This is a genomic window from Shewanella sp. SM29 (assembly GCF_025654245.1).
In the GTDB taxonomy this organism is placed as follows: domain Bacteria; phylum Pseudomonadota; class Gammaproteobacteria; order Enterobacterales; family Shewanellaceae; genus Shewanella; species Shewanella oncorhynchi.
Genome location: NZ_JAKKRN010000041.1, coordinates 1 through 41,203 on the forward strand (window position 1 = coordinate 1; position 41,203 = coordinate 41,203).

Consider the following 41,203-nt stretch of genomic DNA (forward strand, 5'->3'; position numbering starts at 1 on the left):
GTAAAAGCGATGTCGTTGTGGGATAGAGCGATGCTGTCTAGACGTTTCATCATAGAAACCATCAACGACCAGTTAAAAAACATCTCTCAAATAGAGCACTCTAGACACCGCAGCGTACATGGTTTTATGCTCAACATGATTGCGGGACTCATCGCCTATCAATTGAAAGACAATAAGCCACAACTGAACATCACTAACGCAGAGTTTAATGCTATTACAGTTATGGCTAGTTAAACCGATCTCAGGTTAGTTAATAAGTTATGACTGGAATAGCGGCTTAGTAAGTAATAGAAGGCTGCGACAAAATCTGTCGTAGCAATATGAAAATAGAATTTATGTGGTTAATTCGATTAACTAAGTTCGCCAAGTGTATATGTTAGCGGTATAAAGCAAACGGATTAACACTGCGGCCAAGTGTCAAGATGAAGGAATAAATACAATGGATGTTAAGACGTATCTACAAGCATTGAGTGCTATCTACGCCAACATGAATCAAACATTAGAACTGGATCGTGGCTTATCAAACTTAGTCTTAGATGAAGCCGAAAAACAATTAGGTTTTAAACTAGTTTCTCCGCTAAGGGAGCTTTGGGTATATGCCAATGGCGGCAATGAGTGGAGCACAGTCTTTGCCCGAAAAGATTACTTTTGCCGGTATGATTTTTTGTCATTAGCCTCATCGCTTAAATTTCGTGACCGAATGAAAAAACGGGCCCAGCACTACGCTAATTACCACGAGCCAGAAGTGCGGGATCCTAAAATCCAATCAGGATGGTATCAAGAAGGTTGGTTGCCCTTTGCCCAATTTGGGGGCGGTACATTACTCTTGATTGCAGATCATTCGCCCTCGGCATTAGGCCAAATGGGACAAGTGATAGCATACACCCATGACCCCGATATGATGGACTTTATTAGCCCAGATCTAAGCCAATTTTTTGCACAATCCTTGGCGCAAATCGCGCTATATCCAGATGAATTAATTGAGGATTAAGGATAACAAAAATGTACGATCCATTATTCAACAAACCTAGTGAACTGATTATTGAAGGTGAGCTTCAGGGCAACGATAAGTTACGCATAAAAATGCTCGAAGACGTTTCTCTGATGACACAAGAGACGAAGCATCAAATTCTAAATGCTATGCTCAAAATGCATAAGTACTTTGAAGATTATTGCGGTGATTTGGAGGTTTCTTTAAATACCATCAATGAAATAGCCGCAAATACCCAGCCGTTGTACATTATATTGGATGACACCAGCACAATGGAGACTCGGGCAATTCGTTATCATTACTCCTGCAACTGGGAAACCGATCATGGGGTAGAGGTGATGGTACTCAATGGTAATCAAGTGATTTTTGTGGGCAACTGCGGTTACACCTATGGTGTGTTATTAGCCTCCATTGATAGTACTTTATCCCTTCAAGATGAAGAGCTTAATTTTTTGTGAGTTGCTGACTAAATTTCACTACCGTTATACCCGTGCAATACTGTGTTACTCAGAAAGGCAATTTTAGCTAAGCATCTTAGCCAGACATCCATATATGATGGCTCTTGTTCAAGTAATTTTAGCCAGTATAGGTGGTAGAGAAACCGAAAGTGCATTATGTTGTTGATTTAAAATGGGTGGCTAGACTTTGGCGGGTAAACCAAGCTAAGGAGCCAAAACGTAACAAAGCGTTTAAAATCCTTCGCTTTACTCACTGGAAGTTCAAACTACTGCTTCAGTTTGAAACTCCTTTAACACGGAGTTAACTTCTTATGACACCTGAATATCTAGCCAAACAAGTTGAATTTATTGACTGGCTCTCGGCTGCAAGTCCCATTGAAGGCGTATTGGGTTCTACATATGGATGGGAGTGGCTGCCTACAAGCAGAGATCAAGAGGATCCTTTGAATGGTCCGAAAAAATGTGAGGAAACAAAAGACGCGGAGATGCTTGTGTATAAATCGGCGCTCAGATCTCTGAGAAAAATTGGCCGGTCACATCCTTTGCTTGTGTATGGTCCTCATGATTTTACTGAGAGCTTTAGAGGCGGCGCACTCTTTGCCTTCAAAATGGCAGCGAGAGAGGCCGCTCTCAGACAAAAGGGCGTATGGAGTGAGGTGGCTGAGTTGTATAGCCAAGGCCGATGGCCATGTGGTTTTAAAGAAAATCGTGAATTTGTTGTTTTGTGACTAAAGCTAACGATGCCAAGCATTAGGACAGCTTTTCCGTTGCCTTGAGTTTCTTTAACTGAGCTCCGCCATCCCTATCTTTTTTCAGGTTGATTTATCTAAAAGCTGGATTCCCGCCCACAAGCATTGCGGGAATGACGGTTAAAGACAGCCTCTAATGAAGCACAGTCTCTTTTACCTTTATCACTAAATCTATTAACAATTCCTCCTTGTCCGTGTAGTTTAGGTAGCTTATAAAAACAACAATAGGCTATCGCTATGACTTTACCCTCTGTATCACTTGCTGCATCAACATCATTTGAATTTAAGCCCCTAGTAAATAAATCCCGTTTTTCCAAGACCTTACTCGCGTCGGCCTTAGCCTTGAGTTTTATGGGCACGGGTTTTAATTCGGTACAAGCGGCGACCAGTGCTATGCCGGATGCGGCTAAGTTGGCGGCGGGTGTGGAGCAAAAGGTGATCGACTGGCGTCGTGATTTGCATCAACATCCTGAGTTGTCTAACCGTGAGTTTCGCACCAGCAAGATTATTGAAAAACATCTGAAATCCTTAGGATTAGAAGTACAAACGGGTGTGGCGCATACGGGCGTGGTGGCCATTTTGAAAGGCGGGAAGCTGAAAGGCGGCAAGCCCGGTCCCTTGATTGCGATTCGGGCGGATATGGATGCCTTGCCTGTGACTGAGGTGGTTGATTTGCCCTTTGCCTCTAAAGCGACCGATACCTATCGTGATCAAAAAGTGGGGGTGATGCATGCCTGTGGGCACGATACCCATGTGGCAATGTTGATGGGCGTGGCTGAAAACCTCGTGAAAGTGAAAGACAGCCTCGCGGGTGATGTGATGTTTATCTTCCAACCTGCCGAAGAAGGCGCGCCAGACGGGGAAGAAGGCGGCGCAGAATTGATGCTAAAGGAAGGGCTGTTTGCTAAGCGTAAACCTGCCCAAGTGTTTGGTATGCATGTGACCTCGAGCATGCCGAGTGGCATGATTGGCCTGCGCAGTGGTCCAGCAATGGCGAGTGAAGACTCTTTTACTATCAAAGTGAAAGGCAGCCAAACCCATGGTTCGCGTCCTTGGAATGGGGTCGATCCTATTGTCGCTGCGGCACAAATTATCACTAACGTGCAAACGATCGTCAGCCGTCAGGTGGATATCACTAAAGCGCCGGCAGTGGTGAGTTTTGGCGCGGTCAATGGCGGTATTCGCTCTAATATTATTCCTGATGAAGTCGAGCTGATTGGTACAATTCGCACCTTCGACCAACCTATGCGCGCCGATATTAAACTGCGTCTAGCGGAAATGGCACAGCTGTCGGCGAAAACCTTAGGGGCGACTGCCACTACTGAGATCCATCAAGGTTATCCTGTGGTGGTCAACAATCCCGAATTAGTCGCCAGTATGCGGCCTGTGCTTGCGAGTGTGGTGGGCGATAAGATGCTGATTGAACCTGGGTTAATCACAGGTGCCGAAGACTTTGCTTACTATGCCTTAGAAACACCGGGGATGTTTTTCTTCCTTGGGGTTACGCCAAAGGGAACTGACCCTGAAACGGCGGCTAGCAATCATTCCCCGGCATTTTATGTGGATGAAAGCGCGCTAAAAGTGGGCGTTGAGGCCATGACCAAAGTGGCGTTAACGGCGCTCAAAGCCCAATAAGTGGCTAACGTATTATTCCGTAAGCACTGCGGTATAACTTGAGCTTACAAAAAATCGGCGCGGGATACGCTTCCTGCGCTTGATTTGTTAAACAATTTACCTCTATATGTGGATATTTACAGCAAGGAGCGAACAAGATGAAGCGCACGCTATCGGCTCTGGTGTTGGCCATGGGACTTTTGAACCCCCTAAGCCAAGCACAGGCCACCACGGCAGAAGACATTAAGAGTTTCACGCTAGATAACGGCATGAAAATCATGGTGCTAGAAGATGCCTCAATTCCCAATGCCAACATGTATTTATTTTGGAAGGTCGGTTCACGTAACGAAGTGCCCGGCATTACCGGTATTTCGCACTTTTTCGAACACATGATGTTCAACGGTTCGAAAAAGTACGGCCCAAAAATGTTCGACCGTACTATGGAAGCCGCAGGTGGCGCGAACAATGCGTATACCACTGAAGACATGACGGTTTATACCGATTGGTTCCCCGCCAATGCGCTCGAAACTATGTTCGATCTCGAAGCTGACCGCATCGCTAACTTAGATATCAACCAAGCCATGGTCGATAGCGAACGTGGTGTAGTGCAGTCGGAGCGTTCCACTGGCTTAGAAAACTCTAACTGGAATGCTCTCGAAGGCGAAATCAAAGGCGTGGCATTTTTAGCCCACCCTTATTCTTGGTCGGTGATCGGCCATGAGTCGGATATCGCCGCTTGGTCGCTGGAAGATTTAGTCCAGTACCATAAAACCTATTACGCGCCGAACAATGCCGTGGTCGTGATTGCCGGTGATGTAAAGCTTGCCCAAGTAAAAGCCTTGGCAGACAAGTACTTTGCGCCTATTCCGGCACAGACTCCGCCTAAAGCGATTCGCACTGTCGAACCTGAGCAAAAGGGTGAGCGTCGCACCTTTGTACAAAAGGCATCGGTCAGCACACCTAACGTAATGTTGGCGTACCATATTCCGGCGGCAACCCATGCGGATTTTTATGCGCTGGATTTATTAAGCTCGATTCTAAGCCAAGGTAATAGCTCGCGTTTATATCAATCATTGGTTGATAAACAAGTGGCCTTAGAAGCGCAAACCTACATGCCGATGTCGGTCGATCCTAACCTCTTCTATGTGATGGGTGTTGCTACACCTGAGGTGAAAGCCTCGACGCTGGAGCATGCGTTGATTGAACAAATCGATGCGATTGCGACAACGGGTGTTACCCAGCAAGAACTGGATAAAGTTAAAAATATTAAGTTGATGGATTTTTATCGCTCGATGGAAACCATTAATGGTAAGGCTAATACCATAGGCACCTATGAGATGTATTTTGGCAGTTACGACAAGTTATTTAATGCACCTGAAGCCTATAACAAGGTGACGCCTGCGGATATTCAACGAGTTGCCCAAACCTACTTACGTAAATCGAATCGCACTGTGGCTGTGCTGGCGGCAACTGAGGAGTCTTCCCTATGAAATCGACAGCAGTGAAATCACTTAAGATGGCATCACTTGGGAAATCGTCTAAGTTAATGGCCGCATTAGCCCTAGGCACAAGTTTAGCCTTAGCGGGTTGTGCTACGACATCGGCACCAAAACGGGTCGATACTGGCAGCTTTGCGATGCCAAGTTACGATAAGTTTGTGTTAGATAACGGCTTAACTGTGTACTTAATGCCGCAGCGCGAAGTGCCGTTAATTACCTTAAATGCCGTGGTACGCGCTGGTGCAGTGAATGACACCACCGCAGGCGTGGCACAAATGACAGCAGAAGGCTTGCTGTTAGGTGCGGCGGGGAAATCTAAGGCTGATATCGAGCAGCAAGTGGATTTTCTCGGTGCAAGCTTAGTGGCCGAAGCGGATAAGGAAGGCAGTTATCTGAGTGCTGACTTTATGGCGAAGGACATTGACTTGATGCTGGGCTTATTTAGCGCGGCGATGTTAACGCCTGATTTTGATGCCGCCGAGTTCGATAAACTCAAACAGCGCGCGATTGCTGGGCTGCAGCAGGATAAAGAGAGCCCGCGGGCGGTGATTGGTCGTTACTTCGATAAGCTCGTATTTGGTGCACATCCTTATGGTAATGCGGCTTCGGGTAACAGTGATTCGCTTGAACAAGTGACTGTGTCGCAGCTGCGCGCCTTCCATAAGAGTTACTATCAACCTTCCAATACCGCGATAACTGTTGTGGGTGACTTTGATGTGGCGACGATGAAAGCCAAGCTGGCGCAAGCCTTTGGTCAGTGGCAGGGCAGCGAAAAGCTGGTGCAGCCTGATTTAAACCAAGGTTTGCCTCAGTTGAGTGAGGCCAAAGTCTTGCTGGTGGATAAACCCGATGCAATCGAAACTACTTTTGTGATTGGGGGCTTAGGTATTAGTCGTGACAATCCAGACTATGTAGGTTTAACGGTAGTGAACACTATTTTAGGTGGTCGTTTCACCTCTTGGCTTAACGACGAGCTGCGGGTGAACGCGGGGCTAACCTATGGCGCGCGCTCAGGTTTTAGCCCTTATACCGATTCGGGCGTATTCACAATCAGCACTTTCACTAAGACGGAAACCACTCAAGAAGCGATGGATCTAGCCTTAAAAACCTATGCACGTTTATGGGAGAAAGGTGTAGATCAAGCGACTTTAGATTCGGCTAAAGCCTATGTTAAGGGTCAGTTCCCGCCTCAGTTTGAAACCTCAGGTCAGCTGGCAGGGCTCTTATCTGGCATGTATTTGTACGGTTTCGATGATAAGTTTATCAATGAGTTCCAAGCTAAGGTGGATGGTTTGACCTTAGAAGAAACCCAAAGGTTAGTGAAAACTTACTTCCCGCAAAAAGATCTGCAATTTGTGCTGATTGGCAATGCGGCTAAGATTGCACCGATTGCTGCTAAGTACGGCAAAGTGCAAACCGTCGATATTAAAGCCACGGGATTTGGCCAATAAGCCATCATTGCGAGGCTTGATTCGATAAAGAAAAGGTCTGCATAGTGCAGACCTTTTGCTTTTCTGTTCTAGGTTCTAGGTGCTGCGTTTATTGTCCACCTGGCTTAGCATAATGGGTCATCCAATCTTTCACTTGGTTATACCAATAGATAGAGTTATTGGGTTTCATAACCCAATGATTTTCATCGGGGAAGTAAATCATCCGTGATTCCACATTGCGAGTTTGCAGGGTGCGGAACAGTTCAAATCCTTGTCCCACAGGTACCCGGTAGTCGAGCTGACCGTGGCTGACTAAGGTCGGAGTGTTAAAGTTAGCCGCAAAGTAATGCGGAGAAATAGCTTTATACAGCTCAGGATTATCCCAGTAGTTGCCAAATCGGGTGCTGTGCACGGCAAAATCCGACGCCATTTGTGAATACATGTCGTAAACCGCAGCGTGGATCAACAAGGCTTTAAAGGGATGTGGTTGACCTAAAATAATTGAGGTCAGATAACCGCCGTAACTTGCGCCACCCGCCACCATGCGGTCGCTGTCTATCCAGCTTTGCTGTTTAAACCAGTCGGCCGCCTTGAGCACATCTTCGAGGGATTTATTCTTCCAATCTGGGTTAATCGCATCGGCAAACGCTTGTCCGAAGCCGCTAGAACCATGGAAGTTTGGCCAAGCAGTGACATATCCCCAAGAGGCGAAGGTTTGTGCGTTCCAACGGTAATGGAAACCGTCGGTAATGGCGTTATGTGGCCCGCCGTGAACCAGCATAAAGAGGGGATATTTTTTACTGCGATCAAATCCGGGGGGATAGTGAACCCACATTTGAATATCTTGATCTTGATATCCCTTGTAGGTCACTGATTCGTAAGTGCCTAAATCAACATCTTTGAGAATATCGTCATTAAAATTCTCTAGGCGTACCGTCTTACCATTGCGGGGATTAATGCTGACCAAGCGCGCTGGGTGCAAAAAGCTCTCGTTGGTGGCAATCAGTTCACCGTCTTTGCCTATGGCGGGTTGGCCAAAGTCAGTTGCCTCTGTAATGGCTTTGACTTTACCGTTTTTGGCATCGATATGATAAATGCGGTTAGTGGCGGCATCTTCGATGGTGGCATAAAAGCCTTTACTGTCGGGGGTCCAATTAAATTGGCTGACCGAGCGATCCCAGTCTGGTGTTAGCGTATTAAGTTTGCGGCTATCAATATCCAGTAACATCAGCCTTATGGTATCGGCATAGAAACCGGGGATTTTCTGACGGGTAAAAGCCAGCGTTTTGCCATTGGGACTAAAGCTGGGATCAGCATCTGCGGCTTGATTTTCTGGGGTGATATTCTCTGCTTTACCACTGCCAATCGTCGCAAGGAAAATATCCAGTTTAGGGTCGACACGGTTGTCTGATCCATAAGTACTGAAGGCAATTAAGCGTTCATTAGGCGAAATATCGTAACTTGAACTGCTTTGGCTCGAGCGTGGTAACTCATGGCCGAGCGCTTGCGTCACGGATTCGACTTCGCCGCCCGAAGCGGGGATCTTAAATACATGGGCTTGGCGACGTTCATCTAACCAATGATCGAACTGAGCGTAGGGCAAAGCATTCCACTGGCGAGCGGAGACCTTATTGTCCTCGTCGGCTTTTAGTTGGGTTTTCATCTCGTCCCATGTTTGATTTGGGAATACATTGCTGATGAAATACAAATGCTTGCCAACCCATTTAATACCATTTACGCCAGTAGGTATGTCGGTTAAGCGCTGCGCTTCACCCGGACCGTCCATAGGCAATAGGTAGATTTGGCCTGCGTCGTCTTCATTTCGCTCACTCACAAAGGCCAAGGTTTTGCCGTCGGGCGAAAACACGGGCTCGCTCACCTTTAACCCTTTGACTGTAATAGCGCGATTATTTTTACCTTCGCCATCAAAACGCCATAACTGGGTCGAACCTTTATCTTCCTTCAGATCATATTCTGTGACTGGCGCAATAATATGCTCACCAGAGGGCGATACGACTGGGGTACCAATACGCTTAAGTTGCCAGAGTAATTCCACCGAGAGCGGTTTACCCTGCTCCGCAAATGCTGAGCCGAATGGCATCAACAGACAGAGCAATAAGATTCCTGTCTTCTTCACTGTGAGTCTCCTTATCATACATATAGTTATAATGATTTTATTTGTAGTGCAGATTCGAGAGTATAGAAACCGAGCATGAAAGCAAACTGAGTGATAACCCATAGCGGGACGCTTTGTGTAAGCATCTGTGAATGGTTGTCGGCTAATTGTGATTTGTTGATGACAGAATTACAGGCTAATCTAGGGTGATATTTCGGCTGAGGACTAGGTAGATGCAGAATAAAATCAACCGATTAAGACTATTATGGGGAGTGACAATTGCACTGAGTACTGTTATTCCTCTGGCTGCGCACGCGGCTAAGGTAAGTTTTAGTGAGTTTTGCCCTCAGTTTACCGGTCAATGGGTGGGCGATGCCGCCAAAGTGGGGGAAGTGCCACGAAAAGTCACAGTCACCGGATTTTGCTCCCATGATATGCGGCAGCTGTTATTGTCTGTGAGTGTTGGCACGCGTGCGCCCTATAGTGAAACCTGGTGGTTTAGGGAGCAGGGCGAGCAAGTGTTGTTGACCTATTACGATGGCGTGTCCCAAGAGAAGCAGCAAGTCTTTAGCTTATATCGTCAAAATGGCGATTATTCTTTGCTGGGTGAGGGCGTGGTGACTGCCCGGTCTGCGTTAATTCAATTACTGTTTGAGGTAAAGGGGGCGGGTGCTCAAGCTAACGCATGGCAATGGACGCAGAATATTCAATATTTAGATGATGATGTTGATCGCTATCAGCTTTTTCGCGGGATAGAGATGACGCCAGTCGCGCCATCTCCTTAGTCGCCAATCCGATTTACCTTCGATAGCGCTTAAAGTGCGCCAGCAAAATCCAGTTGGCGCCACGCTTCATAGCTGATAATTGCCACCGCATTAGACAGATTCAAGCTACGGCTGGTGGCCGCCATGGGGATGCGTAGTCTCTGCTCAGTGGGGATGGATTCGATAATCGCCATCGGTAAACCTCGGGTTTCTGGGCCAAATAGCAGCACATCGTCTTTGGCAAAACTCAGCTCAGTATGCGGGCGACTCCCCTTAGTGGTGCAGGCCATAATGCGCTTGCCAGCCATAGCTTCGAGGAAAGTATCGAAGTCTTTATGGCGAGTCACATTGGTTAAGTCGGCATAGTCCAAACCCGCGCGGCGTAGCTTTTTCTCTTCTAGATCAAAACCTAATGGCTCAATCAAATGCAGCTGGCAGCCATTGTTTGCGCAAAGGCGAATGATATTACCTGTGTTAGGTGCGATTTCTGGCTCATAGAGTGCGATATGGAACATACTGGCCCGCCTGTAGAAAATGACGGCCGATTATACGGCAAACGGCGCCCAAGCGCAGTGTCTGTTGTGAGTGGATTTGGCTAAGTTCATGCAATAGAGGTTGTAATTGGTGGAATTGTTATCTCAAGGCTTGCCTGTTTTATTATCTCAAAGTAATATATCTCAGCGTCAAGATACTTTCTAAGAAGTCATTATGCCCTTTATTATTGCGTTACTCGCTCCTGTATTTTGGGGGACTACCTATGCGTTAGTGAGTCTCTACTTACATGACATGTCGCCCTACTGGGTAGCCGTGTGGCGTGCCTTGCCTGCGGGGATATTAATGCTGATGCTGCGTCCTCGTTTGCCAACTTTGGTTTGGTCAAAGCTTGGTTTGCTCGCTTTTTGTAATATTGGTGCCTTCTTCGCCTTGCTATTTATCGGCGCTTACCGTTTGCCGGGCGCAGTGGCGGGAACCTTAGGGGCCACTCTGCCGCTCATCTTCTTAATACTGGCTTGGCTCATTGATAAAAAACGCCCAGGAATGAAGTGGTTATTATTAGGTTTGATGGGATTAGGTGGGGTCATTTTACTGCTTAACCCTTCGGCGGATCTCGATCCTATCGGCGTGTTGTGCATGTTGAGCGCCACTACGTTAATTGCCTTTTCTTCTCGCTGGATGCAAAAGTGGGATGTGGGCGACTTTTTAGTGCTGACCGCGTGGCAGCTATTATTGGGCGGTTTGATGCTGATCCCACTGGCTTGGTTTATGGCAGGGCCACCGCAGCTACCGAGTATGACGCTTGTACCTTCACTGATATGGTTAGTGATTGCCAACACCGCCGTTGCCTATTGGGCTTGGCTGTGGTCTATGAGAAACTTAGGGCCAGAAATCATGGGTATGGTCGCTTTAGTCAACCCTGTGGTTGCCGTATCATTAGGGGTCATGATTGTGGGGGAAACTTTAGATATGCGCCAATGGATGGGAATAGCGGTGATTTTATTGTCACTGTTATTGATGAAATTGCCGCAGAATTTAAGGTTAAATCCATTTAAAAAAGTGCAACCCTAGTCATTATTTTGGGGTGAATGAGGCATAGATGCTAAAACGTTTGGATCTGAATTTACTGCCCGTACTCGAAATTCTACTTGAGGAGCAAAGCGTGACCGCCGCTGCTGCGCGGTTGCATTTGAGCCAGTCGGCGGTGAGTAAACAGCTCACACGTCTGAGGGAAGTGTTTGATGATCCTTTATTTGAGCGTACCGCCTACGGCCTAAAACCGACGCCCAAGGCTTTGTCACTCGCGCCTGAGTTGCGCCAATGCTTACAGCAATTGGCGCAATTTACTCGGCCGGATACCTTCGAACCCGCCTTGAGCCAACGACAGTTTAGAATGCATTTGGTCGAAACCACCTATTCGCTGACCTTTCCCCATTTTATGCCCATGTTGCTCACTCAAGCGCCCGGTGTGAGTCTCAATTGCCAAACGTGGCGACTCGATACCATGGACAGATTACTGCGCTGCGACATCGACTTAGCCATAGGTTGCCGCGAGTGGGATGAGCGCTCGCCCATGCATGTGAATAATATTCCCGATGACTTATGCCATGTTGAGTTAGTGCAGGATTATCCCGTGTGTTTGATGCGTCGTGATCATCCGGCGTTAACACAAGAATGGAATTTAGATACCTTCTTGAGTTATCGCCATCTGCAAGTGGCCTTTGGCGGTTTAGAGCATTGGTTGCTGGATGATGTGTTGCAACTCGAGGGCCGTAAACGGGATATTGCCGTGAATATGACCGACTTTCAGAGCGCGCTTACCCTGTGTGAACAGAGCGATTTGATCCTCTGCGCGCCTTCGCGCTATGCCTTGGCTGTGATGAAGTCTTTTGAGCTTCAGTCTTTACCATCACCCATTAAATTGATCCCCGGCGCGTATTTATTGATGTGGCACAAACACTTTGAGCATGATTTAAGCCATAAATGGCTGCGAGAGTTGATTATTAGCCAAGTGCGAGATAATAATTTATCATTATAAATTAATAGCTTGTATCGTTTCCCTCCCTGTTTTTAATGGTTGATTTAAGTTCATCGTCCCAGTGGCATCTTGTTTTTTTGTAGGAAATATCTTAATTGGATTTTGACTACTGTAAATAATAGATAAGTAAATATAATGCCAGAGCACCACCTTTGCGAGTTGGTCAAATTTATAGCTAGGGACCTCGGGGCTAAACTTCTCGAAGGTAATTTTCGAAGGCCTATAATTTATTTAGAAGAGATGGTTCTCTTTTTTATTACATAGGTTTAAGTTTTATTATGATTAAATAGGTTGAAACTTTGCTTGATATTCAATTTTTTGGTTTAACTTTATATTCAATTGGATTGTTTTTAGGTTCATTTATAGTGCTATTTCTGTCCGCTTGGATTGGGAAAAAAGTTATCGGTAGGAAGGGCGTTAGTAATAATGAGGGCGATGAAGATTTTAGAGTAATACTAGGAGCTACTTTATCTCTTCTTGGTTTAATTATTGGTTTTACGTTATCGATGTCAATAAGTGGCTTCAATAGTCGGCAGGCAGCGGAAGAGTATGAGGCTTTTGTTATTCGTACTGGTTTTATGCGAGCAGATTTATTGACTGAATCGAGCCGTGATTTAATGAAGGCCACACTACGAGAATATTTACAGCAACGAATTAATATTTATGATGCACAATCGCCTGAAGGTATTGACTTTATTAGGATGAAAGTGTTGGATTTGCAGAAAGTATTATGGGAAACAGCGGTGCATGAAACTACCCAGAAACAAACTCCTGTGACCTCATTAGTGATTGCCAGTATTAACGAAATTGTACTCGCTCAACAGAAAACCTTTGCTGGATGGCGTCATCAAATTCCATTAGCAGCTTGGATTTTATTGGTGGTTATTGCAATTAATTGCAATATATTGATTGGTTATAATGCAAGGAAAGTTAAAGGGAAGTTAGGTTTGTTATTTATCTTACCTGCAATGATTTCATTATCATTCTTGATGATTGCTGAAATAGACGCTCCAGGGAAAGGTATTATAAAAGTGACACCTATTAATTTACAAGCTCTAGCTAACATGCTTAATAAATAATTGTAAATTAGTTTTTATAAATTTAAATTCATATCGAATAGTATATTGCTGAGTGCTGGGGCACGATTATGATAATTATCTGTAAAATCTGCCTGACTAAAGTATTGGCTAAGTGCATTGAGCGCTTCTTTTACTTTTGCGGGCTGCTTATCCCGCGCCGACGTTACGCTATAAACACTGTAGGTATTGAGTGACCATTCGGGTAATAGGGTGACAAGTTGGCCGCTTTCGAGGTATTTGTGTACTTCAGGTTCGGGCAGGGCGGCAAATCCTAGACCATCGAGTGTGAGTTGAATTAACGCCTGCATATTGTTGACGCTAATTCGCTGGCTTGTCAGTTCAAAACACTCTTGGCTGAAGGCGTGGGTTAAGATATCGCCTTTAGCATAAGTGTGATAGATCCGATTTAATTCAACTAACTCCTTTGGGTGGCTAAGGTTTTTATGCATTGGCAGATAATTGGGTGAGGCGCACAGTAACATACGCCAATCGGCTAAATGGCGGGCAATTAGGTTGGAATCCGATAAGGGGCCGATGCAAATCGCCAGATCGATACCGTCGTTGACTATATCTATTGGGCCATCTTGCAGCAGTAAATTCAAACTTATCTGTGGATGTGCTGCCAACAGGTAATTAAAAGGTTCGCTTAACAGGCCGCCGCCAAATCCTATAGGCGCGGCAATCTTTAATTCCCCTGATGGAATACCTTTCAAGTTATTAAGTTTCTGCTCTGTGCTTTCGACTATCGCTATGACCTTGCGGCAATTCTCATAGAACAAACTGCCCGCTTCGGTGAGCGTGAGGTTGCGGGTATTGCGGTGAAACAGGCTGATCCCCATGTCCATTTCGAGCTTGGTCACTTGCTGACTTACCGCCGACGAGCTGAGATTTAATTGATGCGCTGCGGCACTCATTGAGCCCTTTTCTGCGATTGTCGCAAAAACGATCATCCCTTTGATCATGTTTTTATTCATTTTTAAGTAACTCTTACAAGTGAATACCTAAAGTCTAACTTGAGCTGATTGTAACATAGAGATACATTGCCGTATTGAAAATTGTTCTCATTTACAATCTTTGCTCTAATGGAGACTTGTCGGTTATGTTGTTAAGTCGTAAGAAGTACCTCGCTCAAGTGATCACCGCTTTATGTTTGTTGCCCACAGTACCAGTAACAAATGCCCTTGCGGATACCGCGTCAGATAAAGAAAAGATGATGGAAAGAATCGTAGTGACTGCATCGGGATTTGAACAGCAAATTCGCGATGCGCCAGCTTCTATCAGCGTGATCACCCGTGAGGATCTGGATAACCGCTTCTACCGCGACTTAACCGATGCCATGTTAGAAGTGCCCGGCGTGGTGATTACGGGCGGTGCAGACCGTCAGGATATCAGTCTGCGGGGCATGGGTAGCCAATACACGTTAATTTTAGTGGATGGTAAACGCCAATCCTCGCGCGAGACACGGACCAACAGTGATGGCCCAGGCGTTGAAGGCGCTTGGACGCCACCATTGGCTGCTATCGATAGAATTGAGATCGTTCGTGGGCCTATGTCGTCACTTTATGGTTCGGATGCCATTGGTGGGGTAATTAACATTATCACTCGCAAAGTGCCAAACGAGTGGCAGGGTGAGGTGCGACTCGACAGCACTTTGCAGGAAAAGTCTGACTCGGGAAATGTGTATCAAGGCAACTTTTTCGTCAACGGTGGTTTGATCAAAGATCTGCTAGGGATGCAACTTTATGGTCAATATACCCAGCGTGAAGAAGATCAAATCTATGGTGGTTACCGAGGTCGCGATGCGACTAACTTGACCGCGAGATTTGCGCTCACACCCAATGAAAATCACGATATCATGTTTGAAGTTGGTACTTCTAACCAAGAACTCGACAGCAGTTTAGGTAAAACCGTCACACCGTTAGCACCGGGCGAAGCCTGTGGTCGTCGCGGTTGCCCTGAATCTTCAACGACAGAATATGAAAACAGCACTTTCTCCCTTTCACATACAGGTCGTTGGGACTTTGGTACTTCGGATAGTTATATCAAGCATGAAGTGTTTGATAATAAATCCCGTAAGATGAAAATCACTAACACGGATGCGCAATCTAGCCTTATCACTACGTTAGGCCAAAGTCATACAGCGACCTTTGGCGCAGCATTCAACCATCAAGATCTCACCGACGAAACAGGTAACCAAGTGAGTGACTTAACTGATATTAGTCGCAAACAATGGTCGGTGTTTTCTGAGGATGAATGGCGCATTGTCGATAACTTTGCTCTGACCATGGGGCTGCGTTTGGATGATGATGAGAACTTTGGTAATCATGTCAGTCCGCGCGTTTATGGCGTGTGGGGATTAACCGACAGCACCACCTTAAAGGGCGGTGTATCAACAGGGTTTAGGGCGCCGAGTTTACGCCAGACAGTGCCCGACTGGGGACAAGTTAGCCGCGGTGGCAACATGTACGGTAATCCAGATTTACAACCTGAAACTTCAGTTAACTACGAGTTAGGTTTGTATTCTGATCTGACCGAGAGCATTACCGCCAGCGCGGGTGTGTTCTATAACGAGTTTAATGACAAGATCACCCGCGTTGCCTGTCCTGCGACTCAATGTACTGATGGTCCAAATCAATTTGGTTCTAATCCAACGACTTATGTGAACGTCGACGAAGCTGTGACCCAAGGGATTGAACTGAGTTTCGACTATCGCATTCGCTCAAACTTGAGTTTGACGGGTAACTATACCTATACGGATTCGGAGCAAAAGACAGGTGTTTATAAAGGTAGCCCATTGAATCAATTGCCTAAGCATTTGATCCAAGCGTCTTTCAACTACGAGCCTATTGATAATTTAAGCACTTGGTTAAGGGTGAACTACCGTGGCGAAGAGAGCCAACCGACGACAGGACCTTCATCGAGCAGTTTAATCGCCCCTTCTTATACTCTGCTGGATTTGGGGGCTAACTATCAGTTGAACGATAGCCTGAAATTTAGCGCGGGCATTTATAACGCCTTCGATAAGGAAATTACCCAAGAAGAATACGGTTATATCGAAGATGGCCGCCGTTACTGGTTAGGTATGACCTATAGTTTTTAAATTAAAAATAGCGAGTTATAAAGAAGCCAGCACTTAGCTGGCTTCTTTTTTGATTATTCAAAATTCGGTTTACGAATAAACAGGACGCTGAGATCTTGCTTTGGCGTGAACTGTTTTTGCTGGAACTCAAAGGTGAGTGGGTCAGTTTTTTTAAGCTCGCCATCAAAACACAAGCTAATGAGATCTGTGGGCTGGGATTTTTTCAGGGTGAGTTTGAAGTCCTTAATTGACCCTTGCCAGTTATTGGCCGTGACCAAAATATAGCTAAGGTGGCTCCATTCCACGCCATATTCAACATCTTCGCCGTCTTGTTTGACAACGAGATTACGCTTCCGAATACCTTGCTTGGCGTTTTCATCTAAACAGGCCAGTTCAGTGTAAGTATCGATAATACTATTGGCAGTATCGGGGATGCCCGTTGAGAGGCTTGGCGTGTAACTGTGGCTGATGGAGACAGATTGGCCCGCGGGAAAGGTTTGTTCCCACACAAAGTAATCGCTTAGGGTAAAGGCGATTTGTTGGTTCTCATCCAACCATTGCTTGGGGAGTGCGGGTTTACCCTTGGGGACTTCGGCATATTCGGCAAAGTAAGCGACTTCATCTACACCCCAGCCAAGCTGTTCCAGCTCGGTTGAAATATCGGTTTTATCGGCAAGTTGGGCAACCAGCCTGTGCTGAGTTGGCTGGGTTTTGCCATTCACTTTAAGGGTGAAGTTATCAATGCTGCTGTGATCGGCGGAGCCAAAAAACATCGGTGGCATGGGGAAGGCGATGGGGACGATAAGATCCTGTGAACTGGTGTTGGTAAACACATAATCGACCCTGACTTCGGTCTCGCTGATGAAGAGGGACTCTTTATCCATACTGATATTAGGCTGATATTTCAAGGTAATAGAGCCATTAGCATCGCCAAAACTGCTGTCGTTGGCAGAGGCAGTTTCTCCGTAGACGAGTAAAACTATAGCAAAAAGGGGTATGGCTAAGTGTGCTGACATGTACTTCTTAATTCTAGTTGGATGTTTTAGTATCAATGGGGAACGATTATTGCGCGCGGGCGAGGTCGATGGCCGCACTTATCGCATTTCGCGCTTGTGGGCTATTTTTCCAGCAAGTAGTGCGCAGCATGCTGGCGACTAAGTTAGCAATATCATCCACTTCGTGTTGGGCGAGTTGTTGTAGCGAGCTGATGCCAATTTCTTCGAAGCGTTTAATTACTGTCGGGCCAACGCCTTTGAGTGCTAATAAGGCTTGTTTTTCTTGTTCATTAAAACCCATAACGAATACTCCTTTATTGTTGGGATTGTGCTCAATTAATAGTACTGGGCAAGATTACCTTTAAACCGAGTTAACAAAAAGGCCCTCGAAGGGCCTGTTTAGTCTTTATGAATCAACAATCATCAATAAGTGTTACATATCACAGGGTTTGAGCGGTTTACGCAACTGGGCGCGCACGTTATCCATGCCTGAGTAAAACTCTTTCATCATCAATAGACCCATCATCTTGCCGTTGTCGGTGACGATCAGATTGTCGGGATCGGTTGGGTCGTTTTTGATGGCGCCAATCAGTTTCATTGACGTCATTTCTTTAAATAAGGCGGTATCTAAATTGACGCCAAAGGTTTCGCGGAAATATTTACGCGATAAACGGCCGGAGAACATGCCCAGCAAAAAGCGATATTGCATCACGTCTTTTTTGCTGTAGTTCTTTTGTTGCTCGACACCCATTTGACCCGCTGCGATGCGTTCTTGGTACTTACGTAGCGAGAAAGTGTTCACATAAAGCGTGTCATTTAAGAAACTAAATGAGCCCGAACCAACCCCTAAGTATTCGTCGTAATCAATAACGTATTCGTCAAATCCTTCGTCATCGGTTTTACCAAATGCCCATGCAGACAATTGATTATATTGACCATTAAGACTGTTTAATATTTGGCGATATTGGTTTGCCATATCCGCTTGCGGCGCCGCTAATTTGCCTTTAACGCTCTTACGGGTTTGATGAGTGATCATCAGCGGATAGGTGGTAATTTGTCTTGGGTCTAAGCGCGATGCCATGTCGAGATCGTGTTGGATCACTTCATCGGTTTGGCCGCGGAAGCCAAAAATCAGGTCGACGTTGATAATAGGGAACAACTCTTTGGCACCCATGATCTTGTCGAAGGTTTGCTGACCCGTGCCGAATTTATCGAGTCGGTCGGTCATTTTTAAAATATCGTCATTAAAGCTTTGCACGCCGATAGACATGCGATCCACTAAGCCTTTGAGCTGTTTAAAGCCTGGGCTGTCTAAATGCTGCGGATCGGACTCGCAGGAGACTTCTTTAATGCTAGGAAATAGGGTTTTAGCGTGTTCTATGGTACGGGCTAATTCGTCTTCTAATACCGTGGTGGTACCACCACCAATGTACATAGATTCAAAGTCATAGCCGAGGGCCTTGACCATTTCCATCTCTTTACGTAATGAGATGAAGTAGGCACGCGCCTTGTCTTCCTTAAACATAAAACGGTGGAAGGTACAGTAAGAGCACAGGGTATGGCAGAAGGGAATATGTGCGTATAGCATATATTTTTTGCCTTCAACCGGTGCTGGCATCATTTCTGCGGAAAGCGTATCGAGGCGAAGATTCTTATCGACATAGTACTGCATGACCCGTTCCATCGAGCCGAGCATCCAGTTAGGGACGGTAATATTCGCTTGATAAGGCGTTGCGATAGCGCCGCTGAGCGTTTGAATAACTGATGACATAACGATTCCTATCTGAGAGTGCTAACCGTAAACACCGAAATTGCTTTAGGTAATTCACGACCACCTAGCGCAATAAGACTACCTCGTATGTAATTGTTAAAACGTGAACTGGTTATAAGTTACGGTTTCCTAACAAGGAAATCACGGGCTTTTTGTTAAGCAGATCATGTTTTAGCGATTGAGAATGCATTTTTATCATGTATTTTTTAGCGGAATTTATTGTAGATTTGCGGGGTTAGCTTACCGCGTCAGTCTAAATGCTGAGATTGAAAATCACCATTCTAGGCATTTTGTTGCTGGCGGATTAGCGCTTGTCTATCCAAGGGGCGGCTGTCATCATCCGAACGATAAAAATAACCTCTTGATGTAAAGGGCCCGCTATGTTGGCAAACGTAAACCGCTTCTTCCCGCTGTTGGCACTGATAGGCGCAATGACAGCTTATCTGATGCCGAGTTGGTTTACTGAGCTTAAATCCGCCATAGTGCCGCTGTTGGTGATCATCATGCTATCTATGGGGCTCACTTTAGATCTTCAGGATTTTGCTAATGCCTTCAAACAGAAACGTGCGGTACTCGCAGGACTCGTGCTGCAATTTTCTGTCATGCCGCTCAGTGCATTATTGATCAGCCTGTTATTAGGATTAGATAGGGAACTCACCATAGGCATGGTGCTAGTAGGCAGTGTTGCAGGCGGCACCGCCTCAAACGTGGTCTGTTATTTAGCGAAAGGCGACGTGGCTTTATCGATAACCATGACGGCACTATCAACCTTAGCGGGCGTGGTGTTAACACCACTGATTATTAAGCTGTTGATTGGGGAAATGATCGATATACCCTTCGCCGATATGCTGCTGAGTTTAGTGAAAATTGTGCTGATCCCTGTCAGCTTTGGCGTGATTATCAATCATTTTTTTAAATCGCTGGTGGCTAAAGTCGCTCCTGCATTGCCACTGATTTCTATCTTGGCAATTGTGATGGCGATTACGATTATCGTGGCGTTAAATGCCAATCAGTTTGATAAAGTTGGCCCCATAATTCTGCTGGCCGTGTTCTTACATAATGGCCTTGGTCTCGCATTAGGCTATTTCTGTTGCCGTTTATTAGGCTTTAACCACACAGTTTGTAAAACTATCTCCATCGAAGTTGGCCTACAAAACTCCGGTCTCGCCACTGCTTTATGTATTAAATTCTTTAGTCCTATTTCTGCCATTCCCAGCGCGATATTTTCGATATGGCATAATTTGTCTGGCGCCATGTTGGCGGGATATTGGGCGAGGGAATCGCAAGATTAAGATGTTGCTGTCGAAAATAGACAATGCCTGTGACCTGAGCAAGCGTGGCCACAGGCTTAAATTGCTGTGACTAATTAACCGGTAATGGGGTCTCGACAGGCATGAGTGTTAGCTGCAAGATATTTTCTTGCCGGCTTAATGCCAGTGGCAGTGTGTAGTTGGGAAAGCGTAATCCGAATACGGCACCTTGTTGTAACAAGTGATACAGCTGATCTGTCATGGTAATCGTTAAACTGGCGCAGCCATGTTCATCGACTCTGCCTTCTAGTGGTAAGGCGATTTTGTCAGCTAAGGTGAGATACGCCGCCATACGCCAGTGAGAGTTTTCTCCAATATTGTATGTGCTGCCATGCAGTTGGTTGTAGCCTAAACCACAGGCCTGCAAGCTTAATTGGGTTTTGGCCGCTGTTGGCAGCGAAATAATCTGTTGTCGCTGCTGTGCCAGAAACGTGCCCCACGCTATCCGATGAATAACTGAGTCCAGTGAGATGGGAACATACTGTTCTTGCTGTTTTAGTGCATTAAAGCGGGCAATGCCCTGTTCCAATTTCGTGAGATCATTTTCGTATTCTAGTTGTGCATTAAGCAGATTATATGCGGGCGTTTTAGCTTGTTCCATGCCGGCTAACGCTGCTTTCTCGTAGTATGCCAGTGCTCGCACTTTATCGGCTTCTGCGCCCAAACCGCGCTCTTCCATGCTGCCTAAATGATAGTTAGCGATGGCAACTTGATGCTTAGCACCTTGTAAAAATGCGGCTTTCGCACCGCTGTAGTCATTTTCATTTAACAGTAGGGCGCCGTAGTTTGTCCACGCCGTACCGTCATCTGCTGCCATACCCAATTCTAGCCACTTTATGGCTTGCTGGCGTAACTGCGGGATGTTGAGGCTTTCTCTTTCGTTGCCGACACTTTGCATCGCCATTAAATAAGCACGCAGATACTCGCGTGAGGCATTATCCAGATAGAGGTTATCGGGCTGGAGTTCAAAGGCTTGCCCAAAGTAACTCCCCGCTTGCTGCGCCGCAGTGATTGCTTTCGCTAGATAGAACCTTGAGCTGGGATCTGCCGGACTGTGTGCTCGTCCTAGGTTATATAAGGTCGGTAGTTTAAGACCCCGCGCCAGCGCTTCTTCTAACAAGGGGATGGCCTGCATTTTTCGATCATTATCCAGCGCCATGCTGCCTAGATTATGGCTGGCACGGGCCGAACCTAAGGCTCTGGCTTGTTCATAGTATTGGCTGGCGGTGGCATTGTCTTGCGTGACGCCACGGCCGAGATGGTAGGCTTTACCCAGTAAGAATAACGCCTCAGCATTGTTCTCTGCTGCTTGCTGCTGTGCTTGTTGCAAGAAAGCGTTGTATTGTTGTTGCTCAAATAGCTGTTCCAGCGCGGACTTTTCTGCAGTTGCTGCAAAGCTTACGGTCAACAGTAATAGGAGAGTAGCAATAGTGAATATCTTCATAACATCCTTGTCGTTAAGCGGGTACTTGTAAGCGGTAGTGCTAGTGAAGTTGTTTAACGTAGAGGCTTGTTATGCTACAAGCAAGCCTTGTGGTTTACCACTGTGTTATGGACAGGCGGATGAATTGCAGCGGTAGCACTGCCGTGTGTTGGCGTTACATGGAAGCCGACGATAGCTAATCGTTGATTAGCTGAGTCCGAAGTTTTTTAGTGGTATTCAATATTGTGATGGGCAATAAGTATCTTCATTCCTGAACTATAGGCTTCACGCTCTTATTATTGGTTTAGCACTGTTGACACTGAATCAATTTAATCATTTTTTGGTAAATAATTTTTATAAAAATACAGTATTAATAATAGGTTATTTTTCTTGGCTGCGATTTATATTGCAGGTGTGTGACGCGCTTTATATCTCATTTAAAAATCTGACAGCCCAATAATTTTTGTTATTAGGCCGCAGATTTAAAAGCTTTTTCAGGGAGCCTAAATCTAAAGCTTAAAATGCGAGACCACGCCGACGAGTTGTTCCTTCGTCGCGGCCAAAGAGGTTGCGCTATTGAGGGTGGCTTTACCGCTTTGATTCAGTTCATCGACCATTTCACGAATGGTGGTCAGATTACGGTTTATCTCTTCGGTCACAGCGCTTTGCTCTTCTGCTGCGGTGGCGATTTGATTACTGAGCCCATTAATATCGAACACATAAGTGGTCAGGGTATCGAGATTTTCCGTTACCAGATTGGTGGTATCGGCGGCTTGCTGGCAACTGTGTTTAGTTTGCTCCATTGCGGTTACGGCGGCATTGGCACCAAGATAAAGTTGTTCCAGCATCTGGTTGATTTCTGCGGTACTTGCTTGAGTGCGTGCGGCCAGTGAGCGAACTTCATCGGCGACAACAGCAAAGCCTCGACCTTGTTCACCTGCACGGGCGGCTTCGATGGCTGCATTAAGCGCTAGCAGATTGGTTTGATCGGCAATTTCACCTATTACATTCAAAATCGCGGCGATATGACGAGTATTTTCGTTCATATCATTAATCGCATCAGCAGCGACATCGACTTTAGCGACCAAGGCAATCACAGTGTTGGCAGCTTGTTCAACGGCTTTCTTCGATTTATCCGCTTGCGCATTTGCTTGTTGAGTAAACTGGGCTGCGGATGCAGCATCACCCGCGACATTATGGGCCGTGGCGCTCATTTCAGTCATGGCTGTCACGACTTGGTCGGTTTCAACGGCGTGGATTTGCAGTGCATGATTATTGGCATTTGACTGTACATTCAATTGCCCAATTTGGTCGGACATATGATCCGAGGCTTGGGTAATTTCAGACATAATTTCACGTAGATTACCTATCACGCTGTCGAGATCTTCTGCGAGTGAGCAGAGCTCATTTTGTCCTTTAATATTTGTTTTATGAGTTAGGTCGCCATGGGCAAGACGTTCCATTACCCGTTTTATCTCATTGATTATGTGGACGAGTTGTTTACTCATAATGAGGGCGCTGAAGAGTGACGCTACAATCGCGAACAAGATCAATCCCAGTAGGATGCTTTCTGTTGAGGTGACTTTATCTTCAGCTTGTTTGCCTAACTCATGATTTCGCTGAGTGATCAGCGCGACTAATTGGTTGATTTGATTACTGACCTTAGGCCCGAGCGCTGCACGCTCAGCGGTTAGCTCAGGTACTGCTCCAGTTTGTTTAGCGAGTGCCAGTTCTTCTTGGTAGAGACGAACATAATGTTCTGTTTGTGGTAAAAGAGTGTGAATAGCTTGAGCATCAGTGCCCATGAAGTCGGTATTAAATTTGGTCAGTTGAGAGACAAGTTGTGCGACCTTATGTTGTTGATCGGCGATAGCTTTACCGTTGTGGACTAAGGTGGCTAAGCGCAGCTCAAAAAAGGATTCTCGTACTGTAGTGAAAGTTTCTGCGAGCTGAGTGTTGTCGACTAGGCTTTTACTGGTCTCACCGAGTTCGTTAAAACTGCGATAGCACGAAATACCTATGATGATCAGTAAGATACTTGTAAACACTGATGGCAATGCCGTCAATGTACTGGTTTTGGCATTTTTAAACATGGTGACCTTCTAGGATAAAAAGCAGCAATGCGTAATTTAATTACGCTATAGGTAATTTTAGCGTGTGCGTGAGCTAGCCAGCAAGAGAGTATTTTATGGAAATGTCCACTAAGATACTGTTTTTAATTGAATTGTTTTATTGGTGTTGCATCTGGTTGGTTGCTAAGTTACGAAATGTTGTGTTGTTTAAATTCAACTTTTATCTAGATTATTGTTTTTATTATTAAATGACTATGATACATGCAATTTTTTTACAGTGATTTAGCATTTAAATTGGTCTTTGTGATCTCGTACTCAAATGCTACAAATGATTCAAAATGTAATTCAGACATATAGTTAAAGCCGATGACTAATGCTGAAATAAAAGCCCCCGCCAGTAGTGATTGACGGGGGCTCTACGTTTGCTAGTGGCTAAGTATTTTTTGGAATACCTACAACTAGATTCCAGTCTTATTCTTTATATTTAAGCGTGCCGTTGGCTTTGATTTCATCAAACCATAGGTTGTGATGTTGGCTTGCCCAGTTTTCATCACAGTAGCCTGACACCATACATTCCATACCACCTTCTGACATCACAGTTGCCATGAAGATGTGTACGATAGAGAAAGCACAGATCACGATAGCGCTCACTGAATGCAGTACCAGGGCGATCAAGCTTAATGTACGGCTTGGCTCGAACAGGTTAGGGAAGAGTAATAACATGCCCGAGGCCGAAATCACTAATCCAAACAGGGCAAATGCCCAGAACCACATTTTCTCACCCGCGTTAGCAAAACCTGCATCTGGGTGCTTACCTTTGAACGGACCAAAGTTAATGTAACCGCCTACTACCATGAACCACTTTACGTCGTACATTTTTGGCAGTTGGTTTTTTGCCCATAGGGTGGTCATCAATGCCCAACCTATCATGAAGGGAATCGCCATCACGTCATGGATTTGCTTCGCGCCATAGACGATTGCTTCCCAGATGCCTTCACCCAACCAAGGTTGGAAGAAGAAGCGACCCGCCAGCAAGGTTAAGCCTGTTAAAATCAACAGTAAGCATGGAATCGCGCCTAACCAGTGGATTGAAACATCAAACTTAGACCAGCGATGCACTAACTTGCCTGAAAAACCATGGTGCAGCTTGGAGATGCCATTCACCTTGATAAATAGGACAAAGATAATGATCATACCGAATAGTGCTGCCATTAAGGCGGGCGCTAACCAGTCGCTACGCAGCGCTAATACCCGTAAATCGTAGGTATTGATAGGCTGAGCATGAAACTCACTTTGGGAGGTAGTGTATCCCGTGGCACCATCCTTCAGTTGCGCCCAAATTTGGGCATCAGACTGTTGAACTTGATTCGCCAGTTCATCACCACCATTGGCTATACACACAGCACTAAATAACAGTGCTATGGCTAAACCTATGTGTTTGAACCATTTGTTCATCATACATCCTCTCTCACTTAGTCGCGCCCACCTAGATAGGCGCTAAGCTAAGTCTGTGGACAGATCCTGTTGACCTGAATTAATTCCAAGCCGCGTTTTTAGCACCACGATAAGCCACACGCTCACGGAAGATGCTTGAAACCACTTCGGCATCACCCGCTAACAGTGCTTTAGTCGCGCACAGTTCTGCACACATAGGCAGTTTGCCTTCGGCAATACGGTTTGAACCGTATTTTTGGCGTTCTGCATCTGAGTGGTTTTCTTCTGGGCCACCGGCACAGAAGGTACATTTATCCATCTTACCGCGGCTACCAAAGGCACCTTTCTTCGGGAACTGAGGTGCGCCAAATGGACAGGCGTACAGGCAGTAACCGCAACCAATACAGGCATCTTTGTCGTGTAGCACTATGCCGTCGTCGGTTCTGTAGAAGCAGTTTGCTGGGCAAACCGCCATACAAGGTGCATCTGAGCAATGCATACAGGCGACAGATATTGAGGCTTCACCACGTTGACCATCGTTGATCGTCACTACGCGGCGGCGTTGGATCCCCCACTCGAGAGCGGAGTCGTTTTCGTTTTTACAGGCAGTGACACAACCGTTACATTCGATGCAGCGCTTGGTATCACACAAAAATTTCATTGTAGCCATAATGGCAATTCTCCTAGCTTAAGCTGCACTTACGCTTTAACAATCTGACAGAGTGATGCCTTGGTTTCCTGCATTTGTGTCACAGGGTCATAACCATAGGTCAGCGCAGTGTTACAAGATTCACCAATAACGTAAGGCACTGTTCCATCTGGATAATTAGGCGCTAAACTTTCTCCGTGCATCACACCCGCAAAGTGATATGGCATAAAGGTAACGCCGGGTTTTACCCTTGGGGTAACCATGGCTTGTACCTTAATACGGCCACCTTCGGCGCCTTCTAACCAGACGTCTTCACCGTTACGAATGCCGCGATCGGCAGCGTCGGCAGGGCTTATCTCAACGAACATTTCCTGTTGAAGTTCAGCCAGCCAAGGGTTGGAGCGAGATTCTTCACCACCACCTTCGTATTCAACCAGACGACCCGATGTCAGTACCAGCGGGTACTTGCCGCTCATGTCTTTGTCTTGGATAGACTTATACAGCGTAGGGAGACGGTGTACTTGCATGTCGTCATAGGTTGGGTATTTCGCCACTAAGTCACGACGTGCTGTGTATAACGGTTCACGGTGTACAGGGACTTGGTCAGGGAAAGTCCATACAATACAACGAGCTTTAGCATTACCAAAGGGGATACAACCGTGCTTGATCGCCACGCGCACTATGCCGCCTGACAAATCTGTTTTCCAGTTTTTACCTTCGGCTTCCGCTTTTTCTTCCGCCGTCAGATCATCCCACCAACCCAATTGTTTGAGCATATCGGCAGTAAATTCTGGGTAACCGTCTTGAATTTCAGCGCCTTTAGAATAAGTGCCATCGGCTAAAATGCTTTGACCCTTATATTCAACACCGTAACGGGCGCGGAAGTTACCACCGCCGTCTTTAACGTGTTTGGCTTGATTATAAAGGATTTGAGTGCCAGGGTGTTTAGCCTCTGGTGTGCCCCAACATGGCCAAGGTAAACCGTAGGTTTCGCCTTTAGCTGGGCCGCCTGCGGCTTCCAACGTCTTGTTGCTGAAAGTGCCCCAGTTTTGGGTGTGTAACTTGATACGCTCAGGGCTTTGACCTGTCATACCGATAGTCCACATACCGCGGTTGATTTCACGGGTGATTTCTTCAATCACAGGTAAACCATTTTCAATCGCGATGCGTTTAGTGTACTGCTCGGCAATACCCAGTTTTTGGGCCAAACGGTACATGATTTCGATGTCAGTTTTAGATTCGAACAGTGGCTCGATGACTTGCTCACGCCACTGGATAGAACGGCCTGAGTTAGATACTGAACCGTGAGTCTCAAACTGAGTTGCCGCAGGCAGCAGATACACGCCATTCTTACGACGGTGCATAACACCTGCCATCGTTGGGAATGGGTCGACAACGACGACTGTGTCCATCTTGTCTAAGGCATCACGCACTTCACGCTGACGGGTTTCAGTGTTGACCGATTGTCCCCAGAAAAACGCCATACGGATATTATCTTTCTGCGCTAACTTGCTCTTATCTTCTAACACACCATCGTGCCAACGAGAACAAGGAATACCCGGTGTCGTCATTGGATCTTTGCCAAGGTAGGCTGTTTGATCGAAACGACCTTTCACCCATGCCATGTCCAGATCCCAAACATGGGTCCAGTGACTCCATGCTGCAGAGGTCAAACCGTAGTAACCGGGTAAGTTATCAAATAACAAACCTAAGTCAGTTGCGCCTTGTACGTTATCGTGGCCACGGAAAATGTTAGTGCCGCCACCTGAAACGCCCATGTTGCCCAGTGCTAATTGCAGAATACAATAAGCGCGAGTGTTGGCATTACCCACGTGGTGTTGAGTTCCACCCATACACCAAATCACAGTGCCAGGACGGTTATCAGCCATTAATTTAGCCGCTTGATAAACCTCGGCTTCGCTCACACCAGTGATGTTTTCGACTTCTTTAGGTGGGAACTTCTTCACTTCAGCACGGATACTTTCCATCTCGAATACGCGGTGCTTGATAAAGGTTTTATCTTCCCAACCATTTTCAAAAATGTGCCATAACATACCGTAAATAAAAGGAATGTCAGTGCCTGGGCGAATTGCACAATGCAAGTCTGAATGCGCTGCAGTGCGAGAGAAACGTGGGTCAACGACGATGATTTTGGCGTTGTTTCTTTCTTTAGCGATCAGAATATGTTGCATCGAAACGGGATGCGCTTCTGCTGGGTTTGCCCCGATCAGGAAGATGGCATGAGCATTCTGGATATCGTTGAAAGAGTTAGTTTGCGCACCGTAGCCCCAAGTGTTAGCAACACCGGCTACCGTGGTAGAGTGACAAATACGAGCTGAATGGTCGACGTTGTTTGTGCCCCACATAGCCGCCAACTTGCGGTACATGTAACAACCTTCGTTAGAAAACTTAGCGCTACCCATGAAGTACACTGAGTCTGGGCCAGATTCTTTACGAATGTTGAGCATTTGGTCGCCCACTTCGTTAATAGCATCTTCCCAAGAGATTTTTTTCCACTTGCCATCAACCAATTTCATTGGATATTTCAGGCGTTTTTCACCATGACCATGTTCACGCAGTGCAGCACCTTTCGCGCAGTGACCGCCAGCGTTGAATGGATGGTCGAATGCGGGTTCTTGGCCCGTCCACACACCATTTTGTACTTCGGCATACAGGCCACAACCGACGGCGCAGGCACTACAAATAGTACGTTTGATTTCGATTGGCGCATCATGCGGCACTTCTTTGGCTTCGACACGACGCATCATGCCTGTGCCCATCAGAGATGCTGCGGCAATACCACCTGTGGCGATACCTGCGTGCTTCATAAATTGACGACGGCTGATGCCTAACGCCGGTTTGTCTGCCACTGTGGCAACATTGGACTTGCGAGTTAACTTCATCGCTGACTTCTCCTAGATTAGCTGCGCAAGCTATCGTAATAGCTGCTGATATGCGCAGTTTCGTGGTAACCCTTTGACTCTTTAGTGGTTACCTTGCTGCTCTCGCTGGCCTGTGCCACGCTCATGCCGGTTGCGGCAATGGCGGCACCCGCTACGCTGCCGACGGTGAGCGCTTTGAGCAAAGATCGGCGAGATAAATCGCTGGGTTGCTGCTTCATGCTGACTCCTGAAATTAGGGTTTAGTTTTTGAGATCGCACGGCTTTTTGTGGGGTTCATCTTGTTATCAAAAAGTGAAGATTAGTGGTGGAAAAGATAATGAAATCATCTTGTTTGCCATGAATCATCGCGCGTGACGGCAATATAGTAGGAAAGGATTGAGTAGGAATTGATCTAGGACAGTTTGCAGCCCTGAAATCGGCGGCCATTCTCTTAAAGCGTTAACTCGCTCATAGTTTAGTGAACTACTGGGGAGGATGGCGTTGGCGGATTTTTGTATCTCGCTGTTTCAGTTGTTAATTTTTTGTACTGTTGAATTAGGGTATCAGTGCGAATAAAAAACACCCCGCGATGCGGGGTGTTTTGAGGATGTAAAAGCTGCGGTTTAACTTAGTCTTTATACTTTAAGCTGCCGTTGGCTTTGATTTCGTCATACCAGAGATTATGGTGCTGGATTGCCCAGTTTTCATCACAATAGCCTGACTTCATACACTCCATACCGCCTTCGCTCAGTACGGTCGCCATCCAAATATGCACTATAGTAAAGGCAATCAAGATAATGGCGCTGATAGAGTGGATCAGCAGCGCGCCCATAGAGGCTTCGCGGGGTAAATCCAAGCCTGGCAATACCAACATGATGCCAGATACGCTGATGAATAAACCAAACAACATCAGGGTCCAGAACCACATTTTTTCACCGGCGTTGGCAAACCCACTGTCAGGGTGTTTACCTTTGAACGGGCCAAAGTTGATATAACCACCTACCACTAAAAACCATTTCAAATCATACATCTTGAAGGTTTGTAACGGCATCCATTTCACCACACATACAGCCCAAGCCGCGATAAAAATGGGACCTGCCCAATCGTGGATTGTTTTGCTGCCATAGATCAATGGCGCCCAAAGGTCGGGGCCTAACATTGGCTGTATGACATGCTTACCTAACATTATGGTTAGACCGGTAAACATCAGTGCCAGACAGCTGCTCGCCATGATCCAATGGATCCACAGATCCGCCTTGGACCAGCGCGAAACCATCTTGCCTGAAAAGCCATGACTCAGTTTTGATGGACCATTCACCAGATAAAACAATAAGAAAGCACCAAACACACCTACCACGGCTAGCGCCATGACGGGGGTTAAGTATTCATTTCTCAGTTCTTTACCTTGGTTACCGGCAACGTTAATCAACACCCCAGTATCTATCCCTTTGGCAGTGGTATAGCCGGCATCGCCTGCTTTTACCGCTCGCCAAAGATCGGCATCGCTGGTTTGCGCTTTCGCCTGTTGTTGACTCGATTGCTGATCACTTGCGTGTACTGGGTTTGAGCTCATGACTGAACCTAATCCCAATCCCATGACGAGCACCAACAGAGCAAACAGACTGCGCAGTGATTTGTTTAACTGTTTGTTTAACATTTTCACTCCTTGCCAGAGGTTAGGGATTTCTCCCTAACCCTCGCTCTGCTTAGTTAATCTCACCTGTCTTGGGGTTGTAACCCCAAATCACGTTAGGATTGCCTCGAGAGGCCATACGTTGACGGTAAATGTTTGATACCACTTCCGCATCACCTGCGAGCAGCGCTTTAGTAGAACAAAGCTCAGCACACATAGGTAACTTACCCTCAGCAATACGGTTGGCACCGTATTTTTTACGCTCGGCTTCGGAGAAGGTTTCTTCTGGGCCACCGGCACAGAAAGTACACTTGTCCATCTTGCCACGACTACCAAAGGCAGTCTTTTTCGGGAATTGCGGTGCACCAAATGGACAAGCATAGAAGCAATAACCACAACCGATACAAGTATCTTTGTTGTGTAGCACTATGCCGTCTTCGGTACGGTAGAAACAATCTGCCGGACATACGGCCATGCAGGGAGCGTCAGTACAGTGCATACAAGCCACTGAAATTGAGGCTTCGCCAGGTAGACCATCGTTGATCGTCACCACGCGGCGACGTTGAATTCCCCACTCGAGAGCGGAGTCGTTTTCGTTCTTACATGCAGTGACGCAACCGTTACACTCGATGCAGCGCTTGGTGTCACACAGAAATTTCATGACTGCCATAATGGCTTATCTCCTCATCAAGTAGGTTAGGCTTTGCTGATTTGGCATAGGCTGGACTTAGTTTCTTGCATCTGAGTCACAACGTCGTAGCCATAAGTTAAAATGGTGTTTGCAGATTCGCCTATCACGTAAGGCACAGTGCCTTCAGGATAGTTTTTCGCTAGGCTTTCGCCTTCAAACACCCCAGCAAAGTGGTATGGCATAAAACATTCACCGGCAATAACGCGCGGTGTCACCATAGCCTTAACCGTGATTTTGGCGCCTTCTGGACCATGAACAAAAACATTGTCACCGTCACGAATACCACGATCCGCTGCATCTGCAGGGTTCATTTCGATGAACATTTCTTGTTGTAGTTCAGCTAACCAAGGGTTAGAACGGGATTCTTCACCACCACCTTCATATTCCACTAGGCGGCCTGATGTGAGTGCCAATGGGAAGTCTTTAGCAAAATCCTTGTCTTGAATTGACTTATACAGTGTCGGTAAACGAGCAACCATACGATCTTCGTAGGTGGGGTATTTAGCGACTAAGTCACGACGAGGCGTGTAAAGTGGTTCGCGGTGGCGTGGAATATCGTCTGGGAATGTCCATACAATACAACGAGCTTTAGCGTTACCGTAAGGGATACAGCCGTGCTTGATAGCAACACGTTGGATACCGCCGGAAATGTCAGTTTTCCAGTTTTTGCCTTCGGCGTGTTTTTTCTCGTTTTCGGTCAGGTCATCCCACCAACCTAATTGCTTAAGCATATCGGCGGTAAATTCAGGATAGCCATCTTGGATCTCACTGCCTTTAGAGTAAGTACCTTCGGCAAGAATATTATTGCCTTCATGTTCCACACCATAGCGAGCACGGAAGTTACCGCCACCGTCTTTCACATGTTTGGCTTCGTTATACAGAATCTGGGTACCAGGATGTTTCATCTCTGGTGTCCCCCAACAAGGCCAAGGTAAGCCGTAGGTTTCGCCTTTGGCAGGACCGCCGGGGGCTTCTAGGCTATCAGCATCAAAAGTACCCCAGTTTTCTTGGTGCATTTTTAAACGCTCTGGGCTTTGTCCGGTATAACCGATAGTCCACATACCTGTGTTAAATTCGCGGGTGATATCTTCAATCAAAGGCTCTTCACCATTGACTTTAATATGCTTGAATAGCTCTTTATCTATACCCACTTTTTTGGCGAGTTTGTACATGATCACATGATCAGGCAGGGATTCGAACAGGGGCTCTATGACCTTAGAACGCCATTGTACTGAGCGGTTAGTCGCAGAGATTGAACCGTAGGTTTCAAACTGGGTTGCCGCAGGAAGTAAATAAACCCCATCTTGACGTTGGTGCATAACACCCGCCATGGTTGGGAATGGATCGACAACGACGACGGTATCCATTTTATTTAAAGCTTCACGCACTTCACGGCCACGGGTTTCAGTGTTGACCGATTGTCCCCAGAAGAACGCCAGACGAATATTGTCTTTTTGCGCTATCTTGGTTTTATCTTCTAACACGCCATCGTGCCAGCGCGAACAAGGAATACCCGCAGAGGTTTGCGGTTTTTGTCCTAGATATTCGCCTTGATCGAAACGGCTCGCTACCCAATTAGGGTCGAGATCCCACACATTATTCCAATGGGCCCAAGCGCCAGTCGTTAAACCGTAGTAACCCGGTAAGTTATCAAATAACAAACCAAAGTCGGTTGCGCCTTGCACGTTATCATGGCCACGGAAAATGTTAGTGCCGCCGCCAGGTACACCCATGTTGCCTAAAGCAAGTTGTAACATGCAGTATGAACGGGTGTTAGAGTTACCCACGTGGTGCTGAGTACCACCCATACACCAAATAATGGTGCCGGGTTTGGTTTCAGCCATCATTTTGGCGACGCGGTACATCTGCGCTTTTGGTACACCCGCAACTAGTTCAACTTCTTCTGGGGGGTATTTTTTCACTTCTTCGCGGATACGATCCATGCCATAGACACGGTGTTTGATAAACTCTTTATCTTCCCAGCCGTTTTCAAATATGTGCCATAAGAGGCCATAAATGAAGGGGATGTCTGTGCCAGGACGGATATGCACGTACTCGTCAGATTTCGCTGCAGTACGGGTGAAACGTGGATCAACAACGATGATTTTGGCACCGCGTTCTTTACCAATCAAAATATGCTGCATGGCAACAGGATGCGCTTCACTGGGGTTGGCCCCAATAAACATGATGCACTTAGAGTTGCGAATATCGTTGATTGAGTTGGTTTGCGCACCGTAGCCCCAAGTGTTAGCAACACCGGCTACCGTGGTAGAGTGACAAATACGGGCAGAATGGTCGACGTTGTTCGTACCCCACAATGCCGCAAATTTGCGATATAAATAAGCTTGTTCGTTAGAGAACTTAGCGCTACCCATAAAGTAGACTGAATCTGGGCCTGACTCTTGACGAATTGAAGCCATTTTATCGCCGACTTCATTAATCGCTTGATCCCAAGAGATCTTTTTCCATTTTCCGCCTTCTAACTTCATGGGGTATTTCAGGCGTTTTTCGCCGTGACCATGTTCACGCAGTGCAGCACCTTTCGCGCAGTGACCGCCAGCGTTGAACGGGTGATCGAATGCGGGTTCTTGACCCGTCCATACACCATTTTGTACTTCTGCATACACACCACAACCTACGGCACAGTGAGAACAGATGGTACGTTTGACTTCGGTGGGAACATTATGGCCAATATCTTCTTGGGCCTGTGCTTTACGCATCATGCCTGTGCCCAGCATGGACGCCGCAGCGATCCCTCCTGTGGCAAGACTTGCCGATTTTAAGAATTGACGACGATTGAGACCCAGTGCTGGCGCTTTAGCTTCGACAACCTGGTCTGTTTTGCGGGTTAATCGCATCACACACTCTCCTCTATTTTAGTTTTAAAGCGACGCATAATAGCTACGAATATGGTCGGTTTCGCGGTAGTTCTCACTTTTAGGCTCTGTGGTTGCTGCCGTTTTTGTCGAAGCTAACGCTTGACTACTCACAGTGACCACTGCGCCTGCCGCACTGCCGAGTGCCAATGCTTTAAGCAATTGACGACGGCCCATGTCGGAAGCTGGCTTCTTCATAGTGTCTCCTTGTGTTACTGGATAAGGTGGTACAAACGGCTACCACCTCGGTTATTGTGGAAGCCTAAGCTTCAGTTATTGTTGCGAAGGTGAACATTAATCTCACCTTCGCAGTTTGAACTCATCTCTAACATTTACATTTAGCACGCACATGCCGCGCTATCACTCAGTTTAGTCTTAGTTCATTAACTCTACTGGTTTTGCTAAATCGCTGGTGGCTGGCTGTAAGTCTGCGCTGCCTGGGCAATTGACTGGAATATCTAAGCTTAATTGCTCAAAAGCACTGGCTTCCATTGCAAAAAAAGCTTTTGCTAGCTGTGCAACCGTGGCGTAAAACGCCGCACTTGGCGCTTTGGCTAAATTGTCGCAAAAACGGCCAATCCAGCTGCCGATATGGCGTTGGTAAAAAGCCAATTGGCGATAACTTGGCGCTTCTAAAATCAGGGTACCCATCACTTCACACAGGGCAGCAACGTGATCTTCGGGTTCCTTGACGTTGTCTTCGCGTTCAAACCCCAGTTGCATTAAGTCTTGGCGTAGCAATGCCAGTGGTTTATCCATCAATGAGCCCGTCATAAACCAGCTGCCGTAGGGCAGGATCTCACCGCAACCTACACCGAGGAACAGGGCAAAATACTCGTCTTCTAGTTGTGCACTGTTGAACTGCTGTGCGGCGAGTTGGAGTGATAACCAAGCTTTAGTCATCTCGTTGTCTTCATTGGCATCAATTTCAAGATTGGCCAAAAACTGTAGCAGTTCAGGGCTTGGCTGACGGCGCAATAGGGCGGCTAACAGTTGATAGATATCGGCTCTCAACTGATCGTTTTCTGAAACTTGTCTTACTGATTCGGTCATAGCGGATCTCTTATCGCAGTTGCTTTTCAGGATCTTGAAGAATGTCTTCAAACATGTCTTTTACCCGGCAGTCGCCACACATTTTCAAGCGTTCAATATTGGCAGAAAATGCGCTGTGCGCGCCGACCATATCCAGCATCCGATGCACCATAGATTGGGTCGCAAAAGGAGAGCCGCAGCGAATACATTCGAAGGGGGCTTCTTCTTTCAGGGTGTGTTGTTGCTGACGGGCAGCTTTATTAAAGTTAATTTGCGGGGTAAGGCTGATAACCTTTTCAGGACACGCTGCCTCACATAAACCACATTGCACGCAGTTTTGCTCGATGAAGTGTAGTGCAGGTTTGTCGCCACCATCTTGTAATGCCATCGTGGGACAAATTGCCACGCAGGACATACACATAGTGCACTTTTCTACATTTACACTGACTTTGCCAAAGGGAATATTGTTGAGGCTGAGGCAAGTATCGATTTCACCCGCTTGGCTATTAAGGTGATCTATCGCTTCAAATAGCGTGTTGCGTTTAGTGGTCGAGGCAAATGCAGCGGGCACGATCACGGGCCAATCTAAGCTGATATCGAGCATCGAATGTAAATCGGCAAGCATGCTCGGGTCGATGAGGCTAATGCGTTGTGGCTGGCCCATTTCATCTAAAATGCTATTGGCTAACGACAGTTCGCCTTTAAGCATTTGCGTTAGGGTTGGCGCTGTTGCGTCTGTGTTGAGGATCAGCACTTGGCGCGCGCCCCAAGCGAGTACTGACAACCAATGATCTACGCTAGCAACGGTAATTTCTTCTAAGGCGACGGGGATAACATCACCCGCTAGATCGTCGGTGACAAAGTCGGCGCCGACGGCATTATCGTGGAACAAAATCACCGGTGCAGTTTGGGCTTGTTCGCGGAAACGGCTAACGACTTTGTTCAGGTATGAATGCAAAGCTTGCGGCGTAGGTAAATCGTAACTGATGGCACCAGTTGGGCAAGCACTGGTACAACTGCCTGCGCCATGGCAAAGATATGGATCGATTTCAATTTTCTTTGCGACACTGCTGATCGCATCTGCCGGGCAGAAGTTGAGGCAACGATTACAACCATTGATGCCATTGCGGTCGTGGGCACAGATATCTGGGTTAATTTTGACGTAGCGCGGCTTATCAAATTGGCCGATGAGATCGGGAATTTGCGCAAGGGCATCTTCGAGTTTTTCAGCGTCTTGGCCTACGTAAAAATAGCCGGGTGGCAACATTTCTAAGTTCAAACAAGCTGCGCTGCTCAAATCGAGCACGATATCGAAATGGGGTTTACGGATTGACACTAAACTGAGTTCGGCAGCCCCATCTTGATGTTCAACACTGACTTGAAATTGGCCTAAAAAGCCTTTTACGCCAATGAGTTTGTTGTAATAGCTTTCGACATCAGTTGCCGCTGCCATGACACGTTCTAGGTGCGCTTCATCTTGGCTGGTAATGGCTTCATTGGCTAAAATCACTCTATGGGCCATAGTGGACAATTTGTCCGCGGCGAGGCGAGCCAGATCTTCTGGGCCAATAATAAGAACATTGCCTTCGGTGGTATAGCTGACAGTTGGCGGGATCAGATTCTGCAACATCTGAGTTTGCGTTAATACCTGTTGTCGCGCTTGTTTTAACGCTTCTTGGGTTTGATTGGTCATCAAATAAGTGCTCACATTGCGTTCCTGAACAGTACTTTGGCTGTTTCTTGTTTTACTGTATCTGGGCAGATTTAGGCGGCTGGTAATAAGTAAGTCATTGCCTTTTCTGCTTTTATCTAAGCTTTTTATATCTTAGTACAGCAATTCACATACCAAAGTTACGGACATTAAAATTAGCTAAACTGACGTTAAACAACTCGGGTATGTACCTGAGCTAAGGGCTCTGGTGCATTTTGGGGTAGGTCATCAGTCTCCCCATCCAAATTGTCCGTTATCGGCTCAGCTGCCCATTCGACTTCGACTTCATTAGTCTCATGAGTTGTTGTTTCGCTTACATCAAGACTCGTGGATGGATTGCTTTCTTCAGTTTGTTTGGCTAAAACAGCTGATTCTTCATCCGAGGTCTCGCTGTCTTCGGCTATGTAACGGAAGACTTTTTGCATCAATTCAGCTGAGACTTCTGCACTGAGTTTCGGTTGATTACTGTAATCGAGTGCATATTCCAAAAGCCCATCTATCTCGTTGAAATGCGGTTGTTTCCACAATGCACGTAGCGCTGCTGATTTAGCCGCAGGGTCAACATTGGCGCCCATAAAACTCGCAAAGCTGCCGCCTATTTCAATCTCGTCGGGATTGGGTAAATCCGCTGCAGTGAGGATGCGATTAGTATCGTCATGCTCTGCAGTATTAGGTTCAATGGCTGACTCTGTGGGTTGAAGCGGCTCAACTGCCATAGTGGGCTCGGCTACGATGGTCTCCTGAGGTGTGATTTCCCCGTCAGCCTCTCGCGCTTCCTCTGCTGCAACTTGTTCGCGCCGTTGGTTCCAGCGACTCAGTAGCCCGCCTGTTTTTTGTATGGATTCAGCCATTAGTCCCTCCGCAATGGATCGTGACTTGGGCCTTGATTATTACGGCCATCGACATGTTTACGGCGATGAGCGGCAATTTCGACTTCACCATATTGGGTGATAAAGGCTTCAATCCAACAAGCGATAGCTTTTGGCATCAATAAGTTGAGGACAGGGGTATTGCCCTCAAGGCAACCCGCCGCGACATTCTGATCCGCCGATAATGCCGCAGGTATCCAAGTGCCATCGGCCGTTTCATCACATACTAAATACAGCATGGCGTTATCTAAATCGAGATTGAGGCGATAGCTGGCGCGTTCGTCTTTATGCAGTTCGAGTAGCACTAAGGTTGCATCGTCTGGGGCTTGATGGGTGGCGGGAAGTAGGTGATCAATTTCCCATTGTACTGAGGTCCAGCGGCCAACTTGCTTCTCTACTTTCTTGAGTGAAACGTACATAGGCCAAACACTAGTTGTATGTTGCATTGTCTCTCCGTCTCAGCCGTGTTGATGGACAAACCGTAGAGTGAACGGTTCGGTTTTACCAACAAATTGCGATAAAAGGTCACTGCAATATTGGTGCCAGTAAACATAGTGGATTAGTTTGAGCTAGATCATCAAAAACACCCTATAAATTGGACATTTTGTCCAGTACAGGATTTTGTTTGGGACATAAAAGGGCTAATGAAAAATCTGCATTGCGGCAGATCACGCATTTAACCCCAATTTTTATGTCTAGGTATAAATATTGCTATGCTCTGGCCATGACTCGTTAAGCGGTAACATTATGATCTCTGAAAATATCACTATTCCTGATAACAACATGAGCACAGATAGCGAAATAGCTGCAGCCAATCCTTCTCAAAAAACTCAGCATCAGTGTTCTTTTGTGAGAACTCAAGTGGAAGTACCGCTAACCATTGCTGTAAAAGCAGTGAATGAAGCCGGGGAAGTGTTGGATAAATTTGTCGCCTGCGAACGTCCGCTTACCGTGTATTTGAACTGGCGACCAATAGTGACACTTATGACCCTAGGAGCGAAACCTGAGTCACTGGCGTTAGGTTATCTTAAGAACCAAGGCTTTATTTCGGATGTCAGTCTATTGGACTCGGTTATTGTCGATTGGGATGTGAGTTCTGCAGCCGTGGTTACCCGTGAACAAACCGCCGATCTGGATGAGAAACTCTCCGAAAAAACGGTGACATCAGGCTGTGGTCAAGGCACGGTTTATGGCAGTTTTATGCAAGATTTAGACGGCATCAATTTACCAACGCCAAGTCTTAAGCAAAGCACCCTTTATAGCTTATTGAAAAATATCAACGAATATAATGAAACCTATAAAAATGCGGGTGCTGTACACGGTTGTGGCTTGTGCGAAGACGATAAAATTATGGCTTTCGTCGAGGATGTTGGCCGCCATAATGCCGTCGATACCTTGGCTGGGGATATGTGGCTGACGCAGGATCGTGGCGATAATAAAATATTCTATACCACAGGCCGCTTAACCTCTGAAATGGTGATTAAAGTCGCCAAAATGGGGATCCCTATTTTGTTATCACGCAGTGGCGTTACTCAAATGGGCTTAGCACTGGCGCAGCAGTTGGGTATTACTATTATAGCACGCGCGAAAGGCCGTCACTTTTTGGTGTACCACGGCAGTGAAAATCTGCAGTTTGATGCCAATACGGCTCCTTAGCCTCAAGTCAGCTAAGACTTACATGCAGTAACGAAGAATAAGACAAGGAAACAAGATGACGTCTGCCAGTGAATTGGTCTACATGAGCGCGAAGCAAGTGGCTGAGTATTTAGATCTTAATGAGAAAAAAGTCTACGCCATGGCTAATGACAGAATTCTCCCCGCCACTAAAATCACCGGTAAATGGCTATTTCCGAAAGTGTTAATCGACCGTTGGGTAATGGATTCTTGCCACAGTGGCATGCTGACCGACCGTTTATTGATCACTGGTAGTGACGATCCACTATTATCTATGCTGGTGGCGCGTTTGATGGCGCAAGTTGGTAGCCGTGAGTTGATAAGCTACAGCGCAACAGGTTCACGCTTAGGGTTAGAGTTGCTTGCTAAAGGTTATGCCGATGTGTGCACCTTACACTGGGGTAGCATGGAGGATAGAAATATTCGCCACCCAGCTTTACTTAAAGGTTATAACAACCATCAACAATGGATCATGGTGCATGGTTACTCCCGTCAGCAAGGGTTGATCATGCGTGCCGATATGCACCACCGATGCCAAGAAGAAGATAAAGTCGTGAACTTGCCTTGGCGTTGGGTGAGTCGTCAGGGGGGCGCAGGTAGCCAACAGCACTTAGAGCATTGGTTGTTAAAGCAAGGTGCTCGCTTAGATCAACTTAATGTCGTGCTAACTGCCTATAGTGAACGCGAGTTGGCGGGTTATATCGCTAGGGGTGATGCCGATATTGGTTTTGGTTGTCAATCTGTGGCTTTGGAAAGTGGTTTAAGTTTCGTGCCGTTGATTAAAGAGTCTTTTGATTTCATTATGCCGCAAAGCATTTACTTCCGTCGTCAGCTTCAACAACTTTTTACTATGTTGGCGAGCGGTCACTCGAGGCAAATGGCGGCACTACTTGGTGGCTATGATCTTACAGACTGCGGACAACTGCTATGGAGTGCGAGCTAATCCACTCAACTCGGTAATGGATTAAGGTGAATAGAGTTGAATGGTCTCTGAACTACTTATTACTGCTACTACATGCTGATATCTAATGTAGCCAGCTACTAACGAATAAGTATCAAAGAGACCCTCGTTATATTGCTGATTACGTCGTTTCGACTTTCTATGGTGGGTTGATGGGGGGGCAACTACTATATATAGGTAAAGTATCTTCATCGCCAAATACACTCAGAGTGTCATCTTCTTCTGTTGTTCCCCGTAATTCTCCCATTAACGACTCTATATAAAAGTGGAGGTGAGATATTCCGGTTCGAGCAGCCGTTATTCTCATTTAAATCTGATAGCATTCATGCTCATGATCCCTTTGTCTTGATACTGTACGCTGGCAATCAATTGGGCCAAATTACAGATAAAGCGCTATTTTGTGGATAACTTTGGGGGTAAGCGGTGGGTATGGTGTGGCTAGATTAGATAATATGAATTAACTGCAAATTTACTTAAAAAAGGGGTTGCGCACTTTCTCAATCTCCCTATAATGCGCATCCACTGACACGGCAGACAGCGTTAAGCAGGCTGACGAGTTAGGTTAAATTGAGTAGCTTTTAAGCACTTAATTCAACCGCAGCAAGAAGTTGAAAAATACTCCTTGACGCGAAACGGGAAATGCGTAAAATGCACGACCTTGAGCTGATGAAGCATCAGCACGACCCGCCGGCAACGGTATGTGGTCAACGCTCTTTAACAAGATAAAACAAGAAATCTGTGTGGACACTCACAGGTGTTGAGTTAATCGAAACTGCTTAGCCTTCGGGTTGGCAGTCAAAAATTTAAATCAATGTAACAATGAGTGTTCATAGTAATATGTACAGTTTGTTTCTTTAGCTAGAAACAAAAAATCAGAATTCATTGAGCCGTTTGACGTAAGTCAAACA

At 46.4% G+C, this 41,203-nt stretch carries 35 protein-coding genes; 15 read left to right on the top strand and 20 right to left on the bottom strand.

Features of this window, described 5'->3' with window-relative positions:
- The 7 genes from L5L77_RS20150 to L5L77_RS20180 form a co-directional block, all read left to right on the top strand.
- A partial coding sequence (locus L5L77_RS20150) for a transposase (protein WP_263186495.1) occupies positions 1–234 on the top strand: 234 nt, incomplete at its 5' end.
- Between the two features lie 205 nt (positions 235–439).
- Positions 440–991 (top strand): SMI1/KNR4 family protein, encoded by a 552-nt coding sequence (locus L5L77_RS20155; protein ID WP_263186496.1) that lies wholly within the window; start codon positions 440–442, stop codon positions 989–991.
- Between the two features lie 11 nt (positions 992–1,002).
- Complete coding sequence (locus L5L77_RS20160; protein WP_131525536.1) at positions 1,003–1,449, top strand: DUF6985 domain-containing protein; 447 nt, start codon at positions 1,003–1,005, stop codon at positions 1,447–1,449.
- Positions 1,450–1,760: 311 nt separating this feature from the next.
- Positions 1,761–2,177 carry a hypothetical protein gene (locus L5L77_RS20165; protein WP_113940298.1) on the top strand — a complete coding sequence of 139 codons (417 nt, stop codon included), beginning with the start codon at positions 1,761–1,763 and terminating at the stop codon, positions 2,175–2,177.
- Positions 2,178–2,435: 258 nt separating this feature from the next.
- A complete protein-coding gene (locus L5L77_RS20170) occupies positions 2,436–3,833 on the top strand; it encodes an amidohydrolase (protein ID WP_263193045.1) in 1,398 nt (465 codons plus the stop codon).
- 137 nt (positions 3,834–3,970) lie between these two features.
- Positions 3,971–5,302, top strand: coding sequence for a M16 family metallopeptidase (locus L5L77_RS20175; protein ID WP_198572369.1), 1,332 nt, complete (start codon positions 3,971–3,973; stop codon positions 5,300–5,302).
- Complete coding sequence (locus tag L5L77_RS20180; RefSeq protein WP_263193043.1) at positions 5,299–6,762, top strand: M16 family metallopeptidase; 1,464 nt, start codon at positions 5,299–5,301, stop codon at positions 6,760–6,762. Before L5L77_RS20175 ends, L5L77_RS20180 begins: the two co-directional genes overlap by 4 nt.
- 88 nt (positions 6,763–6,850) lie before the next feature.
- Here L5L77_RS20180 and L5L77_RS20185 read toward each other — a convergent pair whose 3' ends face one another.
- Positions 6,851–8,878 (bottom strand): alpha/beta hydrolase family protein, encoded by a 2,028-nt coding sequence (locus L5L77_RS20185; RefSeq protein ID WP_263143261.1) that lies wholly within the window; start codon positions 8,876–8,878, stop codon positions 6,851–6,853.
- 212 nt (positions 8,879–9,090) lie between these two features.
- On the opposite strand from L5L77_RS20185, the gene L5L77_RS20190 reads away from it, so the two are divergent.
- Complete coding sequence (locus L5L77_RS20190; RefSeq protein ID WP_263143259.1) at positions 9,091–9,642, top strand: hypothetical protein; 552 nt, start codon at positions 9,091–9,093, stop codon at positions 9,640–9,642.
- Positions 9,643–9,671: 29 nt separating this feature from the next.
- Here the strand turns inward: L5L77_RS20190 and trmL are convergent, their stop codons facing one another.
- Positions 9,672–10,136: a tRNA (uridine(34)/cytosine(34)/5-carboxymethylaminomethyluridine(34)-2'-O)-methyltransferase TrmL gene (gene trmL / locus L5L77_RS20195; protein ID WP_259566074.1), complete on the bottom strand. Its 465-nt coding sequence runs from the start codon at positions 10,134–10,136 to the stop codon at positions 9,672–9,674.
- A gap of 193 nt (positions 10,137–10,329) precedes the next feature.
- Between trmL and L5L77_RS20200 the strand changes: the two genes are divergently transcribed.
- The 3 genes from L5L77_RS20200 to L5L77_RS20210 all read left to right on the top strand — a co-directional run bounded on the left by L5L77_RS20200 (position 10,330) and on the right by L5L77_RS20210 (position 13,233).
- Positions 10,330–11,187: a DMT family transporter gene (locus L5L77_RS20200; RefSeq protein ID WP_131525530.1), complete on the top strand. Its 858-nt coding sequence runs from the start codon at positions 10,330–10,332 to the stop codon at positions 11,185–11,187.
- A 28-nt stretch (positions 11,188–11,215) separates the two neighbouring features.
- Positions 11,216–12,154, top strand: a complete 939-nt coding sequence (locus tag L5L77_RS20205) for a LysR family transcriptional regulator (protein WP_263168491.1) — start codon at positions 11,216–11,218, stop codon at positions 12,152–12,154.
- Positions 12,155–12,453: 299 nt separating this feature from the next.
- Positions 12,454–13,233, top strand: coding sequence for a hypothetical protein (locus L5L77_RS20210; RefSeq protein ID WP_105250566.1), 780 nt, complete (start codon positions 12,454–12,456; stop codon positions 13,231–13,233).
- 14 nt (positions 13,234–13,247) lie between these two features.
- Here L5L77_RS20210 and L5L77_RS20215 read toward each other — a convergent pair whose 3' ends face one another.
- Positions 13,248–14,207: a LysR family transcriptional regulator gene (locus tag L5L77_RS20215; RefSeq protein ID WP_263186498.1), complete on the bottom strand. Its 960-nt coding sequence runs from the start codon at positions 14,205–14,207 to the stop codon at positions 13,248–13,250.
- A gap of 125 nt (positions 14,208–14,332) precedes the next feature.
- Between L5L77_RS20215 and L5L77_RS20220 the strand changes: the two genes are divergently transcribed.
- Positions 14,333–16,333: a ligand-gated channel protein gene (locus L5L77_RS20220; protein ID WP_263186499.1), complete on the top strand. Its 2,001-nt coding sequence runs from the start codon at positions 14,333–14,335 to the stop codon at positions 16,331–16,333.
- Between the two features lie 53 nt (positions 16,334–16,386).
- Here L5L77_RS20220 and L5L77_RS20225 read toward each other — a convergent pair whose 3' ends face one another.
- From L5L77_RS20225 to L5L77_RS20235, 3 genes are all read right to left on the bottom strand, one after another.
- Positions 16,387–17,328 (bottom strand): DUF4424 domain-containing protein, encoded by a 942-nt coding sequence (locus tag L5L77_RS20225; RefSeq protein ID WP_263186500.1) that lies wholly within the window; start codon positions 17,326–17,328, stop codon positions 16,387–16,389.
- A gap of 46 nt (positions 17,329–17,374) precedes the next feature.
- Positions 17,375–17,608 (bottom strand): hypothetical protein, encoded by a 234-nt coding sequence (locus tag L5L77_RS20230; RefSeq protein ID WP_011787794.1) that lies wholly within the window; start codon positions 17,606–17,608, stop codon positions 17,375–17,377.
- A 132-nt stretch (positions 17,609–17,740) separates the two neighbouring features.
- Positions 17,741–19,078: a coproporphyrinogen III oxidase family protein gene (locus L5L77_RS20235; protein WP_105250563.1), complete on the bottom strand. Its 1,338-nt coding sequence runs from the start codon at positions 19,076–19,078 to the stop codon at positions 17,741–17,743.
- Between the two features lie 380 nt (positions 19,079–19,458).
- On the opposite strand from L5L77_RS20235, the gene L5L77_RS20240 reads away from it, so the two are divergent.
- Positions 19,459–20,370: a bile acid:sodium symporter family protein gene (locus L5L77_RS20240; RefSeq protein WP_263186501.1), complete on the top strand. Its 912-nt coding sequence runs from the start codon at positions 19,459–19,461 to the stop codon at positions 20,368–20,370.
- A gap of 70 nt (positions 20,371–20,440) precedes the next feature.
- Here the strand turns inward: L5L77_RS20240 and L5L77_RS20245 are convergent, their stop codons facing one another.
- The 14 genes from L5L77_RS20245 to L5L77_RS20310 form a co-directional block, all read right to left on the bottom strand.
- Positions 20,441–21,832 (bottom strand): tetratricopeptide repeat protein, encoded by a 1,392-nt coding sequence (locus L5L77_RS20245; RefSeq protein ID WP_219234996.1) that lies wholly within the window; start codon positions 21,830–21,832, stop codon positions 20,441–20,443.
- A 488-nt stretch (positions 21,833–22,320) separates the two neighbouring features.
- Positions 22,321–23,904, bottom strand: coding sequence for a methyl-accepting chemotaxis protein (locus L5L77_RS20250; RefSeq protein ID WP_263143244.1), 1,584 nt, complete (start codon positions 23,902–23,904; stop codon positions 22,321–22,323).
- 450 nt (positions 23,905–24,354) lie between these two features.
- The gene (locus L5L77_RS20255; RefSeq protein WP_131525797.1) at positions 24,355–25,338 is read right to left on the bottom strand and encodes a formate dehydrogenase subunit gamma; all 984 of its coding nucleotides are present in this window, start codon (positions 25,336–25,338) and stop codon (positions 24,355–24,357) included.
- 79 nt (positions 25,339–25,417) lie between these two features.
- Positions 25,418–25,987 carry a formate dehydrogenase FDH3 subunit beta gene (gene fdh3B, locus L5L77_RS20260; protein ID WP_105250558.1) on the bottom strand — a complete coding sequence of 190 codons (570 nt, stop codon included), beginning with the start codon at positions 25,985–25,987 and terminating at the stop codon, positions 25,418–25,420.
- Between the two features lie 29 nt (positions 25,988–26,016).
- On the bottom strand, positions 26,017–28,869 hold the full coding sequence (locus L5L77_RS20265; RefSeq protein WP_173497709.1) for a molybdopterin-dependent oxidoreductase: 2,853 nt from the start codon (positions 28,867–28,869) through the stop codon (positions 26,017–26,019).
- Positions 28,870–28,886: 17 nt separating this feature from the next.
- Positions 28,887–29,087 carry a twin-arginine translocation signal domain-containing protein gene (locus L5L77_RS20270; RefSeq protein ID WP_253989766.1) on the bottom strand — a complete coding sequence of 67 codons (201 nt, stop codon included), beginning with the start codon at positions 29,085–29,087 and terminating at the stop codon, positions 28,887–28,889.
- 389 nt (positions 29,088–29,476) lie between these two features.
- Positions 29,477–30,505 carry a formate dehydrogenase subunit gamma gene (locus L5L77_RS20275; RefSeq protein ID WP_113940318.1) on the bottom strand — a complete coding sequence of 343 codons (1,029 nt, stop codon included), beginning with the start codon at positions 30,503–30,505 and terminating at the stop codon, positions 29,477–29,479.
- 49 nt (positions 30,506–30,554) lie between these two features.
- Positions 30,555–31,151 (bottom strand): formate dehydrogenase FDH3 subunit beta, encoded by a 597-nt coding sequence (gene fdh3B, locus L5L77_RS20280; protein ID WP_006083566.1) that lies wholly within the window; start codon positions 31,149–31,151, stop codon positions 30,555–30,557.
- A gap of 26 nt (positions 31,152–31,177) precedes the next feature.
- Positions 31,178–34,030: a formate dehydrogenase subunit alpha gene (locus L5L77_RS20285; protein ID WP_219235014.1), complete on the bottom strand. Its 2,853-nt coding sequence runs from the start codon at positions 34,028–34,030 to the stop codon at positions 31,178–31,180.
- A 24-nt stretch (positions 34,031–34,054) separates the two neighbouring features.
- Positions 34,055–34,246 (bottom strand): twin-arginine translocation signal domain-containing protein, encoded by a 192-nt coding sequence (locus L5L77_RS20290; protein ID WP_113940320.1) that lies wholly within the window; start codon positions 34,244–34,246, stop codon positions 34,055–34,057.
- A 177-nt stretch (positions 34,247–34,423) separates the two neighbouring features.
- Positions 34,424–35,101 (bottom strand): molecular chaperone, encoded by a 678-nt coding sequence (locus tag L5L77_RS20295; protein WP_263182587.1) that lies wholly within the window; start codon positions 35,099–35,101, stop codon positions 34,424–34,426.
- A 10-nt stretch (positions 35,102–35,111) separates the two neighbouring features.
- Entirely contained in the window at positions 35,112–36,773 is a 1,662-nt protein-coding gene (locus L5L77_RS20300) for a 4Fe-4S binding protein (RefSeq protein WP_263186504.1), read from the bottom strand.
- Between the two features lie 188 nt (positions 36,774–36,961).
- Positions 36,962–37,642, bottom strand: a complete 681-nt coding sequence (locus tag L5L77_RS20305) for a DUF3306 domain-containing protein (protein ID WP_263186502.1) — start codon at positions 37,640–37,642, stop codon at positions 36,962–36,964.
- On the bottom strand, positions 37,642–38,106 hold the full coding sequence (locus tag L5L77_RS20310) for a DUF3305 domain-containing protein (protein ID WP_105250549.1): 465 nt from the start codon (positions 38,104–38,106) through the stop codon (positions 37,642–37,644). The genes L5L77_RS20305 and L5L77_RS20310 overlap by 1 nt, the downstream gene beginning before the upstream one ends.
- A 337-nt stretch (positions 38,107–38,443) precedes the next feature.
- Here L5L77_RS20310 and L5L77_RS20315 point away from each other — a divergent pair, with 337 nt between their 5' ends.
- Both L5L77_RS20315 and L5L77_RS20320 read left to right on the top strand, forming a co-directional pair.
- On the top strand, positions 38,444–39,316 hold the full coding sequence (locus L5L77_RS20315; protein ID WP_113940335.1) for a formate dehydrogenase accessory sulfurtransferase FdhD: 873 nt from the start codon (positions 38,444–38,446) through the stop codon (positions 39,314–39,316).
- 55 nt (positions 39,317–39,371) lie between these two features.
- Complete coding sequence (locus L5L77_RS20320; RefSeq protein WP_263186503.1) at positions 39,372–40,277, top strand: helix-turn-helix transcriptional regulator; 906 nt, start codon at positions 39,372–39,374, stop codon at positions 40,275–40,277.
- The last annotated feature ends 926 nt before the right edge of the window (positions 40,278–41,203 follow it).

Bases quoted from the DNA above. Each gene is read 5' to 3' on its own strand.
- L5L77_RS20155 (WP_263186496.1), top strand. From the start codon at position 440: ATGGATGTTAAGACGTATCTACAAGCATTGAGTGCTATCTACGCCAAC.
- L5L77_RS20160 (WP_131525536.1), top strand. From the start codon at position 1,003: ATGTACGATCCATTATTCAACAAACCTAGTGAACTGATTATTGAAGGT.
- L5L77_RS20165 (WP_113940298.1), top strand. From the start codon at position 1,761: ATGACACCTGAATATCTAGCCAAACAAGTTGAATTTATTGACTGGCTC.
- L5L77_RS20170 (WP_263193045.1), top strand. From the start codon at position 2,436: ATGACTTTACCCTCTGTATCACTTGCTGCATCAACATCATTTGAATTT.
- L5L77_RS20175 (WP_198572369.1), top strand. From the start codon at position 3,971: ATGAAGCGCACGCTATCGGCTCTGGTGTTGGCCATGGGACTTTTGAAC.
- L5L77_RS20180 (WP_263193043.1), top strand. From the start codon at position 5,299: ATGAAATCGACAGCAGTGAAATCACTTAAGATGGCATCACTTGGGAAA.
- L5L77_RS20190 (WP_263143259.1), top strand. From the start codon at position 9,091: ATGCAGAATAAAATCAACCGATTAAGACTATTATGGGGAGTGACAATT.
- trmL (WP_259566074.1), bottom strand. From the start codon at position 10,136: ATGTTCCATATCGCACTCTATGAGCCAGAAATCGCACCTAACACAGGT.
- L5L77_RS20200 (WP_131525530.1), top strand. From the start codon at position 10,330: ATGCCCTTTATTATTGCGTTACTCGCTCCTGTATTTTGGGGGACTACC.
- L5L77_RS20205 (WP_263168491.1), top strand. From the start codon at position 11,216: ATGCTAAAACGTTTGGATCTGAATTTACTGCCCGTACTCGAAATTCTA.
- L5L77_RS20215 (WP_263186498.1), bottom strand. From the start codon at position 14,207: ATGAATAAAAACATGATCAAAGGGATGATCGTTTTTGCGACAATCGCA.
- L5L77_RS20220 (WP_263186499.1), top strand. From the start codon at position 14,333: ATGTTGTTAAGTCGTAAGAAGTACCTCGCTCAAGTGATCACCGCTTTA.
- L5L77_RS20225 (WP_263186500.1), bottom strand. From the start codon at position 17,328: ATGTCAGCACACTTAGCCATACCCCTTTTTGCTATAGTTTTACTCGTC.
- L5L77_RS20230 (WP_011787794.1), bottom strand. From the start codon at position 17,608: ATGGGTTTTAATGAACAAGAAAAACAAGCCTTATTAGCACTCAAAGGC.
- L5L77_RS20235 (WP_105250563.1), bottom strand. From the start codon at position 19,078: ATGTCATCAGTTATTCAAACGCTCAGCGGCGCTATCGCAACGCCTTAT.
- L5L77_RS20240 (WP_263186501.1), top strand. From the start codon at position 19,459: ATGTTGGCAAACGTAAACCGCTTCTTCCCGCTGTTGGCACTGATAGGC.
- L5L77_RS20245 (WP_219234996.1), bottom strand. From the start codon at position 21,832: ATGAAGATATTCACTATTGCTACTCTCCTATTACTGTTGACCGTAAGC.
- L5L77_RS20250 (WP_263143244.1), bottom strand. From the start codon at position 23,904: ATGTTTAAAAATGCCAAAACCAGTACATTGACGGCATTGCCATCAGTG.
- L5L77_RS20255 (WP_131525797.1), bottom strand. From the start codon at position 25,338: ATGAACAAATGGTTCAAACACATAGGTTTAGCCATAGCACTGTTATTT.
- fdh3B (WP_105250558.1), bottom strand. From the start codon at position 25,987: ATGGCTACAATGAAATTTTTGTGTGATACCAAGCGCTGCATCGAATGT.
- L5L77_RS20265 (WP_173497709.1), bottom strand. From the start codon at position 28,869: ATGAAGTTAACTCGCAAGTCCAATGTTGCCACAGTGGCAGACAAACCG.
- L5L77_RS20270 (WP_253989766.1), bottom strand. From the start codon at position 29,087: ATGAAGCAGCAACCCAGCGATTTATCTCGCCGATCTTTGCTCAAAGCG.
- L5L77_RS20275 (WP_113940318.1), bottom strand. From the start codon at position 30,505: ATGTTAAACAAACAGTTAAACAAATCACTGCGCAGTCTGTTTGCTCTG.
- fdh3B (WP_006083566.1), bottom strand. From the start codon at position 31,151: ATGGCAGTCATGAAATTTCTGTGTGACACCAAGCGCTGCATCGAGTGT.
- L5L77_RS20285 (WP_219235014.1), bottom strand. From the start codon at position 34,030: ATGCGATTAACCCGCAAAACAGACCAGGTTGTCGAAGCTAAAGCGCCA.
- L5L77_RS20290 (WP_113940320.1), bottom strand. From the start codon at position 34,246: ATGAAGAAGCCAGCTTCCGACATGGGCCGTCGTCAATTGCTTAAAGCA.
- L5L77_RS20295 (WP_263182587.1), bottom strand. From the start codon at position 35,101: ATGACCGAATCAGTAAGACAAGTTTCAGAAAACGATCAGTTGAGAGCC.
- L5L77_RS20300 (WP_263186504.1), bottom strand. From the start codon at position 36,773: ATGACCAATCAAACCCAAGAAGCGTTAAAACAAGCGCGACAACAGGTA.
- L5L77_RS20305 (WP_263186502.1), bottom strand. From the start codon at position 37,642: ATGGCTGAATCCATACAAAAAACAGGCGGGCTACTGAGTCGCTGGAAC.
- L5L77_RS20310 (WP_105250549.1), bottom strand. From the start codon at position 38,106: ATGCAACATACAACTAGTGTTTGGCCTATGTACGTTTCACTCAAGAAA.
- L5L77_RS20315 (WP_113940335.1), top strand. From the start codon at position 38,444: ATGAGCACAGATAGCGAAATAGCTGCAGCCAATCCTTCTCAAAAAACT.
- L5L77_RS20320 (WP_263186503.1), top strand. From the start codon at position 39,372: ATGACGTCTGCCAGTGAATTGGTCTACATGAGCGCGAAGCAAGTGGCT.